At 58.6% G+C, this 57,671-nt stretch carries 47 protein-coding genes (2 of these 47 running past the window's edge); 23 read left to right on the top strand and 24 right to left on the bottom strand.

The genetic code is table 11. From position 1 onward, the window contains the following. The 4 genes from FCS96_RS08775 to FCS96_RS08760 form a co-directional block, all read left to right on the top strand. Nucleotides 1-1,587, top strand: the 3' portion of a protein-coding gene (locus FCS96_RS08775; RefSeq protein ID WP_138439978.1) for an amidohydrolase family protein. 885 nt of this gene lie to the left of the window's left edge; the window shows 1,587 of its 2,472 coding nt (coding positions 886-2,472); its start codon lies beyond the left edge, outside the window; its stop codon occupies nucleotides 1,585-1,587. A 22-nt stretch (nucleotides 1,588-1,609) separates the two neighbouring features. Continuing rightward, a complete protein-coding gene (locus FCS96_RS08770; protein WP_212747060.1) occupies nucleotides 1,610-4,621 on the top strand; it encodes a parallel beta-helix domain-containing protein in 3,012 nt (1,003 codons plus the stop codon). 114 nt (nucleotides 4,622-4,735) lie between these two features. Next, nucleotides 4,736-6,613: a putative nucleotidyltransferase substrate binding domain-containing protein gene (locus FCS96_RS08765; protein WP_138439977.1), complete on the top strand. Its 1,878-nt coding sequence runs from the start codon at nucleotides 4,736-4,738 to the stop codon at nucleotides 6,611-6,613. After that, nucleotides 6,603-7,328 carry a 3'-5' exonuclease gene (locus FCS96_RS08760; protein WP_138439976.1) on the top strand — a complete coding sequence of 242 codons (726 nt, stop codon included), beginning with the start codon at nucleotides 6,603-6,605 and terminating at the stop codon, nucleotides 7,326-7,328. The genes FCS96_RS08765 and FCS96_RS08760 overlap by 11 nt, the downstream gene beginning before the upstream one ends. 36 nt (nucleotides 7,329-7,364) lie before the next feature. Here the strand turns inward: FCS96_RS08760 and msrB are convergent, their stop codons facing one another. From msrB to FCS96_RS08735, 5 genes are all read right to left on the bottom strand, one after another. Beyond that, complete coding sequence (gene msrB / locus FCS96_RS08755) at nucleotides 7,365-8,549, bottom strand: peptide-methionine (R)-S-oxide reductase MsrB (RefSeq protein WP_138439975.1); 1,185 nt, start codon at nucleotides 8,547-8,549, stop codon at nucleotides 7,365-7,367. A gap of 95 nt (nucleotides 8,550-8,644) precedes the next feature. Next, nucleotides 8,645-10,132, bottom strand: coding sequence for a sensor histidine kinase (locus FCS96_RS08750; protein WP_138439974.1), 1,488 nt, complete (start codon nucleotides 10,130-10,132; stop codon nucleotides 8,645-8,647). 3 nt (nucleotides 10,133-10,135) lie between these two features. After that, entirely contained in the window at nucleotides 10,136-10,837 is a 702-nt protein-coding gene (locus tag FCS96_RS08745; RefSeq protein WP_138439973.1) for a response regulator transcription factor, read from the bottom strand. A gap of 35 nt (nucleotides 10,838-10,872) precedes the next feature. After that, the gene (locus FCS96_RS08740; RefSeq protein ID WP_138439972.1) at nucleotides 10,873-11,160 is read right to left on the bottom strand and encodes a hypothetical protein; all 288 of its coding nucleotides are present in this window, start codon (nucleotides 11,158-11,160) and stop codon (nucleotides 10,873-10,875) included. Nucleotides 11,161-11,355: 195 nt separating this feature from the next. Next, the gene (locus FCS96_RS08735) at nucleotides 11,356-12,333 is read right to left on the bottom strand and encodes an NAD(P)H-dependent flavin oxidoreductase (RefSeq protein ID WP_138439971.1); all 978 of its coding nucleotides are present in this window, start codon (nucleotides 12,331-12,333) and stop codon (nucleotides 11,356-11,358) included. 55 nt (nucleotides 12,334-12,388) lie between these two features. On the opposite strand from FCS96_RS08735, the gene FCS96_RS08730 reads away from it, so the two are divergent. Next, nucleotides 12,389-12,970: a QsdR family transcriptional regulator gene (locus FCS96_RS08730; RefSeq protein WP_138439970.1), complete on the top strand. Its 582-nt coding sequence runs from the start codon at nucleotides 12,389-12,391 to the stop codon at nucleotides 12,968-12,970. Nucleotides 12,971-13,093: 123 nt separating this feature from the next. Here the strand turns inward: FCS96_RS08730 and FCS96_RS08725 are convergent, their stop codons facing one another. The 4 genes from FCS96_RS08725 to FCS96_RS08710 form a co-directional block, all read right to left on the bottom strand. After that, on the bottom strand, nucleotides 13,094-14,509 hold the full coding sequence (locus FCS96_RS08725) for an aldehyde dehydrogenase family protein (RefSeq protein WP_138439969.1): 1,416 nt from the start codon (nucleotides 14,507-14,509) through the stop codon (nucleotides 13,094-13,096). 39 nt (nucleotides 14,510-14,548) lie between these two features. Next, a complete protein-coding gene (locus FCS96_RS08720) occupies nucleotides 14,549-15,733 on the bottom strand; it encodes an acetyl-CoA C-acyltransferase (protein ID WP_138439968.1) in 1,185 nt (394 codons plus the stop codon). A 20-nt stretch (nucleotides 15,734-15,753) separates the two neighbouring features. Further along, nucleotides 15,754-17,847 (bottom strand): 3-hydroxyacyl-CoA dehydrogenase NAD-binding domain-containing protein, encoded by a 2,094-nt coding sequence (locus FCS96_RS08715; RefSeq protein ID WP_138439967.1) that lies wholly within the window; start codon nucleotides 17,845-17,847, stop codon nucleotides 15,754-15,756. Between the two features lie 198 nt (nucleotides 17,848-18,045). Then, nucleotides 18,046-18,840, bottom strand: coding sequence for an IclR family transcriptional regulator (locus FCS96_RS08710; protein WP_171040750.1), 795 nt, complete (start codon nucleotides 18,838-18,840; stop codon nucleotides 18,046-18,048). A gap of 317 nt (nucleotides 18,841-19,157) precedes the next feature. Here FCS96_RS08710 and FCS96_RS08705 point away from each other — a divergent pair, with 317 nt between their 5' ends. Further along, nucleotides 19,158-20,087, top strand: a complete 930-nt coding sequence (locus FCS96_RS08705; protein WP_138439965.1) for a 2-hydroxyacid dehydrogenase — start codon at nucleotides 19,158-19,160, stop codon at nucleotides 20,085-20,087. On the opposite strand, the gene FCS96_RS08700 is transcribed toward FCS96_RS08705, so the two are convergent. Continuing rightward, the gene (locus FCS96_RS08700) at nucleotides 20,073-21,359 is read right to left on the bottom strand and encodes a hypothetical protein (RefSeq protein ID WP_138440400.1); all 1,287 of its coding nucleotides are present in this window, start codon (nucleotides 21,357-21,359) and stop codon (nucleotides 20,073-20,075) included. The two genes, FCS96_RS08705 and FCS96_RS08700, sit on opposite strands and share 15 nt — an antisense overlap. 276 nt (nucleotides 21,360-21,635) lie before the next feature. On the opposite strand from FCS96_RS08700, the gene FCS96_RS08695 reads away from it, so the two are divergent. Beyond that, nucleotides 21,636-22,841 (top strand): 3-oxoadipyl-CoA thiolase, encoded by a 1,206-nt coding sequence (locus FCS96_RS08695; RefSeq protein ID WP_138439964.1) that lies wholly within the window; start codon nucleotides 21,636-21,638, stop codon nucleotides 22,839-22,841. A gap of 21 nt (nucleotides 22,842-22,862) precedes the next feature. Continuing rightward, a complete protein-coding gene (locus tag FCS96_RS08690) occupies nucleotides 22,863-24,038 on the top strand; it encodes an acyl-CoA dehydrogenase (protein ID WP_212747059.1) in 1,176 nt (391 codons plus the stop codon). On the opposite strand, the gene FCS96_RS08685 is transcribed toward FCS96_RS08690, so the two are convergent. The 4 genes from FCS96_RS08685 to FCS96_RS08670 form a co-directional block, all read right to left on the bottom strand. Then, a complete protein-coding gene (locus FCS96_RS08685; protein ID WP_138439963.1) occupies nucleotides 24,023-24,319 on the bottom strand; it encodes a hypothetical protein in 297 nt (98 codons plus the stop codon). The two genes, FCS96_RS08690 and FCS96_RS08685, sit on opposite strands and share 16 nt — an antisense overlap. 87 nt (nucleotides 24,320-24,406) lie before the next feature. Then, complete coding sequence (locus FCS96_RS08680) at nucleotides 24,407-25,768, bottom strand: DUF1329 domain-containing protein (RefSeq protein WP_407658093.1); 1,362 nt, start codon at nucleotides 25,766-25,768, stop codon at nucleotides 24,407-24,409. 42 nt (nucleotides 25,769-25,810) lie between these two features. Then, nucleotides 25,811-27,739, bottom strand: coding sequence for a DUF1302 domain-containing protein (locus FCS96_RS08675; RefSeq protein WP_138439961.1), 1,929 nt, complete (start codon nucleotides 27,737-27,739; stop codon nucleotides 25,811-25,813). A gap of 122 nt (nucleotides 27,740-27,861) precedes the next feature. Next, a complete protein-coding gene (locus FCS96_RS08670; RefSeq protein ID WP_138439960.1) occupies nucleotides 27,862-30,843 on the bottom strand; it encodes a hypothetical protein in 2,982 nt (993 codons plus the stop codon). 287 nt (nucleotides 30,844-31,130) lie between these two features. Between FCS96_RS08670 and FCS96_RS08665 the strand changes: the two genes are divergently transcribed. The 4 genes from FCS96_RS08665 to FCS96_RS08650 all read left to right on the top strand — a co-directional run bounded on the left by FCS96_RS08665 (nucleotide 31,131) and on the right by FCS96_RS08650 (nucleotide 34,321). Beyond that, on the top strand, nucleotides 31,131-31,718 hold the full coding sequence (locus tag FCS96_RS08665; protein WP_138439959.1) for an RNA polymerase sigma factor: 588 nt from the start codon (nucleotides 31,131-31,133) through the stop codon (nucleotides 31,716-31,718). After that, nucleotides 31,690-32,379, top strand: coding sequence for an anti-sigma factor family protein (locus FCS96_RS08660; RefSeq protein ID WP_171040704.1), 690 nt, complete (start codon nucleotides 31,690-31,692; stop codon nucleotides 32,377-32,379). Before FCS96_RS08665 ends, FCS96_RS08660 begins: the two co-directional genes overlap by 29 nt. Then, on the top strand, nucleotides 32,376-32,831 hold the full coding sequence (locus FCS96_RS08655; protein ID WP_138439957.1) for a hypothetical protein: 456 nt from the start codon (nucleotides 32,376-32,378) through the stop codon (nucleotides 32,829-32,831). The genes FCS96_RS08660 and FCS96_RS08655 overlap by 4 nt, the downstream gene beginning before the upstream one ends. Before the next feature lie 176 nt (nucleotides 32,832-33,007). Further along, nucleotides 33,008-34,321 carry an outer membrane beta-barrel protein gene (locus FCS96_RS08650; protein ID WP_138439956.1) on the top strand — a complete coding sequence of 438 codons (1,314 nt, stop codon included), beginning with the start codon at nucleotides 33,008-33,010 and terminating at the stop codon, nucleotides 34,319-34,321. A gap of 13 nt (nucleotides 34,322-34,334) precedes the next feature. Here FCS96_RS08650 and FCS96_RS08645 read toward each other — a convergent pair whose 3' ends face one another. Further along, nucleotides 34,335-35,642: a DcaP family trimeric outer membrane transporter gene (locus FCS96_RS08645; protein ID WP_138439955.1), complete on the bottom strand. Its 1,308-nt coding sequence runs from the start codon at nucleotides 35,640-35,642 to the stop codon at nucleotides 34,335-34,337. 318 nt (nucleotides 35,643-35,960) lie between these two features. Between FCS96_RS08645 and FCS96_RS08640 the strand changes: the two genes are divergently transcribed. The 7 genes from FCS96_RS08640 to FCS96_RS08610 all read left to right on the top strand — a co-directional run bounded on the left by FCS96_RS08640 (nucleotide 35,961) and on the right by FCS96_RS08610 (nucleotide 44,902). Then, the gene (locus FCS96_RS08640) at nucleotides 35,961-37,157 is read left to right on the top strand and encodes an acyl-CoA dehydrogenase family protein (RefSeq protein WP_138439954.1); all 1,197 of its coding nucleotides are present in this window, start codon (nucleotides 35,961-35,963) and stop codon (nucleotides 37,155-37,157) included. Between the two features lie 10 nt (nucleotides 37,158-37,167). Then, the gene (locus FCS96_RS08635; RefSeq protein ID WP_138439953.1) at nucleotides 37,168-38,310 is read left to right on the top strand and encodes an acyl-CoA dehydrogenase family protein; all 1,143 of its coding nucleotides are present in this window, start codon (nucleotides 37,168-37,170) and stop codon (nucleotides 38,308-38,310) included. A gap of 112 nt (nucleotides 38,311-38,422) precedes the next feature. Then, nucleotides 38,423-39,184 carry a class II aldolase/adducin family protein gene (locus tag FCS96_RS08630; RefSeq protein WP_138439952.1) on the top strand — a complete coding sequence of 254 codons (762 nt, stop codon included), beginning with the start codon at nucleotides 38,423-38,425 and terminating at the stop codon, nucleotides 39,182-39,184. A gap of 26 nt (nucleotides 39,185-39,210) precedes the next feature. After that, nucleotides 39,211-39,666, top strand: a complete 456-nt coding sequence (locus tag FCS96_RS08625; protein ID WP_138439951.1) for a MaoC family dehydratase — start codon at nucleotides 39,211-39,213, stop codon at nucleotides 39,664-39,666. A gap of 315 nt (nucleotides 39,667-39,981) precedes the next feature. Then, nucleotides 39,982-41,952 carry a methyl-accepting chemotaxis protein gene (locus FCS96_RS08620; RefSeq protein WP_138439950.1) on the top strand — a complete coding sequence of 657 codons (1,971 nt, stop codon included), beginning with the start codon at nucleotides 39,982-39,984 and terminating at the stop codon, nucleotides 41,950-41,952. 50 nt (nucleotides 41,953-42,002) lie between these two features. Beyond that, nucleotides 42,003-44,309 carry a putative bifunctional diguanylate cyclase/phosphodiesterase gene (locus FCS96_RS08615; protein ID WP_138439949.1) on the top strand — a complete coding sequence of 769 codons (2,307 nt, stop codon included), beginning with the start codon at nucleotides 42,003-42,005 and terminating at the stop codon, nucleotides 44,307-44,309. A gap of 182 nt (nucleotides 44,310-44,491) precedes the next feature. Then, complete coding sequence (locus FCS96_RS08610; RefSeq protein WP_138439948.1) at nucleotides 44,492-44,902, top strand: helix-turn-helix domain-containing protein; 411 nt, start codon at nucleotides 44,492-44,494, stop codon at nucleotides 44,900-44,902. A gap of 31 nt (nucleotides 44,903-44,933) precedes the next feature. On the opposite strand, the gene FCS96_RS08605 is transcribed toward FCS96_RS08610, so the two are convergent. The 8 genes from FCS96_RS08605 to FCS96_RS08570 all read right to left on the bottom strand — a co-directional run bounded on the left by FCS96_RS08605 (nucleotide 44,934) and on the right by FCS96_RS08570 (nucleotide 53,076). Further along, complete coding sequence (locus FCS96_RS08605; protein ID WP_138439947.1) at nucleotides 44,934-45,869, bottom strand: ketopantoate reductase family protein; 936 nt, start codon at nucleotides 45,867-45,869, stop codon at nucleotides 44,934-44,936. Then, on the bottom strand, nucleotides 45,866-47,539 hold the full coding sequence (locus FCS96_RS08600) for a long-chain fatty acid--CoA ligase (protein ID WP_138439946.1): 1,674 nt from the start codon (nucleotides 47,537-47,539) through the stop codon (nucleotides 45,866-45,868). The genes FCS96_RS08605 and FCS96_RS08600 overlap by 4 nt, the downstream gene beginning before the upstream one ends. Before the next feature lie 23 nt (nucleotides 47,540-47,562). Continuing rightward, nucleotides 47,563-48,360 (bottom strand): 5'/3'-nucleotidase SurE, encoded by a 798-nt coding sequence (gene surE, locus FCS96_RS08595; RefSeq protein WP_407658092.1) that lies wholly within the window; start codon nucleotides 48,358-48,360, stop codon nucleotides 47,563-47,565. A gap of 50 nt (nucleotides 48,361-48,410) precedes the next feature. After that, on the bottom strand, nucleotides 48,411-49,475 hold the full coding sequence (locus FCS96_RS08590) for a phosphotransferase (protein WP_138439945.1): 1,065 nt from the start codon (nucleotides 49,473-49,475) through the stop codon (nucleotides 48,411-48,413). A 144-nt stretch (nucleotides 49,476-49,619) separates the two neighbouring features. After that, nucleotides 49,620-50,387 carry an SDR family NAD(P)-dependent oxidoreductase gene (locus tag FCS96_RS08585; protein WP_138439944.1) on the bottom strand — a complete coding sequence of 256 codons (768 nt, stop codon included), beginning with the start codon at nucleotides 50,385-50,387 and terminating at the stop codon, nucleotides 49,620-49,622. A gap of 167 nt (nucleotides 50,388-50,554) precedes the next feature. Further along, nucleotides 50,555-51,757: an acyl-CoA dehydrogenase family protein gene (locus FCS96_RS08580; RefSeq protein WP_138439943.1), complete on the bottom strand. Its 1,203-nt coding sequence runs from the start codon at nucleotides 51,755-51,757 to the stop codon at nucleotides 50,555-50,557. Between the two features lie 84 nt (nucleotides 51,758-51,841). After that, complete coding sequence (locus FCS96_RS08575; RefSeq protein WP_138439942.1) at nucleotides 51,842-52,282, bottom strand: PaaI family thioesterase; 441 nt, start codon at nucleotides 52,280-52,282, stop codon at nucleotides 51,842-51,844. Next, nucleotides 52,282-53,076: an SDR family NAD(P)-dependent oxidoreductase gene (locus FCS96_RS08570; protein ID WP_138439941.1), complete on the bottom strand. Its 795-nt coding sequence runs from the start codon at nucleotides 53,074-53,076 to the stop codon at nucleotides 52,282-52,284. The genes FCS96_RS08575 and FCS96_RS08570 overlap by 1 nt, the downstream gene beginning before the upstream one ends. 143 nt (nucleotides 53,077-53,219) lie before the next feature. On the opposite strand from FCS96_RS08570, the gene FCS96_RS08565 reads away from it, so the two are divergent. Then, on the top strand, nucleotides 53,220-54,812 hold the full coding sequence (locus FCS96_RS08565; protein ID WP_138439940.1) for a class I adenylate-forming enzyme family protein: 1,593 nt from the start codon (nucleotides 53,220-53,222) through the stop codon (nucleotides 54,810-54,812). A gap of 27 nt (nucleotides 54,813-54,839) precedes the next feature. Here the strand turns inward: FCS96_RS08565 and FCS96_RS08560 are convergent, their stop codons facing one another. Next, complete coding sequence (locus tag FCS96_RS08560) at nucleotides 54,840-55,580, bottom strand: enoyl-CoA hydratase/isomerase family protein (RefSeq protein ID WP_138439939.1); 741 nt, start codon at nucleotides 55,578-55,580, stop codon at nucleotides 54,840-54,842. 162 nt (nucleotides 55,581-55,742) lie between these two features. Between FCS96_RS08560 and dctP the strand changes: the two genes are divergently transcribed. The 3 genes from dctP to FCS96_RS08545 form a co-directional block, all read left to right on the top strand. After that, complete coding sequence (gene dctP, locus FCS96_RS08555) at nucleotides 55,743-56,789, top strand: TRAP transporter substrate-binding protein DctP (protein ID WP_138439938.1); 1,047 nt, start codon at nucleotides 55,743-55,745, stop codon at nucleotides 56,787-56,789. Between the two features lie 88 nt (nucleotides 56,790-56,877). Further along, nucleotides 56,878-57,423 (top strand): TRAP transporter small permease subunit, encoded by a 546-nt coding sequence (locus FCS96_RS08550; RefSeq protein WP_138439937.1) that lies wholly within the window; start codon nucleotides 56,878-56,880, stop codon nucleotides 57,421-57,423. Next, a protein-coding gene (locus FCS96_RS08545) for a TRAP transporter large permease (protein WP_041342307.1) crosses the window boundary here: on the top strand, nucleotides 57,420-57,671 show its beginning. The gene runs 1,059 nt beyond the window's last position; 252 of the gene's 1,311 nt are visible here — the first part of the coding sequence; the start codon lies at nucleotides 57,420-57,422; its stop codon lies off the right edge, out of view. Before FCS96_RS08550 ends, FCS96_RS08545 begins: the two co-directional genes overlap by 4 nt.

Genomic DNA, 57,671 nt, shown 5'->3' with positions numbered 1-57,671 from the left:
AAAAACGATGTGTTCGGGTTCGTTGACACGCACTCCCATATCTCGGCCTACGAATTCATCGGCGGCCGGGTCAACTACGGTGCGCCGTTCCATCGATTCGGAGTCACCCACGCCCTGGAAGACTGCGAGGCGGTACACGGCCCCTGGGGCGCAACCGGATTCGTTGAGCTAGCCACATCGGGCATCGGCCTCCACGATACCCAGGGTTGGCCGGGCTTCAATGACTGGCCCCGTCACAACTCGCTGCAACACCATCAAAGTTACTACCGTTGGCTGGAGCGGGCACACCTGTCCGGCATGAAGATTCTGGTAAACCACCTGGTTCACAACGAAGTGCTTTGCCGGATCAATCCCCAGAAGAAAAATGACTGCGATCCGATGGAAGCCATCCTGCTGCAGATCCAGCGCATGTACGAGATGCAGGATTACATCGACGCCCAACACGGAGGCCCGGGGCTCGGCTGGTTCCGCATTGTCACCAGCGCCGGCCAGGCCCGGGAGGCCATTGCAGATGGACACCTGGCGGTGGTGCTGGGCATTGAAATGTCCAAGGTATTCCGCTGCGGCGAGTTTCTCGGTGTCGCCGAATGCACGCGCGAAGACATTGTCGAGCGCCTTGATCAGCTTTACCGGCTGGGGGTTCGCAATATTTTCCCGGTACACAAGTTCGACAATGCCTTCGGTGGTCACCTGCCCGACCTGTCCAGCGGTGTCGGCATTGGCGCCATCCTCTATGGCGGCAACCTGCTTGAGACTGGCCACCCCATTGAGTTCGAATCCTGCCCGGAGGAGGTGGAATACGCCGGCTATGAGCCGGACCAGAACCCATCGTTGCAACCCTTCGGCCTGATCGACCAGCTGCTGTTCCAGATCGACTACGTGGGCGACCGTTTTCCCGAAACACCTGAGGAAATGGCGGCTCTGGATCCCCGACGCGGTACCGACCAGCACTGCAACCAACGGGGCCTGAGTAATCTTGGTGACTTCCTGATCCAGGAACTGATCAAACGCAAGATGATGATCGAGACCGACCACATCAGCCGCAAGGCCGCCGCCCGGATCCTGGCCCTGACCAAACCCCTGAACTACCCGGTCATCAACAGCCACGGCGGCTGGGGTGGCACCGAGGCCTTGCGTGACCGCATCGCCGCCCAGGGCGGCATCAGCGCTTCGTTTGGCAGCACCCGGGGCAAATGGGTGGACAAGCTGACCCGGGACGGCAATCGGCCTCGGTCTGCGGAGTTCAAGGTTGGGCCCTTTGGTGGTGCCGGTTTTGCCTCTGACGTCAATGGCATTGCCCAGCTTGCCTCCAACCCCGGCAGTCCCTCCGACGAGATGTCGCTGTACCCGTTTACTTCGGTTGACGGTCGCGTGCAATTCCACAAGCAACGCACCGGTGACCGCGAGTTCGGCCTGTACGACGGCTGGGGGGTAGCCCACTACGGTCTCTATCCCGACCAGATCGAGGACATGATCCGCCACAGCGATCGTTCGCCGGAGCAGATCGACGACGCCGTCAACCAGCTGTTCACATCCGCGGAAGCCTATCTGCGGATGTGGGAGCGCATTGAGAACGCCCCTCAGTGAATCGATTACCCGGAGACTAACCATGACAACAAGGAACCATTTACGGCGCCAGGTGCCCGGATTTCTGACCACAATGGTCGCGAGTCTGATGTTGGCTGGTTGCCTCGGCGGTGGCGATTCGTCATCCCCGCAAGCCAAGGAAAATGAAGCCCGAACCACGAAACCGTCCACATCACCCCCGGTGATCACAACACCTGGCAATCCCTTCAGTGAGGGGCGGACGTTCTTTGTCGAAGCCGGCCCGAATGCCACGCGTGACATGGTCAGCGCCATGATTCAGCTGCGCCCCGGCGACACTCTGGAATTCGCCTGCGGTTTTATCGAACTTGAACATGGCCTGCTGATTCAGGCCACCGAAGATGTGACGGTAAAAGGGTGTGGCAAGGACGAAACCGTGCTGTCGTTCCGCGACAGTGACAACGTGACCGGTCTGGAAGCCCTGAACGTTCGTGGTATTACGGTGCGCGATCTAACCATTGCCGACTCTCCCGGCGACGCCTTCAAGCTCAAAGGGGTCAAGTGGGGCACCCTGCTCAACGTTCGGGCTTACTGGTCTGGTGGTGGCGAGCCGGTCACCGCCAGCAACTATACCGAGCGACTGCAGGTCGGGTGCACCCAGCCGCCCATGAACCCGGGCGATCCGACCCCGGACTATGTCCCCAGCTCGGCCAGTGGCCGTTACGGCATCTACCCCGTGGAATCGGAAAACATCCTGGTGGACAACGCTGAGTCTGTGGGCGCCTCTGATGCTGGCATCTACGTTGGCCAGACCAACACCGCCATCATTCGGAACAGCCGCGCGGTGTACAACGTGATGGGGTTCGAGATCGAGAACGTTCAAGGCGGTGAGTACGACAACAACCTGGCTGAGTGTAACACCGGTGGTTTCCTGATCTACGACCTGGAAAACATCACCCAGTACGGCGACACCTCAGTGATGCTCAACAACCTTGCTCGCAACAACAACACCTACAACTTTGCCCACAGCGGCCTGGTATCAGCGGTACCGCGGGGCACAGGGTTCCTGACTCTGGGCTACGACAACATCGAAATCGTCAATAACACCTTCGAAGATCACAGCACCGCTGCCATCATCTATGCCAGTTACGAGCTGATCGACGGCAAAGACAAGACGACCGATAAGAAACTGGACCCCTACACCGAAGGGCTTCACATTCACGACAACATTCTGCGTAATTCTGGTTACGATCTGCCGCCACCGAATTTCGAAAAAGTAGTGCTCGAAGGCCAGGTAGAAAGTGTCCTGCCCACCCTGATTGGACTGAAGAACATCACCAACCCGGGAAAAGGCGCACACATCGTTTGGGACGGCCTACTGGATGACTTGGACGCCGACTGCCCCTATCCGGTGGACGCTAACGGCGACCCGGTACCCCAGGACAGCAATGGCAAACCCATCCACACCAATGAGCACCCCAATCCGGCCTGCCACTACAACGCCTACAAGTTTGATAGCCAGGCCACCCGGAAGGAGCCGCAATGGGGTTCCTGCTTCCACCACAACGCCTTCGAGGGAAAAGGCCAACCCTACCTGAACTTCCACGGCACCCAGGGCCTTGAGCTGGCTTTGGCCGCGGCCGAACAGGACACCAGCATCCTCAGCCTCGAAGGCCTGCAATCGGTGCTCGCCGGCCTCGACGGCGCCGTCGGCGACACCGACCCGTCCGTGCACGATTGCCAGGCCCGCTTTGGCAAGCTGCTGCCACCGCTACCCCGGGTGACCATTCCGCCGTTCGAACGCAGCGGGACCGTGGACCCGGCGCCGAGTCAGGCGGAAATTGACCGGCTGTGCAGCAAGCCCGTCCGTTCCGGCCAGGTGAACTGGGCTGCAACGGCCGTCAACTGTCCCCGACTGGACCAGTACAACCTGTTTGCCGATCCCGGAGATCCCCGCAGCACCCCACATGACAACGGTCTGCCCTACGTTCTTAACAGCAAACTGTTTTCCGATTACGCCACCAAGTACCGGGTTGCCTTCATGCCACCTGGCACCCGGGCGGTGTACCGGGACGGCCAGGGTGGCAACAACCTTAATGGCACCCTCCATTTCCCCAATGGCACGGTGCTGGCCAAGACCTTTGCCTTCACCGATGAGGGCGAGGGCACTGAAGAGCTGGTTGAAACCCGGCTTTTGGTCAAGCGAACCAGCTCAACCGGCGGTGCGTTCTGGGACGGAATCACCTACATCTGGGAGACTGACAGCAACGGTAAGCCTATCACCCGACTGGCTCCTGAGGGTGGCACCCGGGCTGTGAGCTGGCACTATCAGGATCACACCTCTGGTCAGCTGTTAACTGGTTCCAGCCCAGCCTACGCGATCCCCAACGCCAACCAGTGCATCACCTGCCACAGCAACGATGATCAGGAGTCCGGATCCGCACCAATTGGCCCGAAACCGCGCAACCTGAACCGCGCCTACACACCGGAGTCTGCGTTCATGGGGACCCGTGGTCAGGGCGGCTTTCCACAGGTCAACCAGCTTCAATACTGGGTGGATCAGGGCCTACTGACCAATGTGCCGGATCTGGAACTGGATGGCCGGGGCGTGGCCACCAATATAGAGCGGCTCCCGCACTGGAATCTGCCCGGCGACAGTGGCGCACCTGCCGGTACGGATGCCGATGTCGAGGCGCGCCTTCGAGCCTACCTGGAAGTAAACTGCCAGCACTGTCACAACGATCGCGGCGCAGCCTCTAACACCGGATATTATCTTGATCATTTCCGCGCCGTGGACGCAGGCTACGGAATCTGCAAGAAACCCACTGCCACGGGCGGAGGCTCGTGCGGTCGCCAGCACATTGTGGTTCCGGGACAGGCCGACAGCTCCATAGTGGAATGCCGGTTAGCCAGCGCCAACGATCCGCAACGGCGCATGCCACCTATAGCCCGCAGTGTCGCGCACACCGAAGGCGTGGCGCTGCTGCGACAATGGATTAATCAGGTTGTAGATAGCGACTACAGCAACGGCGATGCCTGCGGCAATGGAAGCATCTTTCAGTCCTTACCTAACTGACCCACAGTTGTCCGGAGGCCGTCGCCACGGCCTTCGTCTTTTTGCTCCCGCCTATGGCCCTGCTATATTGGGGCCTGCACTCCTCCATCAACGCTTTAATCAGGAATTTCGTGCATGCAGGCCGAGCTGATCGATATCCGCAACCACATGGCCAACTACCCACCCTTTGACGAAATGCCCGAAGAGTTGCTCGACCGGGTAGTCGGTACCATCGAGGTGGAGTATTTCCGCGCCGGCACCAGCATCCTGGAATTTGGCAAGGCTAACCACTGGCTGTACTACATTCGCAGCGGTGCGGTGGAAATCTACCGACGCTCCGGAGAGCTGTACAACCGAATCGGCGAGGGTGAAATTTTTGGCCAGTTCGGTCTGCTGATGCATCAAAAAGTGCGTTTCCCGGCAAAAGCCTTGGAAGACACTCTGATCTACCGATTCCCTGAAGAAATCTTCCGACTCTTATTCGAAAATGACGACAATTTCGCCGATTTTGTCGAAGTTGAGGACAATTCAAGACTTCGCTCAGCGCTCTCCCGGCGGGAGAAGTCAAACGAGCTGATGACGTCCCGGGTTACTCGGCTGATTACTCGGGAGCCGGTCTCGGCGCCTTGCACGGTGCGCCTGCAGGAGGCTGCCCGGATCATGACCGACCAGGGTGTCTCGGCGTTGCTGCTGATGGAGGAAAACAAGGGCCATACCGATCTTAAAGGCATCATCACCGATCGGGATCTGCGCACCCGTGCCCTGGCGGAAGCTCTGCCCTCGGAGACTCCAATCCGGGACATCATGTCCGAGGACCTGATCACCATTCGCGATAACGCGTTTATCTTCGAAGCCATGCTAACCATGCTGCACAACAACGTGCATCACTTGCCGGTGATGGACAAGCATGAGGTTCGCGGGGTGATTGCGCTGTCGGACATCGTCAAGTACGAGAGCCAGAGCAGTCTCTACCTGGTCAGCAACATCTATCACCAGCAGGATGTTCGGGGCTTGCAGAAAATCAGCCGGGACGTGCGCGACAGCTTTGTCCGCATGGTGAACGAAGACGCCAACTCCCATATGATCGGCAGCGCCATGGCCGGCATCGGGCGCAGCTTTACCCAACGGCTGCTGGAGCTGGGCGAGGAGAAACTGGGGCCGCCGCCTGTTCCCTATTGCTTCATGGCACTGGGTTCCATGGCCCGGGACGAACAGCTGGTGGTCACCGACCAGGATAACGCCATGATCCTGGACGACAGCTTCAACCCAAAAGAGCACGATGAGTACTTCCTGGCCCTGGCCAAGTTCGTCAGCGATGGCCTGGCTGAGTGCGGCTACACCTACTGCACCGGCGACATCATGGCCACCAACCAGAAATGGCGCCAACCACTGCACGTGTGGAAGGGTTACTTCACCGACTGGATCGAAAACCCGAAGGCCGAAGCGCTGCTGAACAGCAACATCTTCTTCGACCTGGACGGCATCTACGGCAAAACCGATTTCGCCGAAGACCTGAAGACCCTGGTGGCGGAAAAGGCCAGCAACAGTCAGCGCTTCCTAACCATGCTGGCCCGTAACGCCCTGAACCGGACCCCGCCCATCGGCTTCTTCCGCAGCTTTGTCCTGGAAGAGGACGGTCAGCAGCGTAAGAGTTTCAACCTGAAACGCCGGGGCACCGCACCTCTTTCTGATCTCATCCGGGTGCACGCCCTGGCCTGCGGTTCCCGGGCCCAGAACTCGTTCGAACGCCTGAGGGCCATTGGACAGACCAAGCTGTTGCTCGATGACGATTTGGGTAACTTGCGGGATGCTCTGGAATTTATTGCTATTGTCCGAATCAGACACCAGGCTATCGCCATCGAGGAAGGCCGAGAACCCGACAACAACGTGCGACCGGAGGATCTGTCGCCGTTTGAGCGCAGTCATCTGAAAGACGCGTTCCAGGTGGTCAGCAATGCCCAGAAATTCCTTCGCTTCCGCTACAATGCGGGGGTGGGGCGCAATGTCCCATAAAGCGGCCGTCGTCTCCACCCAGACACCTGACTGGTCAGAGCGTTTCGACGCCCTGGCCCGGGAAGCCCAGCACCCGCTGCTCAAGGAGTATTACGCGGCCGGCTGCATTGCCCCGGACACGCCCATCAGCGAGGTGCCGATGGTTGCCATGGATTTCGAAACCACCGGCCTGAACCCGGACCAACACTCCATCGTCAGTGTCGGACTGGTGCCCTTTACCCTGAAGGGTATTCAACTGAGCGCAGCCAGGCACTGGGTGGTTCGGCCCCGATTGCCACTTCACCAAACCTCCATCGAAATCCACGGCATCACCCATGCCGACATCGCCAAGGCGCCAGACCTGGAAGACATCCTGGACCCAATGTTTGAGCTGCTCCGGGGCCGGGTTCCCGTGGTGCACTATCGCAGTATTGAGCGGGGATTCCTGGACGTTGCCCTGAGGTGGCGGCTGGGCGAAGGCATTGAGTTTCCGGTGTTGGACACCATGGCCATTGAGGCGCATCTGCATCCGAACCGGCGCCCCACTCGGTGGCAGCAATTCTGGGGCGAGAAGCCGGTGTCGATCAGGCTCGCCGATAGCCGCATTCGCTATGGTCTGCCCCATTACGCCGCCCACAATGCCCTGATCGACGCCATCGCGACGGCCGAACTGTTGCAGGCGCAGATCTATCATCACTTCGGTCCAGAGGCCCCGGTCCGGGACCTCTGGCTATAACGGTGGGATACGACTGCGGCTGTTAGTTGGAGAACATTAGCTGCGCTGACCGCCGGTGACGTCATCGATATACTCGGCGTAGCCCCGCGCTTCCATGTCTTCCAGCGGGATGAATTCCATCGCTGCGGAGTTCATGCAGTAGCGCAGACCGGTCGGCGCCGGGCCATCGTTGAATACGTGACCCAGGTGCGAATCGGCGTGGCGGCTGCGAATCTCAATCCGGGTCATGAAGAACGACTTATCTTCACGCTCCACCACAACACCGGGTTCGATGGGCTTGGTAAAGCTGGGCCAGCCAGTGCCGGACTTGTATTTGTCCCGGGATGAAAACAACGGCTCTCCCGACACCACGTCCACGTACAGGCCGGGTTTCTTGTTGTCCCAGTAACGGTTGTTGAACGCAGGTTCGGTGCCATCTTCCTGGGTGATCTCGAACTCCATGTCGCTCAGCCGCTTCATCAGAACCTCCCGGTCCGGCTTCACGAAACTCTGGGCATCAAAACCGGCGCTAGCCTCAGAGTTGGAGGCCTTGGTCATCCCGTCAGGCTGGTACTGGGAGAAATCCAGCTCGTAGTCCTCGCCATAGACCTTCTCGATAAACTGATAGCGACCGGAATTGAAGGTGTAGAAGTTGTACCTCACCGGATTCTTCTTGTAGTAATCCTGGTGGTACTTCTCAGCGGTGTAGAACTCGGTGAACGGCACAATCTCGATCACCACCGGTTTGTCGTACACACCAGAGGCCTGTAACTCAGCCTTGGCCGCTTCTGCCAGGCGCTTCTGTTTGGCGTCGTGGTAAAAGATGGCGGGACGATACTGCTGACCCCGGTCGACAAACTGACCATTGGCATCGGTCGGATCCATCATCCGCCACAGCCCGGCCAGCAGGCCTTCGTAGGTGATCTGATCCGGGTCGTAGTAGACCTGCACCGTTTCGGTATGGCCGGTCTGCCCGGAAGCTACCTGTTTATAGTTGGGATTGGGCTCTTCACCGCCGGCATAACCGGAGACGGCCTCAACCACGCCGGGAATTTTCTCGTAACCGGATTCCACGCACCAGAAGCAGCCGCCTGCAAAGGTAGCAACGGCGAGATCGGGGTTATCAGGGGCGAACTCGGTGTCTTTTTCGGCCCGCGTCTCGGCACTGGCATGGGTTAGCGCAAGCGTACCTGCGGCGCCCAACAGCAGCGCTGTGGCCATGCCCATCAATTTGCCTTTCATACTTCATCTCCTGTGACTGGTTTACTGACTCCAGCCTAACGTGGTGCCTTCACAAAACCTTCTGGTGTTTCTTACGAATCTATAACGACACAGGTTTATTTTCCGGGCAGCCAGATCTGAAATTCGGCACCGGCAGACGCTCCGTTCTGCGCCGATAGCTGGCCTTTTTGCAGTTGCGCCATGCGTTGGGCAATGGCCAGACCCAGGCCGGCGTGGCCGGTGCGATCGGCATTGGCGGCCTGGTAGAAGGGTTCGAACAGTTGCGCCAGATCGTCGTCGTTGATGCCGGGACCGGCGTCCGCCACGGTGACACGAGCGCCACCATCGGCACCCTGAACCGCCAGGGTCACCTGACTGTTGGCGGGGGAATGGCTGACGGCGTTACTGATCAGGTTATCGAGAATGCGCTCGGTCATGGCGATGTCGGCCCGAACCATCACCGGATCGGCGGCCGCAATAACCAGGTCAACGCCGGCGCTCTCGGCTTCGGGCTGGTGTTTCTGCACCACATCGTGGACCAGTTCGGCGATCAGGAAGAGCTCCGGCACCGGCTGTTTTTCCCGGGCCTCCAGCGCCGCCAGTTCGAACAGTTCATCCACCAGCCGGCCCAGGCGATGGGTCTCTGCCAGCGCGACTTTCAGGAAGCGGCCGCGCTCAGCCGGGCTGAGGTCATCCTGCTTCATCTGCAGGGCTTCCAGATAGCCCTGAATGGAGGCCAGGGGCGTGCGCAGATCGTGGGACACCTGCGCCACCAGCTGCCGGCGCTGATGGTCCTTGTCCTTGAGCAGATCCAGCTGGCTGGCGATGCGCCGGGCCATCTGTTCAAACTGCGCCGCCAGGTAATCGATATCATCGCCCTGCTCCGGCACGTGCTCGGGGTTGCTCTCTAGGGCAGTCTCGAGAGCGGTCTCGCCATCGCCGGCCTCAAAGCGCTCCACCCTTTCAGTCAGCCGCGACAGCCGCCGGGTCAGCAGACGGAAAAACACCAGGCCCGCCAGCAGGCCCACAAACAGGCTCACCACCAGTGCGCCTGCACCCATTTGCAGCAGCCGTTCGCTGTGGACCATGCTCTCGGCGGCGTCATACTCCTCACCCCGCAGCACCACATAGAGATACCCGGTGGGGTTGGCGCTGGTGGGCACCGGGGTCACCGAGAACACTTTGCGCCGGTCATGGCTACGTGGATCATCGCCCGGCAGGGGGTAAGCGCCTGGGTCCGCCAACAGGGCCTGAATCGGGGCCAGTGAAACCCGGTTACGTTTGATTTTGTCGGGATCGGCGGAGTAGGACAGGATGCGGCCCTGCCGGTCCAGCAGGTAAATCTCGATGCTCGGGTTGATTGTCATATACAGCCCGAACAACTCCTTGAGCGCGGCCCGGTTAAGCTCGCCATCGGTCACCAGGTTGCGGTCGGTCACCAGGTTGCTGGCCAGATCGCGATTGAGTTCCTGATAGACGGCGCCGGTGTATTCCCGCACAGAGTAGAGGCTGAGCATGGTGAACAGGCCACCAACAATCACCAGCAGCAGGAACAGGCCCAGAGCCAGTCGGGCGTAGAGGGTACGGAATAGCGATGGCGCCATGGATCAGTCCATAAACCGATAACCGACGCCCCAGACCGTCTGAACGTACCGGGGCGCGGCCGGGTCGGTCTCGATCTTGTTACGAAGCCGGTTGATGTGAGTATTAACGGTGTGTTCATAGCCTTCGTGGTTATATCCCCAGACCGCATCAAGCAGCTGGGCCCGGCTGAACACCCGGCCACGATGGCAGGCAAAGTGCCAGAGCAGATCGAATTCCCGGGCGGTCAGATCCACTTCCTGGTCGTCCACAAAGACGCGGCGCCGAACCGGATCCACCCGCAGGCCTTCCACCACCACCTGCTCGGTTTCCGGCGCCGGTTCTGGCTTAGCCGACAGGGCATCAATCCGGCGAAACAGGGCCTTGATCCGCGCTGCCAGTTCAGCCACGCTGAACGGTTTGGTCAGGTAATCATCGGCGCCCATTTCCAGCCCGAGCACCCGATCCAGCTCACTGCTCTTGGCGGTCAGCATCAGCACCGGTACATAGCCCGGACTGGACCGAATTTCCCGGCAGACCCCAAGACCGTCCAGGCCTGGCAGCATCAGGTCCAGGATAACCAGATCAATCCCGCCTTGATTAAAACGCTCAAGGCCATCGTCACCGCGATCGACAAGAATGGCGTCCATGCCCAGGTCGGTCACCTGCATACGCACCAGCTCGCCGATTCCGGGGTTGTCCTCAATAATCAGTACGGTTCGTGTCATGGTTCCCTGGCTCTGATCCCGTCCTCGGAAAATAGTTACTCCATGGTGTCCTTATGGTCCATGGTTTCCTCGTCCATCGACATGTCGCCCATGTCCTTTTCCATGGTGTCATCCATGCCCTTGGCATCCATGGCGTCGTCTTTCATACCGTGCCCCATGTCATCAGCCATGTCATCCTTTTCCATGCCCTTCTCGGACATGTCCTGCTCCATGGTGTCATCGCTCATCATGCCATCGTCGTGCTTCATTTCGTCGCCGGCGACAGCAAACAGTGCAAACAAACTCAGGCCGGTTACGGCAAGCATTCGGGTCAGGTTTCGCATTGTGATCTCTCCTTGTGATTCGTCAGTCGTTGCCGGCACGGCGTGCTGGCACGACTGGGAGCATGGCAGGGGCCGCTCACGGCAGAGTCACAAGCGCTTAAAGAGTGTATAGCGGAACTATCACAAAACCTTCACGCCCGTGTGGGGGGTAGCGGGCGTGATTGGGTTTAGAAAGGGACCGGATCTTGTCCAGCGTTAGGCCAGGAAGCCAGTCAGGCGCTGGCGAACGATTTCCTCGGCGTCGGCCATGATCCGGCTGATCAGCTCTTCACAGCTGGGGATATCGTGAATCAGGCCGGCCACCATACCGCAGCTCCAGGCTGCCTCGTCCATCTTGCCTTCCTGCAGCACCAATCGGCCTTTCACGCCGGTAACCAGATGGCGGATGTCGTCGATGGTTTCGGCCTCGCCCTTTTCCTTTTCGATCCGGATAATTTCCTCGACTGCGGCGTTCTTCATGACCCGCTCGGTGTTGCGCAGGTTACGCATGATCAGCTTGGTCTGGAGTTCGTCGGCTTCGACGATGGCCTGTTTGACGTTGTCGTGAATCGGGGCATCCTTGGTCGCCAGGAAGCGCGTGCCCATGTTCATTCCCTCGGCACCCAGTGCCATAGCCGCGACCAGGCTGCGGCCGTCGGCCATGCCACCGGAAGCGACAAACGGAATGGTCAGTTCCTCGGCAGCCCGGGGCAGCAGGATGAAGTTGGGAATGTCGTCCTCGCCCGGGTGACCGCCACACTCGAAGCCATCGACACTGACGGCATCACAACCGATACGCTCGGCCTTAAGGGCATGGCGCACCGAGGTGCACTTGTGGATAACCTTGATGCCTGCCGCTTTCAGCTGGGGCATGTACTGTTCCGGGCTGCGGCCGGCGGTTTCCACCGCCTTGACGCCACCGGCGATGATGGCATCAATGTACTCCGCATAGGGCGGGGTGTTGAACGACGGCAGAAAGGTCAGGTTGACGCCAAAGGGCTGGTCGGTCATTTCGTGGCAGCGGGCGATTTCCCGGGCCAGGTCTTCAGGCGTCGGCTGGGTCAGGCCGGTAATGATCCCCAGGCCGCCGGCATTGGACACGGCCGAGGCCAGTTCGGCATAGCCCACGTGATGCATGCCGCCCTGGATTATCGGGTAGCGCATGCCGAACATTTCAGTGATTCTGGTCTTCATAGCGGCTTTCCTTTTTTGTGTTTAGAATGGCTGCAAATCACCACATGAGGTTTCAGTGACCGAGCAAACACCAACCCGAGCAACACCGGCGGACGCTCTGAAGCGGGCCCGGCGCATGTGGCTCAAGGGCGAACGCATCCACCTTGCCGCCCTCTCGGACGAGCTCAGCATTGGCCGGGCCACCCTGTTTCGCTGGGTGGGCAACAAGGACCTGCTAATCGGTGACGTCCTCTGGTCGCTGTACGATCCCCTGCGCCAGGAGGCGCTCAGAGCCACCCCCGGCACCGGGATCGACTATGTGGTGGGTGTCTATCGGCACATCAACTCCACCGTGCTGCACTTCGGGCCCCTGCGGCAGTTCATCCACCAGGATCCGGAGTACGCGCTGAAAATTCTTACCTCGTCCCAGTCCACCTTGCGCAGCCGTACCGTTGAGGCCAACACCCGGCTGCTGAGAGACCAGGTGGCTCGGGGACAGATCACGCCGCCGATGAACATCGAAAGCTTGTCTTACTTCATGATCCGGCTGGCCGAGTCCTGCCTGTACAGCGACATCCTTGGGGGGCGAGAGCCCCGGGATGAGGAGCTGGAGGATGCCTGTACTGCCGTTCGCATCCTTCTTGGTGGTAAAGCCTGAGATAGGAGTCTGGCCCCCGAGGCGGGGTATCTTTTCTTTTGGGAAAAATAACTCGCTGCGCTCAGACATCTTTTTCCCGGCAGAAAAGGCACCCCACCCCGGGTGCCGAGCATACTTCTTCGGTTACAGCTGAAGTGATCGCACTTCCAGGAATTCTTCCAGGCCCCATTTGCCGAATTCACGGCCGAGGCCGGAGTGGCCGAAGCCGCCGAACGGTGCCTGAGGGTTGAACGCGCCACCGTTAACGAAGACCTGGCCGGTGCGCAGTTTGCTCGCAACCCGCTTGGCGTTGTCCTGGTCTGCCGACCAGACTGCACCGGACAGACCGTAGGCGGTGCCGTTGGCAATACGGATGGCCTCGGCTTCGTCGGCGTAGGGAATGATGCTCAGTACCGGGCCGAAGATTTCTTCCTGGGCAAGGCGGCTGTCCGGTTTGACGTTGCCGAACACTGTGGCCTGAACAAAATAGCCCTGATCACAGCCTTGCGGCGCGTCTGGGCCACCGGCCACCAGGGTGGCGCCTTCTTCGATACCCAGTTTGATGAAATCCATCACCTTGTCGCGCTGTTGCGCGGAGGCCAGCGGCCCGAGACGGGTGGTTTCTTCCAGCGGATTACCCGGAGTCATCTTGGCCACCGCGGCGGCCGCCAGTTCACAGGCTTCGTCGTGCCGATCCGCCGGCACCAGCAGGCGGGTTAACGCCGTGCAGGTTTGCCCAGAGTTGAGCAGGCAGTTGTTGACCGTGCCTTTCACTGCAGCCGCCAAATCGGCATCCGGCAGCACCACCGAGGCGGATTTGCCGCCCATTTCCAGGGCAAAGCGTTTGAAATCTTCAGCGGCGGCGTGGGCGATCCGGCTACCGGTGCGGGTGGAGCCGGTGAACGACACCATGCGCACGTCTGGATGATTGATCAGGGTATCCCCCACCGTCTCACCAAGACCACACACCAGGTTGAACACACCCTTGGGCAGATCGGTGCCGTCCAGGATCTCCGCCAGAATGTAGGCGCTTTGCGGGGCAATTTCGGACGGTTTCAGCACCACCGTGCAACCGGCGGCGATGGCCGGCACGATTTTCAGGATGACCTGGTGCAACGGGTAGTTCCAGGGCGTGATACAGCCCACCACGCCCACCGGCGCATACTGCACTTCCGAGTTCTTCACCTGCTCGGTAAAGGCAAAGTCCGGCAGCAGTTTCAGGTAGCTCTTGGTGATGGTGGCGGGCAGCCCGGCCTGTATGCCGGTCGCCAGTTTGATCGGCATACCCACTTCCCGGCAGATGGTTTGGGCGATCTCGTCACTGCGGGCGGTCAGGCCCTCGTGCAGCTGTTCCAGCACTTTCAGGCGCTGCTCCAGCGTGCTCTCTGACCAGGTGTCGAAGGCATCGTGGGCGGCGGCGATGGCCTGTTCCATAACCGCACGGTTGGACGATGGCACCTTGGCTATCACCTCGCCGGTGGCGGCTTCGTGGACATCCAGGGTGTCACCACGCCAATCAACCCACTGTCCGTTGATGTAGTTCCTGCTCAGATCATTCATGCCTTTGCTCCTGACTTACCCGCCATAATGAGATTGCGCTTACACCACTTCGAACAGTCCGGCTGCGCCCTGGCCACCGCCTACGCACATGGTAACGACCACATACTTGGCACCGCGGCGCTTGCCTTCAATCAGGGCATGGCCGGTCAACCGGGAGCCGGTCACACCATAGGGATGACCCACCGAAATGGAGCCGCCGTTCACGTTGAGCTTTTCCATGGGAATGCCAAGGCGATCCCGGCAGTACACCACCTGGGACGCAAACGCCTCGTTCAGTTCCCACAGATCGATGTCGTCCATGGTCAGACCATTACGCGCCAACAGACGCGGAATCGCAAACACCGGTCCGATACCCATTTCGTCCGGCTCGCAGCCGGCCACGGCAAAGCCACGGAAGATGCCCATGGGCTCGATGTTGTTCTTCTCGGCGTAGGTGCTGTTCATCACCGTGCACACGGAAGCACCGTCGGATAGCTGGCTGGCGTTGCCGGCGGTGACGAACTGACCCTCGCCCCGAACCGGGTCCAGGCCCTGCAGGCCTTCAAGGGTAGTATTCGGGCGATTGCACTCGTCCCGGTTCAGAGTGACGTCGCGCTCACTGATCTCGCCGGTTTCCTTGTTCTTCACCAACATGGTGGCGTCGAACGGCACGATCTCATCATCAAACCGGCCCGCTTCCTGGGCCGCGGCCGTGCGCTGTTGCGAGATCAGGGCGTATTCGTCCTGGGACGCACGGCTGACCTGGTAGCGCTGGGCCACAATATCCGCCGTTTCAATCATCGCCATATAAAGCTCGGGCTTGTGCTTCATCAGCCATTCATTGCGGGCATGGAAGCTATTGAGCTTGTCGTTCTGCACCAGGGAGATGGACTCCACACCACCGGCGACCATGGCCGGCACCTTCTCCGACACGACGCGCTGAGCGGCGATGGCGATGGACTGGAGCCCGGAACTGCAGAACCGGTTGATCGACAGGCCTGCCGTGGTTGCTGGCAATCCGGCCCGAAGGGCCGCCAGGCGAGCGATGTTCTTGCCCTGGGCGCCCTCGTGGAAGGTGGCGCCAAGGATCACGTCCTCGACCACGTCCGGGTCGATTCCGGCACGCGCAACCGCGTGTTGAATTACATGCCCGGCCAGATCGACACTGTGGGTGTTGTTCAGGGCGCCCCGGTAGGACTTACCCAGGCCGGTGCGCGCGGTGGAAACAATAACTGCATCAGACATTTCAGTTAGCCTCGTTTCGTTCAGAGATCAGCGAAGGATTTGCCTTCAGCCACCAGGCGCTTGAGCAGAGCCGACGGCTTCCACTGATCACCGCCGATGTCGTCGTGGTACTTTTCAACCGCGTTCAGGATGGTATCCAGGCCCAGTTGGTCGGCCCAGAACATGGGGCCACCCCGGTAGGCCGGGAAGCCGTAACCGAAGATCCACACCACATCGATATCCAGGGCCCGGTCGGCGATGCCCTCTTCCAGAATCTTGGCGCCCTCGTTGATCATCACGAACATGCAGCGTTCCAGGATTTCCTGATCGGTGATGTCGCGCGGGGTAATGCCCTGTTCCTGGCGGAATTCGGCAATGATGGCGTCCACGGCCGGATCAGGGATCGGCTTGCGGCTGCCTTCCTCGTAGCGGTAAACACCGGCCATGGTCTTCTGCCCCAGGCGATCCTGTTCGGCGAGTTTGTCCATCCAGCTCAGGGGCACATCCTCACCGGAGTTGCGGCGTTCCTGGCGGATTCGGTAGCCAACGTCGATGCCAGCCAGATCGGACATGGCAAACTGGCCCATGGGGTAACCCAGGTCGGTCAGCACCTTGTCCACCTGCTGCGGTGTTGCACCCTCGTTAACCAAAGCCATGGCTTCGGCACCGCGCTTGTGCAGCATGCGGTTGCCAACAAAGCCGTAGCAGTTGCCAACCAACACACCCACTTTTTTGATTTTCTTGGCCACCGCCATCACCGTGGCTTTGACCTCATCCGAGGTCTTGCTACCACGCACGTTCTCTAGCAGCTTCATCACGTTGGCCGGGCTGAAGAAGTGCATACCGACCACATCTTCCGGGCGCTTTGTAGCGGAGGCGATCTCGTCGATATCCAGGGTAGAGGTGTTCGAGGCCAGGATCGCGCCGGGCTTACACACCGCGTCCAGCTGGGCGAAAATTTCCTTCTTGATGGCCATGTTCTCGAACACCGCCTCGATCACCAGATCGACGTCCTTGAAGGCGTCGTAGCTGAGGCTTCCGCTGATTAGCGCCATGCGCTCTTCCACCTGCTGGGTGGTGATACGACCTTTTTTCGCAGAGTTCTCGTAGTTCTTGCGGATGATCGCGAAGCCCTTGTCCAGAGCCTCCTGCTTCACTTCCACGATGGTGACGGGAATACCCACATTGGCGAAGTTCATGGCAATGCCACCGCCCATGGTACCGGCACCGATGATGCCGACACTGTTGATGTCACGCACCGGGGTGTCCTTCGCCAGCCCCTTCACCTTGGATACTTCACGCTCGGCGAAGAAGGCGTGGATCAGCCCGCCACGCTGGGGCGAGTCCATGCACTGGACGAACAGTTCACGCTCGCGCTTCATGCCTTCATCGAACGGCAGGGTGACCGCAGCTTCCACCGCATCCACACACTTGAACGGCGAAAACAGGCCGCGGGCCTTTTTCTCCAGCTGGGCGCGGAATTCATCAAAAACGTCACTGCCCTGATCGGCGGCGATCTTGTCGGTCAGGTCACGGACCCGGCGCACTGGCTTGCCTTCATCGGCAATGCTGTTGGCAAAGGCCAGGCCGGCGGCCTTGATGTCGTCGCCCTCATCAACGGCATCGACAATACCCAGTTTCAGGGCCTCGCTGGCACCGACAAACTCGCCAGTGGTGATCATTTCCAAGGCCTTACGGGCACCGGTCAGGCGCGGCAGACGCTGGGTACCACCGGCGCCGGGCAGCAGGCCCAGCTTCACTTCGGGCAGGCCAACCTTGGCGCTGCTCAGGGCAATCCGGTAATGACAACCCAGGGCTGTTTCCAGGCCACCACCGAGGGCGGTGCCATGGATAGCCGCGACCACCGGCTTATCACTGTTCTCGAATACATTCATGACCTCAGGCAGCGATGGCTCCTGAATTGGTTTGCCAAATTCGCGAATGTCCGCGCCGGCAATGAAGGTGCGGCCTTCACACACCAGCAACAGCACCTTGGCCTCGGAATCCTTCAGCCCCTGCTCAAGCGCGGCCAACAGGCCGGAACGAACCGCATGGCCCAGGGCATTCACCGGTGGGTAGTCCACAGTAATGACGCCAACGGTGCCTTCACGGTTATAAGTTACGACCTCAGACATAATCTCTCCTCGCCTAATATGGAATATAGTTTTAACAAGCGAAACTTGAGTACGATTTAATAGTAGATCTTGCGGGGTTTCAACCATCAATTGAAGACCGGACACAAAAAAACCGCAGAATGTCTTCTGCGGTTTTTTACGACGCCCTACTGGGCCAGGCCGTTCACCGGGATGTTTGCGGCGCTGCGGCTACGGTAATCACACGCCCAGGGATTCGATATCGCCGGCCAGCATGGCCAATTGATGGGCTACCGATCCACGCAGCTTCTCAGCAGACACCAGGTATGATGGCGCGGCACAGGTCAGTGCCATAATGGTGCCGTCTTGCAGATGAATAGGCACACCCGCCGAATTGATATTGCGGTCCCACTCGCCCAGCGATAGGCAGAAACCGTGCTTCTCGTAATCCTCCTTGGCGCGCTCGAGCCCTTCCTTTTTTTCCCGCCAGCCCTCGGCTCCGTACTTCGCTTCCATGGCATCGTCGATAACATGGCGCGCCTTATCGGTAATCGCGCAGTAATAGGCGCGGCCAGCAGAGGTGGTCGCCATCGGCAGCTTCAGGCCGATGTCCATGCGCAGCAGAGAGGCCTCCGGCGGCAGGCGGTTCTCCACATAAATCATGTGCAGGCGGTCCCGGCAGGTCAGACCAATGGACATATTGGTCTGGCGGGCAAACTCATCCATGTACGGTTTAGCCAGCTGACGCACCTTCAGGTTCGACACGTAGGCGTAACCCAGCGCCAGCACACCGGAGCTTAGCTGGTACTTCTCCAGCTGCACGTTGTAGCTCAGGTAGCCCAGCTTGGTGAGGGTGTAGGTCATGCGCGAAACGGTAGGCTTGGGCAGACCGGTAATCCGGGCAATATCCTGGTTACCCAGGATAACGGAGCCCTGACTGAAGGCGCGCAGAACGTCCAGGCCGCGGGACAGCGCCTCCACGAACTTACGGTCTTTTTCCGGCTTTACCGGCTCGCCGTCACCGGAGGCAACCATCAGTTCCGGTGAGGTGGATTCTGCTTTCGACATATAGTGGCGCCCTCCGACAGCGTCGCCTGATCAGGTATCCGGGATATAAGTCCCATGAATAGAAAAGATGCAGTATTTTAATCGTTGATAAAATCAAGTACCACAGAACACCTCGAAAAACGTTCAAAATTCGTGCCGATTCTGAAACACTATTCTTTAATGTCTCAGGTTAACGGGCCATTTCGATCATCGTTAGTCGAAAATACCGGTACTTTTCGGGATATTATTCTGCCAAGCAAAACAGCATAACCAGATCATTCCGCTTTTTCGAACACGGAGGCTTCATGAAAGTGCTTTTTGTCGCCGGGGACTCCAAACCCGAACGCTGGCCCCAGCCTATCAAGGCACTTCTGCCGGAAGCCGAGGTCGTGACCTGGGACCCGAACGGCGACCCCGTCATGGCCGACTACGCTATTGTCTGGCGCCCGCCAGGAGAATTGTTTGCCCGCGAGCCGTCTCTTAAAGCAATTTTTAACCTGGGCGCCGGCGTCGACGGCCTGATGTCGCTGCCGGAACTGCCGCCGGAGCTCACGGTGGTTCGCCTTGAAGATGCCGGCATGTCGGTGCAGATGGCCGAGCATGTGGTGCACCAGCTGCTGGAAATCAGCCGCAATATGCAGGTGTACCGGGCCCAGCAGAATCAGCACCAGTGGCAGCTGCAGCGCCCCATCAAGCGGAGTGAGTGGCCTATTGGCGTCATGGGTATGGGCCAGATCGGCACCCGGGTCGCCAGCACCCTGGCCAGTCTGGATTACCAGGTGAACGGCTGGGCGCGCAGCGAGCACTCGTTGGCGGGCGTAACCACCTGTGCCGGCCCCGACGGTCTGGCGCCATTTCTACAGGCCTCCCGGGTACTGGTAAACACCCTGCCGCTCACAGACGACACCCGGGACCTGATCAATTACGACTTGCTCAGCCAGCTCCAGCCCGACTCGGTGATTATCAACGTCGGCCGGGGCGAGCACCTGGTGGAACAGGACCTGCTCGACGCCCTGGATGAAGGGCAGGTAGCCCGGGCCTCACTCGACGTGTTCCGGCAGGAGCCGCTGCCAGCCGATCATCCTTTCTGGCAGCACCCGAACATCATCGTCACGCCCCACATCTCGGCACGTTCACTGCGGGAATCCACTCTGGAACAGATCACCACAAAAATCCGGGCCCACGCCCAGGGCCGGGCCATCACCGGCGTGGTTGACCGTTCACGGGGCTATTAAGGCCAGAAACACCAGCAGCAGCGGTATGGCAATAACCACGAACAGACCGTTCCAGCGGAAAGCCACCTTCCAGCGGGAGACCTGACCAAACCGGGACAGCAGCATTACAGCAGGTCCGAACGGTGACAGCATCATGGCCAGTGAGAAGCCAATCACCAGGGCGACCGACACCGGCACCGGGTCCATACCCTCGGCCACCAGCTGCGGCAGCAAGCCAGCGAGAATGCTCAGGACCGTGATTGGAATGATGCCGATCGCCGACAGCATCGGCAGTACCAGCAATCCGGCGGCTGCGAGCAGGAAGACACCGCCATCGGAACTGGCCAGTCCGCTGAGGGCATCGCTTGGAATCACGCTGGAGAGTGCCACGCCCAGGATGGCGGAGGCCGCAAAGATCCCCATCTCATTGCTCATGGAGACGATCTGGCCGGCACTCTCCCGGACAATGGCCGCCGGCGCGCGCTCCTTCCACAGCATGTACAACACGGTAATAACGGGCACTGCCAGCATCGCTGCGGCTGACACCTTTAATCCGGTCAGCACCACCAGCACCGCCATCGTGGTGAAAACCACCAGCATCAACACCAGCAAACCAACCGTACCGGTGGGCCACCGCTCCAGGGCGACCCGCTCGGCACTGACCCGCCGGAACCGGCGCTGTTCCAGCAGCCAGCCCAGCAAAATCAGTCCCACTGCAATCAGGGCACCAAACGGCAGCAGTGTCGACCAGTTCAACGCCGGCAGCTCACGGGTCAGGATGGCAACGGCGACACTGGTCGGGGCCACTAAAGGCACCAGGGCAAACCCCCGCAGCACACTGATCAGTACGCTGCGCAGCCAGCGCAACCGCGATTGCCCGGTAATTTCCCGCTCACGCAGGGTCTCGGACAAGGTGCCGCACAACAGATTCATCATGCCGAAATTCAGCACCGAGGCGACACTGCAACTGACTACCGCGTATTTCGGGTACAACCAGAGCGGGCGCCCGCCAAGCAGTACATCGTGAATTTGCCGCAGTACCTCGAAACGCCGAACCAGGCACTGCATCAACCCCAGGCTACCCAGAAATGCTGCGTAAAAGCCTGCATCGGCGGACGCCTTCAGCAGTTGTGGCATCGCGAGCTGGCCACGATAGGTCAGCCACGCCGTGACCGACAGCGCCACCAACATCAGGCCCCGGGAATAGCCCTGCAGACGACGACCGGCAAACAGGAAACCAACCAGAAACAGCCCACCGGCGAGGGCACTGAGTGGCTGGCTGGCAACACACATGGCCAGCAACTGCAGCGTGACGGCAATAGTCAGCAACCAGTGCTCGATACCTTTTACACGGAATTCTGAGCTCGTCACACCGAACCCAGCGCTGGAAGCTTGGTGACTGCTTGCATTTTAAACACACCCGGATTAGTCTTTTCGAAACTCATTACAAAACTCTGTTTCGCTGAATGAAACTATACTAGCATAAATGACAAGGATTGCCCGGCCACTATCTTCGCCGGGCTGGTCCGCCCACAATGACACACAGTCCTTTAATTAGAGGAAGCCGACATGAGCGCATATATCTACGATGGCCTGAGAACAGCTTTCGGCCGTCATGCCGGTGCTCTGGCCAAGGTCCGCCCCGATGATCTTCTCGCCAGCGTGATCAAAGCCCTGGTGGAGCGCAACGCTTTCGCACTTGAGGCCTATGAGGACGTGATTGCCGGCTGCACCAATCAGGCCGGCGAAGACGCCCGCAACCTGGCCCGCCACGCCGGCTTGCTGGCTGGTCTGCCGGTTGAGACTGGTGGCCTGACGGTTAACCGCCTGTGTGGCTCCGGCCTCGCCGCCATCATCGATTCCGCCCGCGCCATCCGCTGTGGTGAGGGCGAGCTGTTTGTCGCCGGCGGAGCCGAAAGCATGAGCCGTGCGCCGTTTGTCATGGCCAAGAGCGAGTCGCCCTTTAGCCGCGATTTTCGGGCCTTTGACAGTACCATTGGTGCCCGTTTCCCGAACCCGCGCATTGAGGCCGATTTCGGGTCCGACAGCATGCCGGAAACTGCCGACAACATTGCCCGGGAACTGAATCTGGATCGGGAACTGGTGGACCAGTTTGCCGCCCAGAGCCAGGCCCGCTTTGAAGCGGCCCGCCAGGACGGTTTTTATGACAACGAAATCCTGCCCATTGAGGTGCCCCAGGGCCGCAGGAAACCGGCCCTGACCGTCAGTGCGGACGAGCATCCGCGCCCACAGTCCACGGCGGAAGCCCTGGCTGGCCTGCGCCCGCTGTTTGAGGGTGGCGTGGTGACTGCGGGCAATGCCTCTGGCATCAACGACGGCGCCGCAGCCCTGATCATTGGTTCTCTTGAGGCCGGCGAACGTGCCGGCATTCAGCCCCGGGCGCGTATTGTGTCGTCGGCCATCGCCGGCGTCTCGCCCGAGGTCATGGGTTATGGCCCGGTACCCGCCAGTGAGAAAGCGCTGGCTAGGGCCGGTCTGACACTCAAGGATATGGACGTTATCGAAATCAACGAGGCCTTCGCCGCACAGGTCCTCGGATGCACCACCCGGTTGGGCATTGATCCAACCGATTCGCGACTGAATCCGAACGGCGGCGCCATTGCAGTAGGCCACCCACTGGGTGCGTCCGGCGCTCGTATCGCTCTCACCGCTACCCGCCAGCTTGAACGCAGCGGCGGGCGCTACGCGCTGATCAGCATGTGCATTGGTGTAGGCCAGGGCATTGCTGCTGTTATCGAACGCGTTAACCACTGAATTTTACTGAGGAGAAACACCATGGCTCTGGCTTCTGCACCCTGGGATGACCTGCTGCAATTCGACAAGCAACTGGATGAGACCGAACGCCAGGTTCGGGACAGCATCCGCAGCTTTTGTGACCAACGCCTGATGCCCGGCATTATTGAGGCTAACCGGCACGAAACCTTCGATCGCACCATCTTCAACCAGATGGGCGAGCTCGGCATGCTCGGCGCCACCCTGCCGGAAGAATACGGCGGCCCGGGCCTGAACCACGTTTGCTATGGCCTGATTGCCCGTGAAGTCGAGCGGGTTGATTCAGCGTATCGCTCTGCTTTGAGCGTGCAGTCGTCGCTGGTTATGCACCCGATCTACACCTTCGGCCAGGAAGCCCTGAAAAAGCGCATCCTGCCCAAGCTGGCGTCCGGCGAACTGGTCGGCTGCTTTGGCCTGACCGAGCCCAACCACGGCTCCGACCCCGCTGGCATGGAGACCCGTGCCAAGAAAGTGGATGGCGGCTACCTGGTGAGCGGTTCCAAGACCTGGATCACCAACTCCCCCATTGCAGACGTATTCGTGGTCTGGGGCAAGTTGGATGGCAAGGTGACCGGCTTTGTGATCGAACGCGATGGCGCCAAGGGACTGGATACCCCCAAGATTCCGGGCAAATTCTCCCTGCGTGCCTCGGAAACCGGCTCCATCTTTATGGACGAGGTATTTGTTCCCGACGAGAATAAGCTGGATGTGGAAGGCCTGAAAGGTCCCTTCAGCTGCCTGAACAAAGCCCGTTTCGGCATCAGCTGGGGTTCTTTGGGCGCGGCCGAATTCTGCTGGCATGCAGCTCGCAGCTACACACTGGAGCGCATCCAGTTCGGTAAGCCGCTGGCGGCCAATCAGCTGATCCAGAAGAAACTGGTCGACATGCAGACGGAAATCACCCTGGGCCTGCAGGCTGCACTGCAACTAGGCCGGATGATGGACGATGGCACCGCCACGCCCGACGCGATCTCACTGCTCAAGCGCAACAACTGCGGCAAGTCCCTGGACATTGCCCGGGTTGCCCGTGACATGCACGGCGGCAACGGCATTGCCGACGAATACCACGTTATTCGTCACGTGATGAACCTTGAGGCCGTCAATACCTACGAAGGTACTCACGACGTTCACGCCCTGATCCTTGGCCGTGGCCAGACCGGCATTCAGGCCTTTAGCTGAACCACCGGCGTATCCGGTGCAAGAGCCAGCAGCGCGGCACACAGCTCGCAGTCTGGCTTCTTGCACTCGGTGATCGAATGCTGCACAAACTGCCGGGCCAGTTCCGGTTTTTCCTTTCTCAATACCCCGGAACAAATCGTCACGTGACGGTAGAGCGCTTCAATAGCCTCCAGCTGTGACCGATAGGGCCCCAACTCAGGAATTTCCCGGGTTTTCACCAGCCACGCACCTTGGCGAGCCAGCAGGCGTTTTTCAATCTCGAACAATGGTTGGCTACCCATGATTCCAATCATCGTTTATTACCTCCGTTAATCGACAAACCCCGGGAGCGGGATCCGCTGCCAGGGTCAGTCACTATCAGTACGCCATTAGCGGACGCCAGACCGGCGCAGTGCTGCAGGGGTGTATTCCCGCGAGCTACGCTCAGTGCCGTATACGTATGGCTCATCTTCTTCGTTGGTCAGGCCCATCACCAGGTAGCGACCAGACAGCAGGTCGTACAAAGTCTCAAAGGCGTAACCCGGGGTATTGGCATTGGGGTGGTACATCTGCATGGCGTGCGCCTCAGCTACGCGCCACAGATTGCCACGGCCGTCGTAATGATCAATCAGCGAGATCTGCCAGGAGTCTTCGTCAATGAAGAAGTCGCGCTGCTCGTAAACGTGACGTTCTTCATCCTTGAGGGTCGCCTTGACGTGCCACACTCTGTGTAGCTCGTAGCGAGTCAGGCTCTGGTCAACGTGACCCGGCTTGACGATATCGTCGTAGTCCAGCTCGGCACTGGCGGCACGGTAGGAGTTGTACGGAATGTAGATCTCTTTCTTGCCGACCAGCTCCCAGTTGTACTTGTCCGGCGCGCCGTTGTAGAGGTCAAGGTTATCGGCGGTACGCTGACCGTCAGCTGCAGTACCCGGACCGTCGTAGGCTACGTTCGGTGCGCGGCGAACGCGACGCTGACCGGAGTTGTACAACCACGCCCGGCGCGGCTCTTTAACCTGGTTAATGGTCTCGTGTACCAGCAGAACGTTTCCGGCCAGACGCGACGGCGCAGTAATACCCTGCTTGAAGTAGAACATCACGTTCGGATCGTCGGACGGATCGTAGTCAGACAGCGCGACCCGCTCTGTGAACGACTCGGTGAATTTAACCGCACTGAAGTCACCGTTGGGCTGCGGAGTAACCTGGGCCACGTTGCGGTCAATTGAACCACCACGGTAGCGAGTGAGATGGTTGAAAATGACTTCCAGACCGTTCTGGGGAATCGGGAACGGGGTCGCGGTCTGGTAATTCTTCATGCCGTTACCACTTTCCACCAACTCAACCTGAGTGGCGTTTTCCATGGTCTGCTGAATGACCTGTTCAGGATAAGTCGCAGTACGGCGAGTCTGATAGACCGGGATGAAGTAGTCATCATAGGTCTTGATCATCGCGACCTGGCCCGGAGTCAGGTTCTCCGAGTACTCATCCACGTTGCTCTGATCAATGCGGAACAGCTCTTTGTCCTCAGGGAATGGGTCTATGTAGCGGCCGTCGTCCGGGTTAAAGCCCGCTGGCGACTGGGTCAAACCGCCATCCCAGGCCGGAATTTCATCACCGTTACCGGCCTTGGTGGCGCCGATTTTTGTCAGCGTATCGCCAAGCTTGGCAGCCTCCTCCGCGGAGACCGCCGCAAGGGCGGATCCGGAGGTCAGCAGTGCGCTGGCAACAGCGCCGTACATCAGGGTTCTCATGATTCTCATTGTGTTAACTCCTTCTACCGAGTCGTTGGTTACTTAGAATGAATAGGAGACGGAGGCTGCGATGAAGTCACGATCGCTGGTCTCGTTGTAATCGCCGCCAAAATAGTTGGTGTAACTGATGTTGGCTTTGTAAGCGTTCTGGTAAGTGGCCTCGAGCCCCAGACCGATCGACTTGTTGCCTTCCTTGAAGTTGCCGCCCGGATCCGGCGCATAACCTTTCACGTCGTGAGTCCAGAACAGTTTCGGGCGCATGTTGATACCGGCCACGGCATCCGGGTAATCCCAGACGAACAGGGTCCGGTAGCCCCAGGAGAAGGACGTGGTAAAGCCGTCATTGCCGCAGTTGGTCGGATTGATGTTCAGACGAGTCGGATCACCACTTTCACGTCTTCTGTTGTCTTCATTACCAGTCGCCGGGCCGTTGCTGCAGAAGTCGCCAGTGAAGCTTTCGCCTTCCAGGGGAACCGAGCCAACACCGTAGATGCCCGAACGGCCATAGCGCGCCTCAGACTTGTCCGCCAGATCGTGCACGTAGGTCGCACCGACCTCAGCCACGATGATGAAACGGGCCGCACCCATGACACGGTCGATGAAGTGAATCGCTGTGGCCTGGGCCTGGGATACGCCGTAACGGTCATAACCCTCAACAGCCGTGCCTGCATAGGTACCGCCTTTCTCCTGTCGGCGCTGTTCCAGCTTACTGATCACCTGACCGTCCGGGCCCCGCTGCTGCAGACCACCGTAGATCAGCTCAAAGGTGTTCCACTGGATCGGCATGTTCGGACGGTAGCTATATTCCGCACCAAGCGATGTACCGGTTGGCAGCGTGGTGTTGATGCTCACGCCATACAGGTCGATGCCCTTGGGGTACTCAATGAAGTAGCTGGGGAACCGCGAAGACGGCTTGGACGGATCGAACTGCTGGGTTTCGTCCGCATCTTCGGGGTTGTTCACCACACCACTGATGTACGGCAGGCGGCTGTGGTAGCGGGTGTAGAACACACCAAGCTCAGCATTCAGGTCGGTGGCGAAATAGCGTGCTGCCACACCGAACTGGTCCTTGTCACCAGGCTCTTTATCGCCCAGACGGGGCGCGATAAAGCCTTCCTCAAAGGCCTGGGAGTCAGGCACCTGACCAGCCAGCAGTACCGGGCCACAGCCGTCGGCGGCTACGTCAGCAGACGAGAAGAAGGTGCCGCAATCGTCGATGCGGAACGGCTCCCAATCGGTCTGGACAAAGGCTTCAACGGTAATTTCTTCGGTGACGCCCGCTGAGGTGTAGAGCATCTCAACCGGCAGCAGTACGTCTTTCAGCTCGGCACCCGGTGCGCGGAACGCTGGTACGTCGATCGGGTTGATGGCGTTGATACCGCCCAGAATGAAGGTACTCTCACCCCAGTTCACCACCTGGCGGCCGTAACGGATGGATACCGGGGTATCGCCAAAGTACCAGTCGGAGAATACGTAGGCGTCCAGCAGGTCGACACCAGAAGCGTTGTCCTTCGCCTCAGGGTTCAGCTCACGCTGCTGACCCACCGGGTCAGTTGCCCGCGGGTTATCCTTGAGCTCGAAGTCGTAGTAGTAGCTGGCACGAGCCAGTGCGCCGACCCGGGTCAGGGTGTCGCTGTCTGGCGCGTAGTCCAGGAACAGCTCACTGCGGCCACGCGCGATGGTGGAGTAAGGCTCGTTTTTCTCGAAGTTCAGGTTGCCGTCGTCGAAGTTGTTGGATGACGCACCGGTGTTGCTGAAAGCGAATTCCGGTCCGAGGTTACCCTGGGTGATCAGGCTCTTGTCCTGATCTTCCAGGCGGTAGGCAGTACCTACTGTCAGCGTGGTGCTGAAGGAGGCATCAATCTCGTAGATGCTGAAATCGAAGGCCGCGGCCGTGGCCGAAAGGCAGGCCAGCTTTACCGCCACTGCCAGACGAATCGATTTGGGCAGTTTGGAGTTTTTTGTTGTCATTGCGCTTGCTCCGCAAGTTTTGGGCAAAGCCTCCCCCATATGGCGAGGCTAACGCCTTGATTTACTTGTTATCGTAAGAGGGTCTGGGGGCGCCCCGGACTCCTGGGGCGCCGTCCGCGAAATTAGAACGGCAGGGGAATAACGCCACCGTCGCCGCCGCCATCACCGCCGCCGGAGCCGCCATCAGGATCTGCGCCGGGGTCGCTGTTATCAGGGTTGTCGCAGTCAGTACCGTCAACACCCTGAACCACACAGCCGTTGGTCACAGAAACAGTACCCGCGGAGAACAGCTCCAGCAGTTGGGCAACCATCTCGTCAAAAACCGCCGCGGATGAGAAGGCTTCAGATTCCTTCGTGCCAGCAGAGATCGGGTTGCCGTGCGCGCCTTCGGTGTAGCGGGTGATAACCGGCAAGGTATTGTTAATAGCATTTTCCTGAATGGCGGCTGCAGCCATGGCCGCAGCCATTGGATCGGTACCCGCCAGTGGCATATTCTCACCGTCGATCTCAAAGCCGGTCTCAGCAATGGTGGTGCTTAGCGGAGGCAGCGCTCCCTCTTCGTCCGCAGCATTCGGAATGGTGCCATCGGTCGGCTTCTCAGGATCGGTCGGATCACCGGCGATCTCGGTCACCAAAACTGACTGCCCTTTATAGAGCGGGGCGAAGGCGGTCGGATCGGCCGAGTCGAGCAGGCCCTGGAAGATGTTGAAGTAGAGGTCCAGTTCAATTCGGCCTTGAGCCAGGATGCCATCAGAAGCTTCATCCAAAGCAGACAACAACCCCTTTTCTACCGCTATTGTCTTGGAGTTCTCGGCCACACGTGTGAACTGGCCGCCGGTGTTGAAGAACACGGAGGAAGTTACCGGCACGAGGTTGGCATTATCTGCGCCCGCCACATTAGTTACATGAGGCACTGCAGCGCCGCCCATGCCACTCAAAGAATGGGTTACGAAGTAGACTTGGCTGGTGTCCAGAGTCACGCCGTTGGCACAACCGGAGCAGGCATTAATAGCTGCTTCGATATTTGCCAATGAAGCATTGATGTTCAGCAGATCAATGGCTCCCTGGCGCATGTTATCCCGGGTGTTGGCGTAGTTGGTGAAGTTCAGGAACAGGTCACCAGAACCCGGTTCAGCGACCTGATCCGCTGTCACCGCATTCAGGTCAGCGTCGGCGGCAAAGCCAAAGTGACGCTCGCTGGCTTCAGCCGAAGCACCCGCCTGACTGGGGTCGTCACCAGTGATCGGGAACACGTTGCCAACGATGCCGGTACTGAAGATGCCGTGTAGCGGCTGATCGATACCGATGGTCACGAAGCAATCCGCTGCCGCGTCAGCAGCACACGTCAGGCCAGCCGCTGTCGCCAGTGGCAGAATCGCGGAGCGGTCAGTGGTCGCAGCGTGCTGGTAGATAATGACAGGAAGAGCACCCCTGCCGGTCGCCACACTGGCAGCTGGTGCCCCTACGATGATCGGAACCGTGGTATCCGCGTTTTTCTGGGCAAACGGAAAGCGGTAGGTCACTCGATCTGAAGGCGCTGCAGTAAGAGTACCGGTTTCGTCGGCACTGAAATCAGCGGCAACCCAGCTCTCAGTTTTCAGCGCACTGCCATCGCCTTCGGTCGGTACACCCAGGTAATACGGCAGGGTGATTTCACCTTCGTAGACCCGGGCCGTAACCTCGTCACCTGCGACTGGACTCGGATCAAACTGCAGTGCACTGTTAATTTCATTGCTGTCACGCTGACTGAAGATGGTGACATCTCTCGGCTTTGGCGTATCCAGCAACGTGTCGGCGGCATTGGCCATGGCGGTCGCCTCGGCTTCAATATCGATGCTGGCATCCGTCGCTTGCGCTGCTGCTACCTGAATAGCGTGGGCAATCCGGCGATCAGCTTCCACATCTGCAACCACATCACCATAAAGGATGGTGGTGCCACTGCCGTTGGCGTCCGACAGGATGGTCGCCAGCGCCTCGTCGTATAAACGGAAGGAAGAGTCGGTCAGCGTGGCGTACAGTGCCGAATTGAGGTTTTCCTCTTCGGTGCTAGCGCCTCCGCCCAGGGATTGACCGCTAAGGTTATAGAAACCGTCGAACAGTTTCCCGAGCTCCTCCTGACGCTGCTCAATCTTCAACGACGAACGGAAATAGGTGACTGGCGCGGCATTGGCCAGCAGCACATCTTCTACCGCGGTGGTGGTGATGGCTGTTGCGTAGGGCACATCGTCAAAGTCAGCAGCAAAGCCGGCAGACTCTGGGTACTCACGTTTGAAATCGAAATAATCGGCAGCCAGCTTCCGGGCCGGTAGCATGGCATCACGGAACGGCTGGAAAGCCCCGTTCGACAGGACCCGGTCGGGATCGGCGACCGACTGATAGGTGGGCGAGCCGACCAGGGGCTCGCCATTAGCGTCCACAATGTCGTTGGTCACCGCCAGCACGTACTGGGTCTTGGCGGCCAGCGGCGTCAGCGGCAGCACCCGGATCAGATTGTCCTGACCACCGTCGATGTCCAGCAGTTCAACCCGCACTTTCTCCATGAGCAGGTCACTGAAGATAGCATCGGCAGCGGCAGTATTTCCCGCATCCTGCAGACGCAGTGCTTCACGATAACGCGCAGCAGGCGTAAGGCCCGGCGCTTCGGTGATGAGTGCCTGCACGGTGTCACCACTGGCGTACTCAACCGGAATCAGGAAAATGTTCTGGTCCGGGTTGGGAACCACTTCACCATCTACCTCAACAAAATCACGGGCATCGAGATTCTGCTGGCTGTCCAGGCTGGCGCTGATCTTGACATCAATTGGCGCAAGCACCGAGGCACCGTCCATGAAACCAAGCCCCTGGGTAACCGGGTTGGCCGGGTCTGTTCCGTTCAACATGGTGCCGTCGTCGACTTCGCTCAAAAAGAACAGAGCATCGCTGGGAATGACAAATTCAGTTTCCAGTGGATCAAACAGCGGATGAGTGCCTTTTACGTTCAGGCTGCCGTTGACCTGGTAATCAGGGTTGGCGTTTTTACTGGTCTGGCCGCCGCTGTCGAGACAGCCCGTTAGACCCAATGTGGCTGCCGACACGGCAGTAAACAACACGTTGCGGATAAACATACTCGGTCACCTTGAATAGGGTTTCTTGTAGTTCGGCGTATCCATCGCCTTTGCAGCACACCACGTTGGTCTAATTGCAATGGTTCCAAGATGATCGAATTTTTTTACGTGAAAACACTTATTTTTGGGCACAGGTATTTGTTAATTGGCACTTTTTGCCCGTGCTTTTTTTTACAGTGTCGGCATACCCCTTAGTCGCGCGCGCTGGTAGACTGCATATCTGTAATAAATGAAACCAGATTTCTGCCGCACGATCCCCGTGCAAGGTGATCATCAGGGGTACCCATTTGGCCTTGCTTCCGTTTCGCCAGTCCAAGTCAAAACGCTTCGAGCGCCTGGTCCATCCACACCTACGAACCCTGCATACGTTCGCGTACCGCCTAACCGGTAACCAGCACGATGCTGAAGATCTGGTTCAGGACGTGGTGACTAAACTGTTCCCGAAAGTGGACGAGCTTGAACAGGTGGAAGAGCTGCGGCCCTGGCTGCACCGGGTGTTATACCGCCATTTTGTGGATACTCTGCGCAAACGGCCGACTGGCCGTGAAACCAGCGCCAGTGCCCTGGATCGGCCGGACCAGCAAACCACGTTCCTGGAGTCATTGCCGAGCAGCGAACCTGACCCCATGAGCCACACTGACAATGACCGACAGAGCACCCTGCTCCGTCGGCTGATCAGTGAATTACAGCCCGACCAGCGAACCCTATTGCTCATGCACGACTCCGAGGGATGGCGTCAGGAGGACATCGCCGAAGTACTGGGCGTGCCCCTGGGGACCATCAAATCCAGACTGCATCGAGTGAGGGCACAACTGCGCGAAAAATTGCAAAAGGAGTTGGAACCTTTTGAGACACGGCAACGTGGATGTCAATGAGGTGAACACGATGAACTGCAGCGACTTTAAAAACGATGTTGATGCCCTGGCCGCTGGCGAGGTGTCTGAAGCGACCAAACGCACCCTGCGAGACCACGCAGCATCGTGCGACGATTGCGCCATGGCCCTGGCCACTGCGCAGTACATCGCCGAACAGCTTGCTGGCGATCGTGCGCCCGAACCTGACAGCGAATTTGAAACGCGCATCCTGAACCAGGCGACTGGGCGAACCAAAAAGTCCGGGCACTCTCCAGTCTGGGGCGGTGCGATTGCAGCGGCACTGGCGGTGGGCGTCTTTATTGGCAGCCAGTTCTCATCGACGCCACCCGCAGGCACTGAGGTTGCGGACAACACACCGCCCGCAACGACGGAAATAGCCAGTCCGCAACAACAGACCGTCCGCGTGGCTTTTTCGTCCGCACAAGCGGTTGAGAATGTGACGCTTACTCTTGAGCTGCCGCCCAATATGGAGCTCGCTCCTTTCCCTGGGCGCCACAAGGTCAGCTGGAAAGTGAACCTGAAACCTGGGGACAATCTGCTGGCACTGCCGGTGAACGTACTCTTCCCCGGCGAGGGGACGCTCGTTGCCCATCTGGGTGATGGCGAAAAAAGAAAGACCTTCAAAACTGACATTGGCAAATTAATGGAGCCATCGTCATGAAATTATGGAAGATACAGACTTCACTGCTTACTAAAGTCCTCCTGATGGGACTGCTATTGGCACCGGGATTGGCTGCGGCGCAATCGGATCTCGACATCACCATGCGCATGGTCGCAGATGATGAGGAGCTCGATTCCTCGTTTGTGCAGGAAATGCAGATCCCGGATTCTGTCAGCGAACTGGAGGGTAACGAAAGCTTCGAGACCCTGGATGCAGGCGAGCTCTCAACGGAAGCCCAAGAGCTGTCGGAGAGCCTTTCGCTGCAAGCCCGTGAAACGCGGGATGCACTGGGTGTCGAACTGCCGGGCGAAACCGGGCTCGAAGAACCGTCCATTGAATTGCCAGGGGCAGAACTGCCTGAGCCGGATTTACCTATTGGCGATCTGCCGGATACCGATCTGGATCTGCTGGAAGACGGCACCTCCACACTCGACGGCGTGACCGGCCAATAACAAATCGCTTGCCCGACACCCCAGCAAGCTCCCTGGATACGAAACGGTACCGTTTACGTAGACTTCCCCTTTGCTATGTGAATCTTCCCTTAGTGTGCTAGGTTAAGCCCTTCGCGCCAGAGACACTGAACGTGCGATAGGCTTAACCTTTACCAGCTTCGAGGGAAATTCGCTTGTTGTCTCGCCTTTCTTTGCCGCTGTTTATGACGCTGTGCCTGCTCGCGCCAGGGACAGTCTCTGCCGACACTGAAACCTCGACAGCCAAACAGCAGATGCGAGCGGGCATTACCGCCTTTCAGAACAACGACTTAAAGCAGGCCCGAAAACTCCTTGAAGCCGCTGCAGCCAAACTCGATTCACGAGCCCTGACCTACAACCTGGGCGTGCTCTATTACAAACTGAGCGAGTTCGACCTGGCGGAAGGCAAGTTTCGTGAACTGCTGGACACCAAACAACGCGGACTCGCCTTCTACAATCTCGGCTTGGTAGCACTGGCCCAGGATAACCCGCGCAAAGCTCGCGCCGCTTTCCGTAACGCCGCTATTGAGAACGCCGAAGACAAGCTCGGCAAACTGGCACGCGCCCAACTAAAAGACCTGGGAGACATTCCGCCTCCCAGCCAATGGCAGGGCCTGATCTCCCTCGCCGGTGGCTACGAGGAAAACATCGGGCTTTTCCCGGATACGGCTCCAAGCAGTCTCGACGACACATTTCTGGAGTCAGTCGGCGTGGTGTCCGGCTACCCGGTGCGCGAGGGCAACAACGCCATGAAGGCGCAGTTGCAACTGTATGGACGGCAGTACGCCGACGAACAGGATTTCAACACCCACCTTGTCCGTCTCGACACTGCCTGGGAACGGTCGTCAGCGCCCTATCGGTTCAGCCTTGGCATTGGCGGCGACCAGCTCTGGCGGGGCGGAAGTTCACAGGAACAGCGGGCTCGACTGTCCGGACAGGTTGCCACCAGCACCTGCCAGCTCCGGTCCGAAGCCGCTCGCTGCACCCTCGCAGTGGATGCCGAGCAGGTTTATGCGGATACCCGCCTGAACGCCTATGACGGCCAGCACTACCGCCTGGACCTGCGCTATAAAGCGAAACAGGATGCCTGGCGCGGCGATGTCCGCTATCGGCTGGATTACGATGATCGGGAAAATTTCGACACCGGTACCGAGTTCTACAGCGTCTCGCCCATGGGCCAGACCCTGAGCTTCGGTATTGGCTACGCGTTTACACCAGCGTTTGAGCTGGGCACCTCTGCAGGCTATCGCCTCAATTATTACCGAACCGCTCACCGGTTGCAGACGGCCGAAGGCTTGCAGGTAATCAACCGCAAAGATCACCGGTACACGGTTGGTATAGATGGTGAGTACCGGGTGAACCGCACGCTCTCCCTGCTACTCGACATGCAGCTGGTGAAGAACGACAGCAACATTGCCCGCTACGATTACGACAGGCGAACAGCCAGCGTTGGCGTGGCCGTTCGCCTCTAGTCCGCTAACCAGATTAAAACGCCAGTTTCGCGGAGGCCATTACCTGTTCGTATTGCTCGCTGCTGTCGCTGGCAATTTCAGCAAAATTCCAGTGCGCGTATTCCACGCCAAGCGTCAGCTTTTTGTGAGGCGACCAAAGCAGGTTCACGTGCACCGACGTCGACGCGTCAAAATAGCTGAGCGTTCCGGCTGGCGGAGCAGTCAGTTCATCGACGATCTCGGTGTGTGACACCGACAAAGAGCTGCGCCAATTCGGGCTCCAGAAATGACGGTACGCGGCCGTCGCTCCGAAGGTCTTGAGTGGTTCAACGTCTCCGGCGGCCAAGGCGGCGCGATCGACATCAGGGTAGGAAAACAGCGCCATGTACCGGCCCAGATCACCGTAGTTATACTGCAATCGCACGTCATCACGACCCACCGTAGGAATACGTGCGCTAAGGGAGAAGGCTCCGGTGGTTACGGTTTCATCCGCTGCGTCGTCTTCGATGTTGCGAACAATACCAGCGACCGAGTACATCCCCAGTTCATTGCGAATCTGATAGCGCGCGACCAGGTCTGGGTAGGACTGATCATCGTAGGACTCCGATCCGAATCCATCTTCCGGATTCTCCAAGGCCAGCATCAGCTTGCCGCCAGGCGCGGCCATGGTGTAACGAATCATCGGTTGACGCACATAGACAAAAGCGGCCTGCTTGCCCTGATCGAGAATTTCCGGCAAGGCTGCCAGGTCGGTGAAGGTGGTGTAGGTCTGCCCGAATAGCCAGTTGTTCCAGGCACCGTACGCCTGGCGCAGCCGGGGCGCATAGCTGTTGGACACAACCTCGTTGCCGTCAGCGTTGGCACCCTGGTTAAAGTCCATTTCAACGTAAGTCTTGAGGTCGTGGCCGGCCACGTCACTGGTCTTGGTGCCAATGCTAATCCGACTCTCACGGGCACTGAACCCGGTCTTCCAATCGCTCTCGCCATCTCGGGCGGCTGCCGCGAAGGTTCTGGCCAAACCCACGGAATAGGCGTTTTTCCAGCCGTTGCCATTGGACCCCGCGAGGACATCGGCCTTGATAAAACCACCAATGGTCACCGTTGTGTCCCCAATGCGTATTCCGCGACCATCCTTGAGAAGGTAATCATTTTCGACCTGAGCCTCCGGCGCGGTGCCAGTACCCAGATGCGACTCAAGCAATTCGATGCGCTCGCGAAGCTCCTGCAGCTCCGAATCCTGAGCGGAGGCGGACTGGGCGCCCAAGAGCAGTGCCGGAAGCACTGGAATTAATGTCCATGCGGCGGGTCGGCTTACAGCCACCGGAAGTCTTGTTGTTGTCATCTCATTCCTCATACAGCGTGGTTAATGTTTTTTTGAAGCGCTCGGAATTGGCGTCATAGAGCAATACAACAATTTAATTTCGCTCTGCGAACCCAGGATAATTATTGATTTCGCCAGGCAGTACCAACTTCCGAGTTAGCGAGCTTAGATAAAGATTTTTATTTTAACAAGGCGCAAAACATATTTATGAAACTCCATTTTTATCAGTTTCAAGGATTATGTTTCATTGACATTGACAGGAGCGCCATTATTGACGGATCATTGGCTTATTCTGCTATGCGGTATATATTTTCGCTGTGACGCCAAACGAGGTTGCCCATGAACATGAACTACACAGCCGAGGAGCTCGCCTTTCGCGACGAGGTGCGCGCGTTCCTGGATGAGAAGCTACCGGCGGACATCGCCGCCAAAGTGAAAGCCTTCCGCCCCCTGACCAAGGACGACCACCAGCGCTGGCAAAAGATTCTCAGCGCCCAGGGCTGGTATGCCACCCACTGGCCGGAAGAGTACGGTGGTGTGTCCTGGTCACCGGTTCAGAAACACATCTGGGATGAAGAGTCTTCCCGCTACGGGGTGCCTCGCTCTGTGCCGTTCGGCGTCAACATGGTTGCACCGGTTATCATCAAGTTCGGCAATGAAGAGCAGAAGCGGACCTATCTGCCCCGCATCCTCAGTGGCGAAGATTGGTGGTGTCAGGGCTACTCCGAACCGGGCGCCGGCTCAGACCTGGCGTCCCTGAAAACCCGCGCCGTGCGCGACGGTGATCATTACATCGTGAACGGACAGAAGACCTGGACCACGCTGGGTCAGCACGCCAACATGATCTTCTGCCTGGTTCGCACCAACACCGAAGTGAAGGCCCAGGAAGGCATTTCGTTCCTGCTGATTGATATGGACGCCCCGGGCATTACCGTTCGCCCAATCATCACCCTGGATGGCGAACACGAGGTCAACGAAGTCTTCTTTGAAGACGTCAAGGTGCCGGTGGAAAACCTGGTGGGAGAGGAAGATAAAGGCTGGACCTATGCCAAATTCCTGCTGACCTACGAGCGCACCGGCCTGGCCGGGATTGGTCTATCCAAAGCGGCACTGGCACATCTCAAACAGCTGGCTTCCCGCCGTCTCAAGAACGGTCGGCCACTGATCGAGAACACAACCTTCAGCCAGCGCATCGCCAAGGTGGAGATCGACCTGACCGCTGCTGGTATCAGCAACCTGCGCATCATTGCCTCGGTTGAAGGCGGCGGTGTACCGGGTGCGGAAAGCTCCATGCTGAAGGTGAAGGGCACCGAGATCCGGCAGTCGATCAACGATCTGGCGCGCCGGGCCATTGGCCCCTATGCCCTGCCGTTTGTTGAGGAAGAGCTGGCCGATGGTTTTGACGGCGAGTACCTCTCAGACGAGCACGCTGCGCCCTTGTCGGCCCACTACTTCAATAACCGCAAGCTCTCGATTTTTGGCGGATCCAATGAGATCCAGAAAAACATCGTGTCAAAAATGATTCTTGGGCTTTAAGGAGGCGACCATGGATTTCCGACTGAACGAAGAGCAGCAAATGCTGCAGGACACCGTGGCCCGCCTGGTTCGCGGCGAGTACAGTTTTGAAAAGCGCCTGGAATTCAGCGAAACCGAAGCCGGTTTCAGCGAGGCATTCTGGGGCCAGCTCAGTGAGCTGGGCTTGACCGCCGTGCCCTTTTCCGAGGAACTCGGCGGCTTTGGCGGCGGTGGCGTTGAAGTCCAGTCCGTGATGACGGAACTGGGCCGCGGCCTGTGCCTTGAACCGTACCTGCAATCCGTCATCCTCGGCGGTGGCCTGATCGCCCAGGCGGGTAGCGACAGCCAGCAAGAACAGTGGCTGGGCGGAATTGCCAGCGGCGAGCTGAAGGCCGCCGTAGCCCTGCAGGAACCCCAGAGCTTCTACGACCTGAACGATGTGGCCACCCGCGCCGAAAAGTCCGGTGACGGCTATGTCCTGAACGGTCGCAAAGCCGTGGTCATCGCCGGCCACTGTGCTGACCTGATCCTGGTGTCTGCCCGTACCTCCGGCGACACCCGCGAAGCTGACGGCATCAGCCTGTTTGCCCTGAGTCCGGACACCGACGGTGTTGAGCGTCGCACCTACCCGACCATTGACGGCTCCAAAGGCTGTGACATCACTCTGAACAATGTTCAGGTGGGCGCAGACGCCCTGCTTGGCGAAGAAGGCAAAGCTGCCGATGTCATCGAATACCAGAGTGGCCGCGCTATTGCTGCCCTGTGTGCCGAGGCCGTGGGGGTGATGGAAGTCGCCAACGAGCTGACCCTGGACTACCTTAAACAGCGCAAGCAGTTTGGCGTACCCATCGGTAAGTTTCAGGTGCTGCAGCATCGCATGGTCGACATGATGTCAGAGCTGGAACAGGCTCGCTCCATGGCGATCCTGGCCGCCAGTGTTGCCGATATCGAGCAGAGCGACGAGCGTCGGCGAATCCTGAGCGCAGCCAAGAACGTTATCGGACGCAGTGGCCAGTTCATTTCCGAGAACGGCATCCAGTCCCACGGCGGCATTGGCATGACCTGGGAATACAATTTTGCGCACTACGCCAAGCGGTTGATCACCATCAACCATCAGCTGGGCGACGACGACTTCCACCTGGAGCGGTACGCCAACCTGTTACAGGTCGGCTGACACCGTGCCGTAGCGAGTCCGGGACCTCCCCCTTCGAGTCTGAGGTCCTGTTCAGGGGGTGTCCGCAAGGTCACCCCCTTTTTTAGTTGTTCCGATCCATTGAGGTGAACCAATGACAACAAGCACCGAACATCCGGAAAACAAAGCCCTGCACAAGGCCGAATGGCAGGTTCGTACCGAGCTGGCCGCCGCCTATCGTTTAGTAGCGCTGTTTGGCTGGGACGATCTGGTTTTTACCCATCTGTCCGCCCGCGTGCCCGGCCCGGAGCATCACTTCCTGATCAATCCCTACGGCCTGCTGTTCCATGAAATTACCGCCTCGTCGCTGGTGAAAGTGGATCAGGACGGCCAGGTGGTGGCCGCAGGTGGGCTGGGCCGGGTTAATCCCGCCGGGTTCACCATTCACAGTGCCGTGCACATGGGGCGCGACGATGCCGGCGCAGTCATGCACCTGCACGCCGCCGACGGTGTCGCGGTGTCCGCACACCGGGACGGCCTGCTGCCCCTGAGTCAGACCGCCATGCTGTGCCTGGACCACCTCAGCTATCACGACTACGAAGGCGTGGCCCTGAACCTGGACGAACGCGAACGCCTGATCAGCGACCTGGGCAACAAGTCGATGATGTTGCTGCGCAACCATGGGGTGCTGACCGCCGGTCAGACCGTGCCGGAAACCTTCACCTACCTGTACTTCCTGATGAAAGCCTGCGAGATCCAGGTCAAAGCCCAGAGCTGCGGGCCCACCTGGATGCCGTCGGAGCAGGCAGTACAGACCACCGCCGAGCAATCACAGAACCTGGGCGCCGCGGCCAAGCTGACCTGGCCGGCCCTGTTGCGCCTGCTGGACAGCAAGAACCCCGGCTACGCGGTGTAAACGATGAAACCCACAAGGAGCAACCCGTGCTGACCCCAACACTCGAGGAACTGAACGACTACAAGGGTAAGGTCATCGGCCATAGCCCCTGGCACACCGTATCCCAGGACATGATCCAGGCCTTCGCCGATGCCACCGGCGATCACCAGTGGATTCATGTGGATGTGGAGCGTGCCCGTCTGGAAAGCCCTTGGGGCAGTCCGGTGGCCCACGGCTTTCTGACCGTGTCGCTGATTCCCAAATTGAATACCCAGGTGCTGCAGGTCAGCGGCATCAGCGCCAGCATCAACTACGGCTTGAACAAGCTGCGTTTCCCGTCAGCAGTGAAATCCGGCTCGGACATCCGCACGCGGATGGAATTGATTGATGTGACCCGGGTAGATGACCATAGGTATCTGGCCAGCTACCACACCACGGTGGAGATCAAGGGCGAGGAGAAGCCGGCCTGTGTGGCCGAAAATCTTGTGATGTATGTAACCTGAACCCGGGGACAGGTCATCCGTACAGGCGGATGACCCTCACCTCACGCTGAAGAACGCCTTTAACCTCTTATTGCTCCACCCGGCCCGCCAAAAAAACAATAAACATATATGTAATAACGGAATTATATGCACTTTATGCATATTGGCTTTTATTTTTTTCTTTATATAAATAAATCAAGTTAAATAAAAGCAATAATTAGACAACCTTTCCCAATATATATAGAGTCATCAACTTCAACATTATCGGGCAGTAATAATGGAAATATTATTCACCCCCTTTAAGCCGGCATGTAAAGCAAGGAGCCCCTACTGCCAGTGCAGGTACTGATTGCTCTGATGCAAAATTTTTTATCGAATACTTCTGTAAAATTTAAGCTTTTATTGGCCTTTGGTTTCATAATATTACTGATCGCCGGCACGGCTTTATCCTCTTATTCAGCTTTTCAAGATTTGTTTGATCGAAACGACAAGGTCCGTACCGTTTCTAAAATCAACAATCGTATTGATGAAGCACGCTTCAACGAAAAGAACTTTTTCCTTCGCGGCCAGCCACGTTATGTCGATGGCACTAATCAGGCCATTGATGAGGCTAGTGCCATTGCCAAGGCCGCCCAGGCCCGCCTGGAAAGTCCCGAACAGAAAACAGCCATGGCAAGCATTCAGAAGGACCTCGCGGAGTATCGTGACGCTTTTCAGAGAATGGTTGCGCAAAAGGCTGACAGCGAAGCGGCTCTTGATTCGATGGAAGTACGCGCCCGTGAAGCTGTGGATGGTTTTGTGCAACTTGAGCAGTTTTTCCAGAGCCGTTCACAGCAACAACTCAGGGCTGGTCAGGAACTGGAGGCCCGGGAAACCCAGCTGATGGTCCGGCGCTCCGGCGAGCTGGCGCGCGAAATGCTGGATGCCCGCCGCATCGAGAAAAACTACGTGCTGTCAGAAAGCCCACAAGATTCAGCCGCTTTGACCGAGCGCCTGTCTGCCATAAAGGAAGGCACGGCAGAACTGGCTGACTACGCTGTCACGTCGTCGGCGCAGAGCCGAATCGCCAAACTTGAGGCCGCCCTTGGCTCCTACGAGACCACGCTCTTTGCGCTCACCAGAAGTGTCGAAAGCATGACACAGGATGAGGCTCATGTGACTGAACTGGCGCGGAACGCGCGGGAACAGGCTGAAGCGGCGCTGGCCAGTGAACGCTCGCTCATGACCAAAACCAGGGACAGCGCCCTGCTTATTCTGATAGGCGCCACTGTCGTGGCCGTGGTCGTGGGTACCGGCTCGGCATTGTTGATCACTCGATCGATTGTGCGCCCGCTAGAACAGCTTGTTGCCCATGCCAGCAAAATTGCTGATGGCGATCTGTCCCAGGACATCAGCACCAATAGGAAGGATGACCTCGGACGTCTCATGATGGCCATGCAGGTAATGACGGAAAATCTCCGGCACATGGTAAAAGAAGTATCCGACGGTATTTCACAGATCGCCAGTTCTGCCGAGGAGTTGTCGGCGGTTACCGAGCAGACCAGAGCGGGTGCAACACAGCAGCGGGACCAAACTGACCAAGTCGCCACGGCGATGAATGAAATGACGGCGACCATTCAGGAAGTTGCTCAAAATGCAGAAGCTGCTGCCCACTCTGCCTCCGACTCTGACGCCCGCGCTAAAGAGGGGTACAGGGTGGTATCCACAGCGATGAGCAAGGTCGAAACCTTGTCCCAGGACATTAATGGCACGGCGGGACAAATTTCCAGGCTCAGAGATGACAGTGCAGACATTGGATCCATTCTGGACGTCATTCGCGACATTGCCGAGCAGACCAACCTGCTGGCATTGAACGCAGCGATTGAAGCAGCTCGGGCCGGCGAACAGGGGCGTGGATTTGCGGTAGTTGCCGATGAAGTTCGTGCGCTGGCACGGCGCACCCACGATTCCACTGGGGAAATTGAAACTCTGGTAAAGAATCTTCAGCAAGGTGCTTACGAGGCTGTCGAAAGCATGCACGGCAACAGCGAAAGTGCGGAGTCGTCAGTACACACCTCTCGCACAGCCGGGGAAGCGCTCTCCAGCATTGCCGATTCAGCAGCAACCATTCAGTCAATGAACCAGCAGATTGCAACCGCAGTGGAGGAACAGACATCGGTTGCCGAGGACATTAGCGAAAACATTGTCAGTATTCGCGAAGTAACTGAGCAAAATGCGACAGCTAACAACCAGATTGCGATTTCTTCTAACGACCTGGCCCAACTTGGGAGCGATCTCAAACGGGTTTCCGGACGTTTTAAAGTGTAACCAGAAGCGGGCTCCGTCCTACCCGCTTACCTTGAAAGAGAAAACCTCTGATGACCGGCATATTCCAATCGAATAACCTGCCTTCAGACTCATCATCTCCACTGCACGTGGCGGTGATAACGGAAGATTCGAGCACCCGAAGACTTCTGACAGAAAGAAAAGACTTCAATGTGACTGAACAAGGCGTATCGGCTTGGGCAGCGGGCAGTATCGACCTTGCCATTGTCGATCTTCCCGCCTTGAAGAGACACGAACTCGAAATTCGTCGGTGGAGAAATCTGCCGCCCAGTGAACAAGTTTCGATCCTGCTGATCGTCAGCGAAGACGACATAGAGACGCCTGAGGCGTTGCTCGGTGATCTTGTCGACGACCTCCTCCGAACTCCGATTTCAGAGGTTGAACTTCGAGCTCGTGCCCACAGTCTGTTGCGCTTTCGCAACCGTCCTGAGACACGAAACCTCGAGATCGTGCCTGCGGAGCTAGAACACAAGGGTGTAGCCAGAGCACTACAAGCTTCCAACGCGGGCAATGACCGCACTATTCGCGCCTGCAGCGAACAGGACATTCTGACCGATATATGCAAAAGCCTGACTTGTGAAGGCGGGTATCCGCTGGCGTGGATTGGCCAACGCCTTAATGACACCGACAAAACCATCAAACCGGTCGCGGTCTCAGGTAATTTCAGCGACCTGGTTCCCCGCGTATTTTCTGATGTCGATCAAGACGCAGTTTCGTCGAGCGCGATGGCCGAGTGTTTCGAAACCGGAATACTGAGTCAGAGCCTGTTGCCTGAGCCAAGTTACATCGGTGGAACCAGGCCAACACGGGAAGCAGCGCGGCCAAGAGCGGTCATCGTTTTTCCGCTCACCCAACATGACGAGCAACCATCGACCTGCCTGGCAATTTATAATTCCGAGCCGGAACTCTTTGACGATAGTGAGCTTGATCTGTTGCAGCGCTTCATTGATAACGCGTTGCGAGGCATCTACTCACTGCGCGAAAAGTTCAGCCATCGGCGACGTGAGCGTGAAGCGCTCAGGATCGCCTATCGCGACAGCCTGACCGGTTTGTCCAACAGAACCGCTCTGCTAAGGGCTCTGGATCTCAGATTACAGAAGCCAAGCCCCTACCCGCCAACAACCGCGCTGCTGTATATCGACTTGGATGGATTCAAACTCATCAATGACGCACTGGGCCATGCTGCCGGTGATTCGATGCTTATTGACGTCGGCCATCGACTTGAATCCAAAGCTCGGGAGTTCGATCTGGTCACCCGCCATGGCGGCGATGAATTTGTCATTCTCATGCCACTTGACGGCCCTCAAAGTCCATCGCCCACGCCTTACGAACACGCTCTCGGCCAGGCCAGCTCAATTGCCGACGAGATATTGAATGAACTTCAGAAACCCTTTCAAATCCTGGGGAAGGAGCACCATATCGAGAGCAGTATCGGTATTGGTATGTGCCCAGCCCACGCCCAGGACGCGTTCGGGCTGTTGATGAAAGCCGAAGATGCAATGTTCGAGGCCAAAAAAATAGGCGGAAACAGCTTTGAGCTTTACTCCATCGATCTTTCGGTGCGTCGGCAACAGCGTCTCGCACTGGAAAACCGGCTGTATCACAGTGTCGAGAACAGGGAGTTTGAAATTGCCTTGCAACCGATTGTCGACTTGACCGATGGCCGCATTATCGCGGCCGAGGCCCTGCTACGATGGCCTCAGGCCGATGGTACTTACATCTCACCGGCAGAGTTCATTCCCATTGCCGAGGAGTCCGGTTTCATCGTCACCATTGGAGACTGGGTGATGGAGGAATCGCTTAGGGCGCTCAAACGGGTGAGAGTCCATGGCTTTACCGACCTGCAGATTACGGTCAATCTCGCCATCGCACAGCTGTGGCAACACAACCTGGTTGAAAAAACCGTCAAGCTCATGGACTCACTAGGGTTACCACCCTCTGCGTTAAAAGTTGAGCTGACAGAAGGCTCTCTAATGCACGACGTCGACCGCATGGAAGGCGTTGTTGAAGAGTTTCGCGCCGCCGGCATCGAGGTTGCCATCGATGATTTTGGCACCGGCTATTCCTCCCTGGCTCGACTAAAATCCCTTCCGATCACAACACTGAAAATCGACCGAGGGTTTCTGAACGGAGTCCCGGAGGATGAGAATGCCGTCAGCGTGGTAACAACAATCGCCCAGATGGCCAACAATCTTGGAATCGAATCCATTGCCGAAGGCATCGAAACCGAAGCCCAGTGGCACCTTCTCCGGGATCTCGGATGTCCACTTGGGCAGGGGTTCTATTTTGCCCGGCCGATGAAGGAAAGCGATTTGCTGGCGCTGTTGATGAACCATTAGGGCGACAAGGTTACAGCGCAACAAAGTCAGACTACCCTTTAGAGATAACCTTGACCGCGATCTACCACCCCGCATTTATTGCTTGAAAGGCTATTTTTACGTTCCAAATATGTGCTTTGTGCACCTTTGTTTGTCGGAGAATTTGAACGTAAAATCATGGCCTTAGAAATCAGAGAAAGCACATGAACTTAGGGCAGGCAATCAGACGTTTGAGAAAACAGCAGGGCATGACTCTGGCGGAGTTGGCGGAACGCTGTGACTCTCACGTAGGCAACCTGTCCCGAATTGAACGAGGGCTGGCAAGGCCCAGCCTGGAACTGCTGTATCGGCTTGCCCAATCTCTGGACCTTTCCCTCACGGACATATTTTCCGTTGCCGAACGAAAGCAGCTCGATTCGGAGCAGGTCGCACTCAATGCCGCCTTCATCTCCCTGATCGAAGACGACCGGCAACTGCTTCTGGATTTTGCTGAAATGCTGCAGCGCCGCTCCAGCCGTCCCTTGGGCGATATCAGCGTAGGCAAGGATTCGTTGCCGGCCAACAAAACCGGTAGCGATTCTTGCGAAGACGGATCGGGACAGGGCTCCGACTGATCGGCAACGGCTACCCTAGTGAGCCCCCCCTTCAGCCCCGACCTTCGAGTTTGGCGCGCATCCTGAGCGTCACCAGCACTGTAGTTAGGTGCGGCACCGCAATGCCATGGCGTTCCGCCAGAGCCACCACGTTGCCCAACACGGCATCCCGCTCGATGGGGCGATCGTTCAGGTAATCCAGCGCCATGCTGTTCTTGTAAGGCGGCATCTTACGGGTGCCCTCGATGTTCTGCTCAATCAGCGACTCCTCCATGGGATAGCCTTCGGCCTCTGCCACCGCCATCACTTCCCGGATCATGGCACGGATCAACGCTTCGCCACCCTCGGTATCGAGAATAGTCCGGGTGTCAGCGCCATTGGCGATCACCGACAGCGGATTGAACGGGGTATTCCACAGGCATTTGCGCCAGCGCTCACCCACCACCGCCTCGGTCAGATCCACCTTGATGCCACCATCGATGAACAGATCCGACAGGGTTCGGCAATCGTCACTGATACCCTCGGGGTAACTACCCATCACCAGTTTGCCGTAGGCCTTGTGTTCAACCACCCCAGGCTCGGTGCGGCTGGCCGCGATGAATGCCAGACAGCTGATCAGGGGGTTTCTGGGGTAAGCCTCCGCCAGTTCGCGCTCGATATCCAGACCATTCTCGATCAGCACCAGCCGGGTCTGGGCCCCCATCCAGGGGCGTACCAGCTCGGCACGGTCGGTGCCCGGCAATACCTTCACACACAGGATCAGGTAGTCCGGCGGCGATTGGGGACTGTCCCCGCCCCGGTAAACCTGGTCCGGCCGGTAGGAGAGATCCCCGAGCGGGCTGGAAATACGAATACCGTTTTCCTTCACCGCCTCGTACTCGGAGCGCAGAACGGTGCTGACCGAGCAACCGGCCCGCTTCAGTATGGCGCCGTAAAAGCTGCCGATGGCACCGGCGCCGACTATCAGAATGCTGGGTTTATCAGTCATGCGGTTTTATTCCTGGCTTCCCACTCTTGTTCCTGCAACGCCCGCCACATCAACTTGCCAGTGGGCGACTTGGGCAACGCCTCCACAAACTCAACGATCGCCGGCACCTTGTAGGCCGCCATCTGTTCCTTGCACCAGCCGGTGATGTCCTCGACCGACGTTACGCCCTCGGCCTCCGGAGTCAGCACGATGCAGGCCTTCACAGTTTCGCCGCGCTTGGGGTCGGGCGAGGAGATGATGCACACCTCATGGATGGCCGGGTGGCGGTACATCAGTGCCTCAACCTCGGACGGCCAGACCTTGAACCCGGAGGCGTTGATCATGCGCTTGACCCGGTCGACCATGAAGAAATAGCCGTCCTCATCGTAGTAGCCCAGATCGCCGGTGCGGAAGAAATGCTTGCCGTCGATTTCCACAAAGGCCGCCTCGGTTTCCGCCGGCCGGTTCCAGTAACCCTTCGTCACCTGTGGGCCATACGAGACAATTTCGCCAGTCTCGCCGGGTGCCTTCTCCTCCAGGGTATCGACATCGATGATCCGGCTGTCGACGTCAAACACCGGGATACCCAGGCACTGCGGCTTGGGATTGTCATTGGGGTTGATATGGGTCGCTGCCATGGTCTCCGACAGGCCGTAGCCTTCAATGTAATCCAGGCCAGTCAGCTTCTTCAGTTTTTCGGCCACGGCGACCGGCATGGCGGCACCGCCACCGCCAATCATATTCAGGCTGGAGAGGTCGTACTGACCGATGTCCGGGTTGGACAGGAAATCCACCGCCATGGTGACAATGTTAGTCCAGCCGGTGACCTTGTAGCGTTCAATCAACCGGGAGGCGGTGGTGCGGTCCCAACGGGTCATGATTACCGAGGTCGCACCACAGTAGATGGGACCGTTCATGGAACCGGTCATGCCGGTCACGTGGAAGAACGGCAGGGTCGCCAGCTGCACGCTGTCCTGGGTACTCAGGTTCCAGAATACCCGGTGCACGGCTGTGGCCATCACCGATCGATGCGTGTGCATGCAGCCCTTAGGCGCGCCAGTGGTACCGGAACTGTAGGGAATCACCGCCAGGTCATCCGGGCCCGCGGTGTGCTTGGCCGGCACCTGTGCCTCGGCCATGGCGGCTTCCCAGCTCACCAGGCCCGGCACGTCGTTGGACCAGGCCGGGGCTGCCACTTCTGCAGGCAGCTTAAGATCAGTATCCGGCTTGATGTAGGTGCTGTAGGAGGCCACCACTACGCGCTCCAGATCGGTCTCCGCCAGCAGCGGGGTAATAAAGCCCTCCAGCTCCTGACCTGCCAGGCACACGTGGGCACCGGTATCGGCAATGTAATGCTCTAGCTCGGCCGAACGGTTCATCGGGTTAACCGGAATGACCACGGCGTCTGCACGCAGGATGGCGTAGTAGGAAATCACATACTGCGGCGAGTTCTGCATGTACAACAGCACCCGATCACCCTTCTGCACGCCTTGGGACTGGAGGTAACCGGCCATGGCTTCAACTTCCGTCAACAGGCGACGGTAAGTGATGGGCGCGTCGTAGAAGATGATCGCGGTATGGTCGGGAAACCGCCGCGCCGAGATCTCCAGGTTGGTGAAGAGGCTGGTCTTCGGCAGGGTCATGGTTTTTGGCAGTTCGTGCGGCCATACCTTGTGGTGGCGTGTGAACATGTTTGCTGTACTCCCAGTGTTAGTCAGTCGACCGCCGAGGCGGCCAAATCGAATTCGGTGCTGCCCCCAGGCAGCGGGTCCTGATGCCGTAAGGGCTGGATGGCGATGGCTTTTTCCCGCAGCACCGAAACATCGGCATCCGGCTCGACGATGTGCCGGGAATCGCGATCAAAGCCCAGCCACCAGTAGGGCAGGCTGCGAGCATCCTTGCCGGCCAGCAGCCGGGACCTTTGAATGGAGCCCGTAGATTGCCGGCACCAGCGGGCCAGTTTGATGTCATCCGCGTCACAGGCCGGGAAGTTCACGTTCCAGGCGCGGATTTCCGAGCTTTGCCAGAGTTTGCGGATAACCAGCTCGCCAAATTGCCGGACCGGGTCCCACTGGATGCCCTCGCGGGACAGGAACGCCTGGCTCAGGGCAATGGCCGGAATGTTCATGTGCAAGGCGCTAAGAACCGCACCCACGGTGCCGGAGTACTGCACCGAATCGCTGATATTGGCGCCGCAATTCACCCCGGACAGCACCAGATCCGGCGGCGTTTCCTCAAACCATTTGGCCAGGGAATAGAGCACGCAATCGGCTGGCGTACCGGACACCGCGTAGCGCCGTGTGCCGGTTTCGTAGACCCGCAAGGGATCGTGGATTGAGATGCTCTGGCCGGCGCCACTGCGATCGTGCTCCGGGGCGACAATCCAGACTTCATTGGCCAGCTTGCGGGCGATCGCCTCGAGGATCGTCAGCCCAGGCGCGTTAATGCCGTCGTCGTTGGTAATCAGGATGCGCTCGACGATGGGACCGTTATTTACGGTGGCTTCACCCATAGCCGTCTCTTCGCTCATGGCTATCTTTTCGCTCATGGCTGTCTTTTCGCTCATGGCTGCACTCCTTCACTGGCAATCCTCCAGCCAACCTGGGCCAGCAGGCTGGCGCGCTTGCCCACATCCAGGGCATTGGCATTGGCGGCATTGCCATCCAGAGCCCGTTTGTAGACACCCTGCAGGATAGCCGCCAGGCGGAATAGCGAAAATGCCAGGTACACGTGCCAGTCGTCGATGCTATCCCGGCCGCTCTGGTCACAATAGCGCTTGATGGTCTCCTGCTCGGTTGGAATACCCAGCGCTTCCAGATCCTCACCCAGCAAACCGCGCACGCCTTCCAAATCTGACGGCAGGTGGTACGGCAGGCAGTAATAGGCCAGGTCCGCCAATGGATGCCCCAGGGTCGACAGCTCCCAGTCCAGAATCGCAATAACCTGTGGGCAATTAGGTGCCAGCATCAGGTTCCCGAACCGGTAATCGCCGTGGGCAATGGCGCACTCGTCGGTCGACGGCAAATTCTCAGGCAGCCATTCGATCAGTTTGTCCATTTCGGGCAGGTCGTCGGTTTTGGAGGCCAGGTACTGCTTGGTCCAGCGCGCGACTTGGCGGGCAACATAGCCTTCGGGCCTACCAAAATCGCCCAGTCCAACGGCGTTCACATCCACCGAGTGCAGCGCCGCCAGGGTATCGATGGCCGAATGGTGAGCCGGCATCCGCTCGGCTTTTTCCAGCGCCCGCAGCGCCGAGTGGCTGACGATCCGGCCTTCCATGAAGTCCATGACGTAAAACGGCGTGCCAATAACCTCGCTGTCTTCGCACAACACCCGGGCCTTAGGCACCGGCACTGAGGTGTTGTCGGCCAGGGCGCGGATGACTTTGTACTCGCGCTCGACCATGTGGGCCGATGGCAGGGTCTTGCCCGGTGGCTTTTTGCGCAGCACGTAGCGGCCGCTCTCGGTATCCAGCAGGAACGTGGGGTTGGACTGGCCACCCTGGAACTGTTGGACCTGCAGGCGGTTGCCGAATCCTGGGATGGCTTGTTGCAGCCAGGCCAGGAGGTTGGCTTCGTTGAATTTGTGGGCTGGTAGGACGTCTACCAGGTCTGGGGTGATGCTCATGCTTTTTTGCCTTGGTTTGGGGGCGGCGGCCGGCAGATGGTGTATCTTTCTTCTGGGAAAAATAACTCGCTGCGCTCAGACATCTTTTTCCCGGCAGAAAGACACACCACCCACCAGCCTTGGCATACCTTTATCCGAATACCCTTAACAAATGGTTTCGCCGCCGTCGGCTACGATGACTTGGCCGGTTATGTAGGCACTGGCCTTGGTCGAAAGAAAAACCGCCAAGCCGGCGATATCGACTGGGTCGCCGATTCTTCTTAGCGGTGTTTTGTCTTCGGCGCGTTTTACCCGAACCGGGTCTTCCCACAAGGCCTTGGCGAAATCGGTCTTGATCAGACCGGGGGCTATGCTGTTGATGCGAATGCCTTTCGGACCCCACTCCACCGCCAGGTTGCGGGCCAGAGCTGCCTCGGCGGCCTTGGATACGCCGTAGGTTCCGATGGTGGTGTTGCCGCGAATGCCGGCGATGCTGGACAGCAATACCACCGCGCCTTCACCTTTTTCCGCCATCTGTGGCAGCACCATGTTGGTGAGCCAGAAGGTGCCTTTGACGTTGGTGTCCATGATCTTGTCCCAGGCCTCGTCAGTCATCTCGGACGTTGGGCCGTACACGGGATTGGTGGCGGCGTTGCAGACCAGCACGTCGATGGCGCCCCAGGCTTCATTGGTCTTTTCGACCAGGTTCTGGAGGTCTTCCTTTTTGCCAACGTGACAGGGAATGGCGATGGCCTCGTAGCCCTGTGCTTTCAGCTCATTCGCGACCTGCTCGCAGGCTTCGGCCTTGCGGCTGGAGATCACCACTTTTGCGCCCAGGCGGGCCATTTCTTCGGCAATGGAACGGCCAATACCCTTGGTGGAACCGGTGACCAGGGCAACCTTGCCGGTCATATCAAAAAGCGGGTTGTTCATCGTTCGATCCTCATACTCACAAGATGGCGGGACACGCAAACAGGGGCCTTCCGGGACTGTGAAAAACAGGGAAGTTTTTCACAAGCCTACAGGGACGTATTAACGGCGTGTCCCGGAAGGCCCCTGTTTGCGTGTTCCCTCGCCCAATGTCTCGGGCCGGGTTCAGATCAGCGGTACTGACGCAGTTCCAACTTGGCCACCGAATCCAAATGCACCTCATCCGGCCCATCCGCCAGCCGCAACGTGCGCACCTTGGCCCAGGCCGAAGCCAGGAAAGTGTCCTGACTGACACCGGCGCCACCGTGCACTTGGATAGCACGATCGATTACCTTCAGCGCCATGCTCGGGGCGATCACCTTGATCATCGCGATCTCCTGACGGGCCACCTTGTTACCCACGGTGTCCATCATGTGTGCCGCTTTCAGGGTCATCAGCCGCGCCTGCTCAATCTCCATGCGGCTGCGGGCGATGTCCTTGCGGATGGAATCGAAGCTCGACAGGGGCTTACCAAACGCTTCGCGCTCATTGGCACGCTTGCACATCAGCTCCAGCGCCCGCTCGGCCACACCGATGGTGCGCATGCAGTGGTGAATCCGGCCCGGCCCGAGGCGGCCCTGGGCGATCTCGAAACCCCGGCCTTCGCCCAGCAGCATATTGCTGGCCGGTACCCGCACATTCTCGTAGTGAATCTCGGCGTGGCCGTGGGGTGCGTGGTCATAGCCGAACACCGTCAACGGCCGGATCATCGTCACGCCCGGGGTATCCAGCGGTACCAGAATCATCGACTGCTGCTGGTGCTTGGGCGCATCCGGATCGGTCTTACCCATGACAATGGCGATCTTGGCGGTGGTGGTCATGGCACCGGACGACCACCATTTGCGACCGTTAATCACATACTCATCGCCTTCGCGGCGAATCTCGCAGGCGATGTTGGTGGCGTCTGAGGAGGCCACATCCGGTTCGGTCATGGAGAAACAGGAGCGGATTTCCCCAGCCAGCAGGGGTTTCAGCCACTGCTCCTGTTGTTCTTCATTGCCGTAGCGGGCAATGGTTTCCATGTTGCCGGTATCTGGCGCGGAGCAGTTGAACACCTCCGGCGCCATTTCCGAACGACCCATGATTTCACACAGGTGGGCGTACTCGAAGTTGGTCAGCCCCGCGCCAAGGTCACTTTCCGGCAGGAACAGGTTCCACAACCCCGCTGACTTGGCCTTGCTCTTCAGTTCCTCGATGATTGGCACCGGCGCCCAGCGGTTTTCCGCCTGTTCGATCTGCTGGTGATGGACGTGTTCGTTTGGATAGATGTGGGCATCCATGAACTCGATCAGTTGCGCCTGCAATGCTTTGACCTTGTCAGACAACTCAAACATGTCGGCTTCCTCTTTTATAAATCTGGCGTTGATTCAGTGAACCGCGGCAAACGCGATCACCTGCTTGTTGTTCTTGTTCCGTCATCAGATCGGCACACCTTCCGGCTTGTCGCTGCCGGAACGAATGCGGAAAGTGCCCTCGGCAATGGCCAGCAGGTTGCCCTGGTCATCGTGGACTTCCCCGGTGCTGTTAAAGATCCGGGTACCACCGGCACGCTTTCGGCCGGTGACGCGAATAACGCCACTCGAGCACTGCCCGGTGAAGGTGGTGGTCAGCGACAGAGTGATGGCCTTGCGCATGCGGCCGGGATAAGGGCAATGGGTGCCTGCCTGGGCCATAGCAATGTCCAGCAGCGAGGTCAGCACACCACCGTGGATTACACCACCCAGATTCAGGTGCCGGGCCTGGAGCTCCAGCTCAATTACCGCCTCGTTTTCTTCCCAGGAGGCCTGGCTATAGCCCAGCAGGCTGTGGAAACCGGGCAGATCGGTTCCGTTCATCAGATCAGATTCCTCGTAACTCATCAGACTTTCATTCCGGGCAGATTCAGGGACGCGGTGTTGCCGCCGTCCACCGGCAATGCCTGACCGGTGATGTAACTGGCATCGTCGCTGGCAAAAAACAGAATCGCGGCGGCAATTTCCTCGGGGTCGCCATAGCGGCGCAGTTCACAGCGGGAGCCAAGCTTGTGGGCTTTTTCATGGGCGCGGGCGTAATCGAACACCGCCTGGGTCATGCCGGTTTCCACCAGCCCCGGGCACACCGCATTCACCCGAACATTGTCGTCGCCCAAATCACAGGCCGCGGTCATGGTGAGGTTGATCACCCCGGCCTTGGACGCACTATAGGCGTTACCGCCGGCGCCGGAGCGCAGCCCTGCCACCGATGCGGTATTCACAATCGACCCCAGCTTGCGGGCCTGCATGTGCGGGGCGGTGTGCTTGATCAGCAACATCGAGCCGATCAGGTTCACCGACAGGACCTGATCCCACTCCGCACGCTCGTTCTCTGTAACGGGGGGATGGCTACCTTGGGCACTGGCAATACCGGCGATGTTGCACAACACATCCACCTGGCCAAAGTGCGCCAGGGTTTCATCCACCAGGGCCTTTACCTGGGCTTCATCAGCCACATCCACAACCCGGCGCAAACACTCCGCGCCTTCCGGCAGGCGGTTTTCGGTATCCAGCAGCCCGGAATCGGACACATCCGCCAGCACCACACGGGCACCTTCGCGCGCCAAACGCAACGCGGTGGCCCGGCCAATACCGCTGCCGGCCCCGGTGACGATGGCAACCCGATTATCGAAACGCGCCATGGCGTTCGCTCCTCAAAATTGGCTTGTTGTTGTAATTGTGCTCTTAGCGTTCGCTTTAATTTGTCACGCCTTCCGGTTTTGAGTCAATATATTCGAAAGGTAATTTCACTAGATAAAACACCATAGCACCGGAGTGACCAAAAATGAAAAATAATGTGAGTTCGATGTCGGTCTATGCACCAACCTATCCGGACGAGGTCTTTGACTCGATCGGCCAGCAGATCCAACAGCACGCCCACGAGCGTGGCGACCAGACCGCACTGATCACGGACCAGACAGTCATCAGCTGGCGCACGCTGCTTAATCAAGTTAATCAGATTGCCAACCGGCTGCGGGCCGAGGGCCTGCAAACAGGCGACTCGGTAGCGGCCCTGTCGGAAAACAGCGCCAACTACGTCGCCTTATACCTGGGCACGTTGGTAGCGGGTGGCTGCATGGTGCCGCTATCGGGCATGGCCAGCCCCGAGGCACTGGCATTGATGCTTGCGGACTGCGAAGCCCGTTTCCTGTTCGTGTCCTCGAAAAACCGGGACCTGCTGTCGGATTTCCGGCCTCAGCTAAGGAACCTGTCCGATAACCAAATCCTGGCTCTCGATGAGGGACAGGCAGGCATTGGCCAGAACCTGGGTGACTGGCTATCAGGCGCCTCTGCAGCAGCTGATCCGGCGGAGGTGACCTTGGACGATGCGTTCAACATTATCTACAGCTCCGGCACCACCGGCACTCCCAAGGGCATCCTGCACGATTACCGGTTCCGCCAGCGGCAGATGGCGCGCATGAGCCGGTTTGGACTGGACGGCGATGCCATCAACCTGGTGTCCACACCGCTGTACTCCAACACCACGCTGGTGTCGGTGCTGCCCACCCTATTTTATGGCGGCACTCTGGTGTTGATGCCGAAATTTGACGCCTACCGGTTCCTGGAGCTGGCCGAGCGCCACCGGGTGACTCACGCGATGCTGGTGCCGGTGCAGTACCAGCGCATTCTGGCCGAACCCGATTTCGACCGTTTTGATCTGTCCAGTTTCAAACTCAAGCTGTGCACCAGCGCTCCGCTCAGGGCCGAAGTGATCGCCGACGCGATGGCCCGTTGGCCGGGCAATATCCGGGAAGTCTATGGCCTCACCGAAGGTGGCATCTCGACCTGCCTGGATTGCGCCGCCCACCCTGACAAGTGGGATTCGGTGGGCCTACCCACCGAGGGCGCCCAGGTACGGGTCATCGACGACCAGGGCAATGAGTTGCCTCAGGGGGAGATTGGTGAGATTGTCGGGCGCGCCATTTCCATGATGCGTGGCTATGTGAACCGGCCCGAGCAGACCGCCGAGATGCTGTGGACCAGTCCTGAGGGCGAAGTGTTCTATCGCAGTGGCGACATGGGCCGGATTGATGAGGACGGTTTCATTTATATTCTGGACCGCCGCAAGGACATGATCATCTCGGGCGGCTTTAACATCTATGCCGTGGATTTGGAACAGGCCCTGCTGGCCCACCCTGCGGTCGCGGATGCCGCGGTAATTGGCATTCCCAGCGACCACTGGGGCGAGACGCCGCTGGGGCTGGTGGTACGCAATCCGGACCACAACGACAGCGAAGCCAGCATCCTGGACTGGGCCAACGCCAGGTTGGGCAAGTCCCAGCGCCTGGCCGCCATTGAAGTGCGGGACGAACTTCCCCGCTCAACCATTGGCAAAATCCTCAAGCGGGAACTGCGAGCACCCTACTGGAGCAAGTGAACGCAGCTCTAACTCTCTTAAGGAGGGTTAACGCCGCGACAAGCGATTCAGCGCGGCCTGGCAGTCCTCGGACCGGAGCCTTTGGGAAAACACCTCCCGCTCCCGTTCGAGTGCCGCTTTAACCTGGTCGTGCCACGGCGCGCGCATCAGTCGCTTGCTGGCACGCAGGGCGTCCCTGGGTTTGCCGGCAAGCCGCTCAGCCTGGGCCAGCGCCTCGTCCAGCGCAGTGCCGTCGTCCACCACCTTACTGGCCAGCCCACACTCCCGGGCTTCGTCGCCCGTCAACACCTCGCCCATCAGCAACAGGTCAGCGGCCCGGCGCGCGCCCAGATGCAATGGCATGGTCACGGTAGAGGCCGCTTCAGGCACCAGGCCCAGATCCACGAACGCGGTCTTAAAGGTAGCGCTGCGACCGGTGATCACCGAATCACAGTGCAGAAGCAGGGTGGTGCCAATACCAATCGCCAAACCCTCCACCGCGACGATGACCGGGGTGTCGCAGTCCATCAGGGCTTCTATAAAGGCCAGCCCGGCCGACGGCTTGGGATTAGCATCGGTGGCACGGGCCCGAAAGTCGTCCAGGTCATTACCGGCGGTAAACACCCCTCCGGCACCAGAGAGTACAATGGCGCTGACCTCAGTATCCTGATTGGCCTTAGTGACTGCCTCGGCAAGGGCGTTGTACATACTGCGAGTCAGTGCGTTCTTTTTTTCCGGGCGGTTGATTACCAGGTGAAGTACTCCGCCAGACTGCTGGGCATCGATCATTGGACTATCCTGTCTGAAGATTAATCGGAAGCTGTGGCTAAACATCCTATTGCAAAAGACCAATCTTGTGATAGATTCAGAGAACATAAATTCACCCTGCAGTCACAAGTTCTGCACAGTGAAACTAAAAACAAAACGAACACAACAAATAAGAGGTCTGCCATGAACCTGTTCGCACAAGCTCGCAAGAGTCTGACCGTATACGCCTCGGCGTTAACCCTGGGCATCTCCGCTGCGCTCAGCGCGGCACCCGCTGCCGCCCAGGAAACCTACACCTGGAAGGTCCAGTCCCACTGGCCAGGCTCCAGCAGCTCTTACACCGACAGTCTGATGCGTCTGCAGCGGGTTCTCGACGAGCGCACCGATGGCCGCCTGCAGCTTAAGCTGTATGAAGCGGGCGCCCTGTTTAAATCCAAGGAAATCTTCAATGCCGTCAGCCGTGGCATTCTGGAGATGGGCACCATTGCACCCGCCTATGCCCAGGATAAGATATCGCTTGCCGGCATCGCTTCTGGCCTGCCATTCGCGTTCCGTAACGTCTGGGAAGCAGCCTACTTCCACAAGAACATTGGCTTTGAACAGATGCTTCGTGACGAAGCCGCCGAGCACGGCGTCTACTGGGCCACTGACAAGGTCTACCCAACCGAAATGGTGGTCAAGCAGCCCATCACCAACTGGGACGAGTTCACCAGCCTGAAGATCCGCTCCTCGGGCGCGCTGCAAACCTTCCTGACTGAAGCCGGCGCGGCCGCCTCCTACATTCCTGGCAGCGAACTCTATTCCGCGCTGGATTCAGGCATCGTCGACGGCGCCCATTGGGGTGCTTCCCAGGGCGCGTCCAGCATGGGCCTCTATGAAGTGGCGAAATACCACGTCCAGCCGGCCCTGAACATTGCCGGTACCGACGTGATCATCATCAGCCACAAGGCTCTGAATAAGCTTCCTGAAGACATGCAGAAAATCGTCAAGGACGCCCTGGACGAGCAGTTCTGGATTCGCACCAACGAGTACCTGTACAAAGAACGCATCACTCTTGCCAAAGCCATTGCCGAGCAGGGTGTCGAGGTAAACGTGCTGCCAGATAACGTTCAGGACAAACTGGTGAAGACCGCCCAGGCCATGTGGGACGAAGAGGGTAAGCGCGGCGACAACGCCCAGAAAGCCCTGGACATGCTGAAGAGCTATCTCTCGGAGCTTGGCTACCTCTAACCCGCGTTAGCCAGTACCTGGTAGGCCGGAGCATATCGACTCCGGCCTTTTCTTGCGAAATACAGTCACCGTCCTTCCGGAGAATGCCATGAGTGTGCTGAGTGCATTCATGAGAGGGGTTACCCGTCTCAACGACTTTGTCGGGCGCTGGATAGCCCTGCTCATATTTGCGATGTTCGCGTTCCTGCTGCTGGAGGTGGGCTTTCGCTACCTGCTGAACGCCCCCACGGTGTGGACCAATGAGTTCACCCAGATGCTGTTCGGCATCTACGCGGTGATGTCCGGTGGCTACATTATGGCGCACCGGGGCCACGTGAATGTCGACCTGTTGCACTCTCACCTGAAGCCGCGCAAGCGGGCGGTGCTGGACCTGTTCACTTCGGTCATTTTCTTTATCTTTACCCTGGCCCTGCTCTGGTTCGGGATCGATATGGCCCAGGAGTCGATCTCCAGTTGGGAAACCTCCTATTCGGCCTGGAATCCGCCCATCTGGCCAGTGAAACTGGCTATTCCCCTCGGGACCGGTCTGTTGGTGCTCCAGGGGCTGGTCAAACTGCTGGAAGACATTGCCGTCGCTTTCAACCTGGATTACTACACGCCGGATCAGGGCGAGCCTGAGGGAGAACACTTGTGAGTATTGAAGCCCTGACCCTGATGTTTTTTGCAGCGTTGTTGTTCTTCCTGCTATTGGGCCTGCCGCTGGCGTTCGTGCTGGGCGGCGTGTCGGTAGTGTTCCTGTATTTCACCTGGGGATTCGACTCCTTCTACATGGTTGCCTCACAGATCTGGGGCACCATGGGCAGCTTTACCCTGGTGGCCATACCTCTGTTCGTATTCATGGCCATGATCCTGGAGCGCACCGGTGTAGCACGAGATCTGTAT

The organism is Marinobacter alexandrii, assembly GCF_005871205.1.
GTDB classification, from domain to species: Bacteria; Pseudomonadota; Gammaproteobacteria; order Pseudomonadales; family Oleiphilaceae; genus Marinobacter; species Marinobacter alexandrii.
This window is presented reverse-complemented; position numbering and strand designations above follow the sequence as displayed.

What these genes read in the sequence shown, in the direction of transcription:
- FCS96_RS08770 (WP_212747060.1), top strand. Translation starts at nt 1,610, where the DNA reads ATGACAACAAGGAACCATTTACGGCGCCAGGTGCCCGGATTTCTGACC.
- FCS96_RS08765 (WP_138439977.1), top strand. Translation starts at nt 4,736, where the DNA reads ATGCAGGCCGAGCTGATCGATATCCGCAACCACATGGCCAACTACCCA.
- FCS96_RS08760 (WP_138439976.1), top strand. Translation starts at nt 6,603, where the DNA reads ATGTCCCATAAAGCGGCCGTCGTCTCCACCCAGACACCTGACTGGTCA.
- msrB (WP_138439975.1), bottom strand. Translation starts at nt 8,549, where the DNA reads ATGAAAGGCAAATTGATGGGCATGGCCACAGCGCTGCTGTTGGGCGCC.
- FCS96_RS08750 (WP_138439974.1), bottom strand. Translation starts at nt 10,132, where the DNA reads ATGGCGCCATCGCTATTCCGTACCCTCTACGCCCGACTGGCTCTGGGC.
- FCS96_RS08745 (WP_138439973.1), bottom strand. Translation starts at nt 10,837, where the DNA reads ATGACACGAACCGTACTGATTATTGAGGACAACCCCGGAATCGGCGAG.
- FCS96_RS08740 (WP_138439972.1), bottom strand. Translation starts at nt 11,160, where the DNA reads ATGCGAAACCTGACCCGAATGCTTGCCGTAACCGGCCTGAGTTTGTTT.
- FCS96_RS08735 (WP_138439971.1), bottom strand. Translation starts at nt 12,333, where the DNA reads ATGAAGACCAGAATCACTGAAATGTTCGGCATGCGCTACCCGATAATC.
- FCS96_RS08725 (WP_138439969.1), bottom strand. Translation starts at nt 14,509, where the DNA reads ATGAATGATCTGAGCAGGAACTACATCAACGGACAGTGGGTTGATTGG.
- FCS96_RS08720 (WP_138439968.1), bottom strand. Translation starts at nt 15,733, where the DNA reads ATGTCTGATGCAGTTATTGTTTCCACCGCGCGCACCGGCCTGGGTAAG.
- FCS96_RS08715 (WP_138439967.1), bottom strand. Translation starts at nt 17,847, where the DNA reads ATGTCTGAGGTCGTAACTTATAACCGTGAAGGCACCGTTGGCGTCATT.
- FCS96_RS08710 (WP_171040750.1), bottom strand. Translation starts at nt 18,840, where the DNA reads ATGGTTGCCTCCGGTGACGGCGAGCCGGTAAAGCCGGAAAAAGACCGT.
- FCS96_RS08705 (WP_138439965.1), top strand. Translation starts at nt 19,158, where the DNA reads ATGAAAGTGCTTTTTGTCGCCGGGGACTCCAAACCCGAACGCTGGCCC.
- FCS96_RS08700 (WP_138440400.1), bottom strand. Translation starts at nt 21,359, where the DNA reads ATGTGTGTTGCCAGCCAGCCACTCAGTGCCCTCGCCGGTGGGCTGTTT.
- FCS96_RS08695 (WP_138439964.1), top strand. Translation starts at nt 21,636, where the DNA reads ATGAGCGCATATATCTACGATGGCCTGAGAACAGCTTTCGGCCGTCAT.
- FCS96_RS08690 (WP_212747059.1), top strand. Translation starts at nt 22,863, where the DNA reads ATGGCTCTGGCTTCTGCACCCTGGGATGACCTGCTGCAATTCGACAAG.
- FCS96_RS08685 (WP_138439963.1), bottom strand. Translation starts at nt 24,319, where the DNA reads ATGGGTAGCCAACCATTGTTCGAGATTGAAAAACGCCTGCTGGCTCGC.
- FCS96_RS08680 (WP_407658093.1), bottom strand. Translation starts at nt 25,768, where the DNA reads ATGAGAACCCTGATGTACGGCGCTGTTGCCAGCGCACTGCTGACCTCC.
- FCS96_RS08675 (WP_138439961.1), bottom strand. Translation starts at nt 27,739, where the DNA reads ATGACAACAAAAAACTCCAAACTGCCCAAATCGATTCGTCTGGCAGTG.
- FCS96_RS08670 (WP_138439960.1), bottom strand. Translation starts at nt 30,843, where the DNA reads ATGTTTATCCGCAACGTGTTGTTTACTGCCGTGTCGGCAGCCACATTG.
- FCS96_RS08655 (WP_138439957.1), top strand. Translation starts at nt 32,376, where the DNA reads ATGAAATTATGGAAGATACAGACTTCACTGCTTACTAAAGTCCTCCTG.
- FCS96_RS08645 (WP_138439955.1), bottom strand. Translation starts at nt 35,642, where the DNA reads ATGACAACAACAAGACTTCCGGTGGCTGTAAGCCGACCCGCCGCATGG.
- FCS96_RS08640 (WP_138439954.1), top strand. Translation starts at nt 35,961, where the DNA reads ATGAACATGAACTACACAGCCGAGGAGCTCGCCTTTCGCGACGAGGTG.
- FCS96_RS08635 (WP_138439953.1), top strand. Translation starts at nt 37,168, where the DNA reads ATGGATTTCCGACTGAACGAAGAGCAGCAAATGCTGCAGGACACCGTG.
- FCS96_RS08630 (WP_138439952.1), top strand. Translation starts at nt 38,423, where the DNA reads ATGACAACAAGCACCGAACATCCGGAAAACAAAGCCCTGCACAAGGCC.
- FCS96_RS08615 (WP_138439949.1), top strand. Translation starts at nt 42,003, where the DNA reads ATGACCGGCATATTCCAATCGAATAACCTGCCTTCAGACTCATCATCT.
- FCS96_RS08610 (WP_138439948.1), top strand. Translation starts at nt 44,492, where the DNA reads ATGAACTTAGGGCAGGCAATCAGACGTTTGAGAAAACAGCAGGGCATG.
- FCS96_RS08605 (WP_138439947.1), bottom strand. Translation starts at nt 45,869, where the DNA reads ATGACTGATAAACCCAGCATTCTGATAGTCGGCGCCGGTGCCATCGGC.
- FCS96_RS08600 (WP_138439946.1), bottom strand. Translation starts at nt 47,539, where the DNA reads ATGTTCACACGCCACCACAAGGTATGGCCGCACGAACTGCCAAAAACC.
- surE (WP_407658092.1), bottom strand. Translation starts at nt 48,360, where the DNA reads ATGGGTGAAGCCACCGTAAATAACGGTCCCATCGTCGAGCGCATCCTG.
- FCS96_RS08590 (WP_138439945.1), bottom strand. Translation starts at nt 49,475, where the DNA reads ATGAGCATCACCCCAGACCTGGTAGACGTCCTACCAGCCCACAAATTC.
- FCS96_RS08585 (WP_138439944.1), bottom strand. Translation starts at nt 50,387, where the DNA reads ATGAACAACCCGCTTTTTGATATGACCGGCAAGGTTGCCCTGGTCACC.
- FCS96_RS08580 (WP_138439943.1), bottom strand. Translation starts at nt 51,757, where the DNA reads ATGTTTGAGTTGTCTGACAAGGTCAAAGCATTGCAGGCGCAACTGATC.
- FCS96_RS08575 (WP_138439942.1), bottom strand. Translation starts at nt 52,282, where the DNA reads ATGAGTTACGAGGAATCTGATCTGATGAACGGAACCGATCTGCCCGGT.
- FCS96_RS08570 (WP_138439941.1), bottom strand. Translation starts at nt 53,076, where the DNA reads ATGGCGCGTTTCGATAATCGGGTTGCCATCGTCACCGGGGCCGGCAGC.
- FCS96_RS08565 (WP_138439940.1), top strand. Translation starts at nt 53,220, where the DNA reads ATGAAAAATAATGTGAGTTCGATGTCGGTCTATGCACCAACCTATCCG.
- FCS96_RS08560 (WP_138439939.1), bottom strand. Translation starts at nt 55,580, where the DNA reads ATGATCGATGCCCAGCAGTCTGGCGGAGTACTTCACCTGGTAATCAAC.
- dctP (WP_138439938.1), top strand. Translation starts at nt 55,743, where the DNA reads ATGAACCTGTTCGCACAAGCTCGCAAGAGTCTGACCGTATACGCCTCG.
- FCS96_RS08550 (WP_138439937.1), top strand. Translation starts at nt 56,878, where the DNA reads ATGAGTGTGCTGAGTGCATTCATGAGAGGGGTTACCCGTCTCAACGAC.